Annotated in this window: 50 protein-coding genes, 2 tRNA genes, 2 pseudogenes and 1 riboswitch (1 of these 55 only partly in view); of the genes and pseudogenes, 25 read left to right on the plus strand and 29 right to left on the minus strand. The window is 72.0% G+C overall.

Translation table 11 applies throughout. From position 1 onward, the window contains the following. Nucleotides 1-30 precede the first annotated feature (30 nt). On the minus strand, nt 31-486 hold the full coding sequence (locus Csp2054_RS11605; protein WP_096899532.1) for an acyl-CoA thioesterase: 456 nt from the start codon (nt 484-486) through the stop codon (nt 31-33). Nucleotides 487-515: 29 nt separating this feature from the next. Further along, complete coding sequence (gene ettA, locus Csp2054_RS11610) at nt 516-2201, minus strand: energy-dependent translational throttle protein EttA (protein WP_096899472.1); 1686 nt, start codon at nt 2199-2201, stop codon at nt 516-518. 175 nt (nt 2202-2376) lie between these two features. Here ettA and Csp2054_RS11615 point away from each other — a divergent pair, with 175 nt between their 5' ends. After that, nucleotides 2377-3093, plus strand: coding sequence for a hypothetical protein (locus tag Csp2054_RS11615; protein ID WP_141399247.1), 717 nt, complete (start codon nt 2377-2379; stop codon nt 3091-3093). Nucleotides 3094-3108: 15 nt separating this feature from the next. Here Csp2054_RS11615 and Csp2054_RS11620 read toward each other — a convergent pair whose 3' ends face one another. The 3 genes from Csp2054_RS11620 to msrA form a co-directional block, all read right to left on the minus strand. Continuing rightward, nucleotides 3109-3750, minus strand: coding sequence for a single-stranded DNA-binding protein (locus tag Csp2054_RS11620; protein ID WP_096899474.1), 642 nt, complete (start codon nt 3748-3750; stop codon nt 3109-3111). Between the two features lie 172 nt (nt 3751-3922). After that, a complete protein-coding gene (locus tag Csp2054_RS11625) occupies nt 3923-4141 on the minus strand; it encodes a methyltransferase (RefSeq protein ID WP_096899475.1) in 219 nt (72 codons plus the stop codon). Nucleotides 4142-4178: 37 nt separating this feature from the next. Next, nucleotides 4179-4706 (minus strand): peptide-methionine (S)-S-oxide reductase MsrA, encoded by a 528-nt coding sequence (msrA, locus tag Csp2054_RS11630; protein WP_096899476.1) that lies wholly within the window; start codon nt 4704-4706, stop codon nt 4179-4181. A 197-nt stretch (nt 4707-4903) separates the two neighbouring features. Here msrA and Csp2054_RS11635 point away from each other — a divergent pair, with 197 nt between their 5' ends. Together Csp2054_RS11635 and Csp2054_RS18150 are read left to right on the plus strand one after the other, a co-directional pair. Then, on the plus strand, nt 4904-5170 hold the full coding sequence (locus tag Csp2054_RS11635; protein WP_096899477.1) for a hypothetical protein: 267 nt from the start codon (nt 4904-4906) through the stop codon (nt 5168-5170). Nucleotides 5171-5256: 86 nt separating this feature from the next. Beyond that, a complete protein-coding gene (locus Csp2054_RS18150; protein WP_096899478.1) occupies nt 5257-6402 on the plus strand; it encodes a hypothetical protein in 1146 nt (381 codons plus the stop codon). Nucleotides 6403-6461: 59 nt separating this feature from the next. Here Csp2054_RS18150 and Csp2054_RS11645 read toward each other — a convergent pair. Both Csp2054_RS11645 and Csp2054_RS18655 read right to left on the minus strand, forming a co-directional pair. Then, nucleotides 6462-6537: transfer RNA gene (locus Csp2054_RS11645), tRNA-Arg, on the minus strand. A gap of 113 nt (nt 6538-6650) precedes the next feature. Continuing rightward, nucleotides 6651-9011 carry an ArnT family glycosyltransferase gene (locus Csp2054_RS18655; protein WP_096899479.1) on the minus strand — a complete coding sequence of 787 codons (2361 nt, stop codon included), beginning with the start codon at nt 9009-9011 and terminating at the stop codon, nt 6651-6653. A gap of 211 nt (nt 9012-9222) precedes the next feature. Here Csp2054_RS18655 and Csp2054_RS11655 point away from each other — a divergent pair, with 211 nt between their 5' ends. The 3 genes from Csp2054_RS11655 to Csp2054_RS11665 are packed head-to-tail and all read left to right on the plus strand — an operon-like array spanning nt 9223 to nt 12922. Next, nucleotides 9223-10038: a cytidylyltransferase domain-containing protein gene (locus Csp2054_RS11655; protein WP_255252717.1), complete on the plus strand. Its 816-nt coding sequence runs from the start codon at nt 9223-9225 to the stop codon at nt 10036-10038. 10 nt (nt 10039-10048) lie between these two features. Next, nucleotides 10049-10921: an N-acetylneuraminate synthase family protein gene (locus Csp2054_RS11660; RefSeq protein WP_096899480.1), complete on the plus strand. Its 873-nt coding sequence runs from the start codon at nt 10049-10051 to the stop codon at nt 10919-10921. A gap of 30 nt (nt 10922-10951) precedes the next feature. Beyond that, nucleotides 10952-12922: a DUF6716 putative glycosyltransferase gene (locus Csp2054_RS11665; RefSeq protein WP_096899481.1), complete on the plus strand. Its 1971-nt coding sequence runs from the start codon at nt 10952-10954 to the stop codon at nt 12920-12922. Between the two features lie 35 nt (nt 12923-12957). On the opposite strand, the gene Csp2054_RS11670 is transcribed toward Csp2054_RS11665, so the two are convergent. After that, a complete protein-coding gene (locus Csp2054_RS11670) occupies nt 12958-13218 on the minus strand; it encodes a thioredoxin family protein (protein ID WP_096899534.1) in 261 nt (86 codons plus the stop codon). Between the two features lie 29 nt (nt 13219-13247). Beyond that, complete coding sequence (locus tag Csp2054_RS11675; RefSeq protein ID WP_096899482.1) at nt 13248-13538, minus strand: hypothetical protein; 291 nt, start codon at nt 13536-13538, stop codon at nt 13248-13250. A gap of 203 nt (nt 13539-13741) precedes the next feature. Between Csp2054_RS11675 and Csp2054_RS11680 the strand changes: the two genes are divergently transcribed. From Csp2054_RS11680 to Csp2054_RS11700, 5 genes are all read left to right on the plus strand, one after another. After that, on the plus strand, nt 13742-14188 hold the full coding sequence (locus tag Csp2054_RS11680; protein ID WP_096899483.1) for a MarR family winged helix-turn-helix transcriptional regulator: 447 nt from the start codon (nt 13742-13744) through the stop codon (nt 14186-14188). Next, entirely contained in the window at nt 14185-15423 is a 1239-nt protein-coding gene (locus Csp2054_RS11685; protein WP_096899484.1) for an MFS transporter, read from the plus strand. The genes Csp2054_RS11680 and Csp2054_RS11685 overlap by 4 nt, the downstream gene beginning before the upstream one ends. A 777-nt stretch (nt 15424-16200) precedes the next feature. Beyond that, nucleotides 16201-16848: an oligoribonuclease gene (gene orn, locus Csp2054_RS11690; RefSeq protein WP_096899485.1), complete on the plus strand. Its 648-nt coding sequence runs from the start codon at nt 16201-16203 to the stop codon at nt 16846-16848. A 204-nt stretch (nt 16849-17052) separates the two neighbouring features. Next, nucleotides 17053-17128: transfer RNA gene (locus Csp2054_RS11695), tRNA-His, on the plus strand. A gap of 127 nt (nt 17129-17255) precedes the next feature. Continuing rightward, complete coding sequence (locus Csp2054_RS11700; protein ID WP_096899486.1) at nt 17256-17600, plus strand: metallopeptidase family protein; 345 nt, start codon at nt 17256-17258, stop codon at nt 17598-17600. 124 nt (nt 17601-17724) lie between these two features. On the opposite strand, the gene Csp2054_RS11705 is transcribed toward Csp2054_RS11700, so the two are convergent. From Csp2054_RS11705 to Csp2054_RS11725, 5 genes are all read right to left on the minus strand, one after another. After that, nucleotides 17725-18333 carry an ATP-binding protein gene (locus tag Csp2054_RS11705; RefSeq protein ID WP_255252719.1) on the minus strand — a complete coding sequence of 203 codons (609 nt, stop codon included), beginning with the start codon at nt 18331-18333 and terminating at the stop codon, nt 17725-17727. Then, the gene (locus Csp2054_RS11710) at nt 18326-19105 is read right to left on the minus strand and encodes an energy-coupling factor transporter transmembrane component T family protein (RefSeq protein ID WP_096899487.1); all 780 of its coding nucleotides are present in this window, start codon (nt 19103-19105) and stop codon (nt 18326-18328) included. The genes Csp2054_RS11705 and Csp2054_RS11710 overlap by 8 nt, the downstream gene beginning before the upstream one ends. Nucleotides 19106-19143: 38 nt before the next feature. Continuing rightward, nucleotides 19144-20760, minus strand: a complete 1617-nt coding sequence (locus Csp2054_RS11715; RefSeq protein WP_096899488.1) for an ABC transporter ATP-binding protein — start codon at nt 20758-20760, stop codon at nt 19144-19146. Further along, nucleotides 20757-21407 (minus strand): ECF transporter S component, encoded by a 651-nt coding sequence (locus Csp2054_RS11720; protein WP_096899489.1) that lies wholly within the window; start codon nt 21405-21407, stop codon nt 20757-20759. The genes Csp2054_RS11715 and Csp2054_RS11720 overlap by 4 nt, the downstream gene beginning before the upstream one ends. Next, a riboswitch (TPP riboswitch) is annotated at nt 21402-21511 on the minus strand. Its footprint overlaps the gene before it by 6 nt. A 98-nt stretch (nt 21512-21609) precedes the next feature. Beyond that, nucleotides 21610-21933 (minus strand): hypothetical protein, encoded by a 324-nt coding sequence (locus tag Csp2054_RS11725; protein WP_096899490.1) that lies wholly within the window; start codon nt 21931-21933, stop codon nt 21610-21612. A 130-nt stretch (nt 21934-22063) separates the two neighbouring features. Here Csp2054_RS11725 and glgX point away from each other — a divergent pair, with 130 nt between their 5' ends. From glgX to treZ, 3 genes are read left to right on the plus strand one after another with little or no spacing between them, the layout of a single operon-like run. Next, the gene (gene glgX, locus Csp2054_RS11730; RefSeq protein ID WP_096899491.1) at nt 22064-24295 is read left to right on the plus strand and encodes a glycogen debranching protein GlgX; all 2232 of its coding nucleotides are present in this window, start codon (nt 22064-22066) and stop codon (nt 24293-24295) included. After that, the gene (gene treY / locus Csp2054_RS11735) at nt 24292-26748 is read left to right on the plus strand and encodes a malto-oligosyltrehalose synthase (protein ID WP_096899492.1); all 2457 of its coding nucleotides are present in this window, start codon (nt 24292-24294) and stop codon (nt 26746-26748) included. Before glgX ends, treY begins: the two co-directional genes overlap by 4 nt. Next, the gene (gene treZ / locus Csp2054_RS11740) at nt 26745-28499 is read left to right on the plus strand and encodes a malto-oligosyltrehalose trehalohydrolase (RefSeq protein WP_096899493.1); all 1755 of its coding nucleotides are present in this window, start codon (nt 26745-26747) and stop codon (nt 28497-28499) included. The genes treY and treZ overlap by 4 nt, the downstream gene beginning before the upstream one ends. 96 nt (nt 28500-28595) lie before the next feature. On the opposite strand, the pseudogene Csp2054_RS18560 reads toward treZ, so the two are convergent. The 3 genes and pseudogenes from Csp2054_RS18560 to Csp2054_RS11750 form a co-directional block, all read right to left on the minus strand. Further along, nucleotides 28596-28986 (minus strand): annotated as a pseudogene (locus Csp2054_RS18560) (dolichol-phosphate mannosyltransferase); the annotation flags it as partial. A gap of 1 nt (nt 28987) precedes the next feature. Next, nucleotides 28988-29399: pseudogene (locus tag Csp2054_RS18565) on the minus strand (glycosyltransferase); the annotation flags it as partial. 182 nt (nt 29400-29581) lie between these two features. Continuing rightward, the gene (locus Csp2054_RS11750; protein WP_096899495.1) at nt 29582-30586 is read right to left on the minus strand and encodes an aldo/keto reductase family protein; all 1005 of its coding nucleotides are present in this window, start codon (nt 30584-30586) and stop codon (nt 29582-29584) included. A 340-nt stretch (nt 30587-30926) separates the two neighbouring features. Here Csp2054_RS11750 and Csp2054_RS11755 point away from each other — a divergent pair, with 340 nt between their 5' ends. The 4 genes from Csp2054_RS11755 (at nt 30927) to Csp2054_RS11770 (ending at nt 34898) form a co-directional block, all read left to right on the plus strand. Next, the gene (locus Csp2054_RS11755) at nt 30927-31871 is read left to right on the plus strand and encodes a hypothetical protein (protein ID WP_141399248.1); all 945 of its coding nucleotides are present in this window, start codon (nt 30927-30929) and stop codon (nt 31869-31871) included. Nucleotides 31872-31985: 114 nt separating this feature from the next. After that, nucleotides 31986-32546 carry a YceI family protein gene (locus Csp2054_RS11760; protein WP_096899497.1) on the plus strand — a complete coding sequence of 187 codons (561 nt, stop codon included), beginning with the start codon at nt 31986-31988 and terminating at the stop codon, nt 32544-32546. Between the two features lie 799 nt (nt 32547-33345). After that, the gene (locus Csp2054_RS11765) at nt 33346-33912 is read left to right on the plus strand and encodes a TIGR03086 family metal-binding protein (RefSeq protein ID WP_096899498.1); all 567 of its coding nucleotides are present in this window, start codon (nt 33346-33348) and stop codon (nt 33910-33912) included. Next, nucleotides 33909-34898 (plus strand): aldo/keto reductase, encoded by a 990-nt coding sequence (locus Csp2054_RS11770; RefSeq protein ID WP_096899499.1) that lies wholly within the window; start codon nt 33909-33911, stop codon nt 34896-34898. The genes Csp2054_RS11765 and Csp2054_RS11770 overlap by 4 nt, the downstream gene beginning before the upstream one ends. A 168-nt stretch (nt 34899-35066) precedes the next feature. Here the strand turns inward: Csp2054_RS11770 and Csp2054_RS11775 are convergent, their stop codons facing one another. Then, nucleotides 35067-35990 (minus strand): oxygenase MpaB family protein, encoded by a 924-nt coding sequence (locus Csp2054_RS11775; RefSeq protein ID WP_096899500.1) that lies wholly within the window; start codon nt 35988-35990, stop codon nt 35067-35069. 100 nt (nt 35991-36090) lie between these two features. On the opposite strand from Csp2054_RS11775, the gene Csp2054_RS11780 reads away from it, so the two are divergent. Next, the gene (locus tag Csp2054_RS11780) at nt 36091-37773 is read left to right on the plus strand and encodes a long-chain-fatty-acid--CoA ligase (protein WP_096899501.1); all 1683 of its coding nucleotides are present in this window, start codon (nt 36091-36093) and stop codon (nt 37771-37773) included. 234 nt (nt 37774-38007) lie between these two features. Here Csp2054_RS11780 and Csp2054_RS11785 read toward each other — a convergent pair whose 3' ends face one another. From Csp2054_RS11785 to Csp2054_RS11825, 9 genes are all read right to left on the minus strand, one after another. Next, nucleotides 38008-39909 (minus strand): amino acid transporter, encoded by a 1902-nt coding sequence (locus tag Csp2054_RS11785; protein ID WP_255252720.1) that lies wholly within the window; start codon nt 39907-39909, stop codon nt 38008-38010. A gap of 88 nt (nt 39910-39997) precedes the next feature. Then, the gene (locus Csp2054_RS11790) at nt 39998-40846 is read right to left on the minus strand and encodes an ABC transporter permease (RefSeq protein WP_096899503.1); all 849 of its coding nucleotides are present in this window, start codon (nt 40844-40846) and stop codon (nt 39998-40000) included. Continuing rightward, the gene (locus tag Csp2054_RS11795) at nt 40843-41868 is read right to left on the minus strand and encodes an ATP-binding cassette domain-containing protein (RefSeq protein ID WP_096899504.1); all 1026 of its coding nucleotides are present in this window, start codon (nt 41866-41868) and stop codon (nt 40843-40845) included. The genes Csp2054_RS11790 and Csp2054_RS11795 overlap by 4 nt, the downstream gene beginning before the upstream one ends. A gap of 63 nt (nt 41869-41931) precedes the next feature. After that, complete coding sequence (locus Csp2054_RS11800; protein ID WP_096899505.1) at nt 41932-42657, minus strand: hypothetical protein; 726 nt, start codon at nt 42655-42657, stop codon at nt 41932-41934. A gap of 78 nt (nt 42658-42735) precedes the next feature. Further along, the gene (locus Csp2054_RS11805) at nt 42736-44316 is read right to left on the minus strand and encodes an inositol monophosphatase family protein (protein WP_096899506.1); all 1581 of its coding nucleotides are present in this window, start codon (nt 44314-44316) and stop codon (nt 42736-42738) included. Next, the gene (locus Csp2054_RS11810; protein ID WP_096899507.1) at nt 44313-45383 is read right to left on the minus strand and encodes an ABC transporter ATP-binding protein; all 1071 of its coding nucleotides are present in this window, start codon (nt 45381-45383) and stop codon (nt 44313-44315) included. The genes Csp2054_RS11805 and Csp2054_RS11810 overlap by 4 nt, the downstream gene beginning before the upstream one ends. An 87-nt stretch (nt 45384-45470) precedes the next feature. After that, nucleotides 45471-46283, minus strand: a complete 813-nt coding sequence (locus Csp2054_RS11815) for an ABC transporter permease (RefSeq protein WP_096899508.1) — start codon at nt 46281-46283, stop codon at nt 45471-45473. After that, on the minus strand, nt 46280-47326 hold the full coding sequence (locus Csp2054_RS11820) for an ABC transporter permease (RefSeq protein WP_096899509.1): 1047 nt from the start codon (nt 47324-47326) through the stop codon (nt 46280-46282). The genes Csp2054_RS11815 and Csp2054_RS11820 overlap by 4 nt, the downstream gene beginning before the upstream one ends. Beyond that, nucleotides 47323-48477, minus strand: a complete 1155-nt coding sequence (locus Csp2054_RS11825; RefSeq protein WP_096899510.1) for an extracellular solute-binding protein — start codon at nt 48475-48477, stop codon at nt 47323-47325. The genes Csp2054_RS11820 and Csp2054_RS11825 overlap by 4 nt, the downstream gene beginning before the upstream one ends. A 262-nt stretch (nt 48478-48739) precedes the next feature. Here Csp2054_RS11825 and Csp2054_RS11830 point away from each other — a divergent pair, with 262 nt between their 5' ends. After that, nucleotides 48740-49171, plus strand: a complete 432-nt coding sequence (locus tag Csp2054_RS11830) for a DUF3054 domain-containing protein (protein WP_176491674.1) — start codon at nt 48740-48742, stop codon at nt 49169-49171. After that, the gene (locus Csp2054_RS11835; RefSeq protein ID WP_096899512.1) at nt 49168-50181 is read left to right on the plus strand and encodes a LacI family DNA-binding transcriptional regulator; all 1014 of its coding nucleotides are present in this window, start codon (nt 49168-49170) and stop codon (nt 50179-50181) included. The genes Csp2054_RS11830 and Csp2054_RS11835 overlap by 4 nt, the downstream gene beginning before the upstream one ends. Before the next feature lie 141 nt (nt 50182-50322). Here the strand turns inward: Csp2054_RS11835 and Csp2054_RS11840 are convergent, their stop codons facing one another. Both Csp2054_RS11840 and Csp2054_RS11845 read right to left on the minus strand, forming a co-directional pair. Beyond that, nucleotides 50323-50976 carry a spermidine/putrescine ABC transporter substrate-binding protein gene (locus tag Csp2054_RS11840; RefSeq protein WP_096899513.1) on the minus strand — a complete coding sequence of 218 codons (654 nt, stop codon included), beginning with the start codon at nt 50974-50976 and terminating at the stop codon, nt 50323-50325. Nucleotides 50977-51667: 691 nt separating this feature from the next. Beyond that, entirely contained in the window at nt 51668-52636 is a 969-nt protein-coding gene (locus tag Csp2054_RS11845; protein ID WP_096899514.1) for a DUF3097 domain-containing protein, read from the minus strand. 78 nt (nt 52637-52714) lie between these two features. On the opposite strand from Csp2054_RS11845, the gene Csp2054_RS11850 reads away from it, so the two are divergent. The 4 genes from Csp2054_RS11850 to Csp2054_RS11865 all read left to right on the plus strand — a co-directional run. Further along, nucleotides 52715-53764: a zinc-binding dehydrogenase gene (locus tag Csp2054_RS11850; RefSeq protein WP_096899515.1), complete on the plus strand. Its 1050-nt coding sequence runs from the start codon at nt 52715-52717 to the stop codon at nt 53762-53764. Between the two features lie 288 nt (nt 53765-54052). Continuing rightward, nucleotides 54053-55306, plus strand: coding sequence for an ROK family transcriptional regulator (locus tag Csp2054_RS11855; RefSeq protein WP_096899516.1), 1254 nt, complete (start codon nt 54053-54055; stop codon nt 55304-55306). Between the two features lie 114 nt (nt 55307-55420). After that, nucleotides 55421-56761 (plus strand): extracellular solute-binding protein, encoded by a 1341-nt coding sequence (locus Csp2054_RS11860; protein WP_096899517.1) that lies wholly within the window; start codon nt 55421-55423, stop codon nt 56759-56761. Beyond that, on the plus strand, nt 56761-57671 hold the 5' portion of the coding sequence (locus tag Csp2054_RS11865; protein ID WP_217990915.1) for a carbohydrate ABC transporter permease. 160 nt of this gene lie beyond the right edge of the window; only the first 911 of its 1071 coding nucleotides appear in the window; the start codon lies at nt 56761-56763; its stop codon lies beyond the right edge, outside the window. Before Csp2054_RS11860 ends, Csp2054_RS11865 begins: the two co-directional genes overlap by 1 nt.

The raw sequence follows: 57671 nt of genomic DNA on the forward strand, positions 1-57671 counted from the left end.
GTCGGTCCCGAGGCGGCCTCGGGGCCGGTGTCAGGGACGGGAGAACTCGACCGCCGGCTCAACGTACGCCCCGCACGCCTCCCGCTCGGCCGCGGTCAGACGCCGGGGCCGGTTCGTCTCGGCGTCGACCATCACCAGGGCTGTCGTCGCGCGGGTGTAGAGCACCGCGGGGTCGTGCCCCACCGGTGACCAGACCTCGTACGAGACGTCGATGCTCGCGCCGCCGACGCGTCCGATCCACATCTGGATGTCGAGCGGTTGCCGGAAGTACGGGATGGACGCGAGGTACTCGAGGCGCTGCGCGGCGATCACCGTCATCGTCCCCGATCCCGGCCGACCGTCGATGATCGGGTCCGGGAGCGCCCCGTCCGGTACCTGCTCGTCCGGGTCGGCACCCCAGAACCCCACGATGCGCGCTTCCTCGAGGAGACGCAGCATCGCGGAGTTGTTGACGTGGCCGTACGCGTCGATGTCGCTCCACCGCATGCGGATCGGAGCGTGCAGTCGCGCCACGGTCAGTCGCGGGTGAGCTTGCGGTAGGTCGACCGACCCGGCTTGTTCGCGTCGGGCCCGAGACGGACGAGCTTGTTCTCCTCGTACGCCTCGAAGTTGCCCTCGAACCAGTACCAGTTCGGCGTACCGTCCTCGTTCAGCCCCTCCCACGCGAGGATGTGCGTCGCGATGCGGTCGAGGAACCACCGGTCGTGGGTGATCACGACGGCGCAGCCCGGGAACTCGAGGAGCGCGTTCTCGAGGCTGCCGAGGGTCTCGACGTCGAGGTCGTTCGTCGGCTCGTCGAGGAGGAGCAGGTTGCCGCCCTGCTTGAGGGTGAGCGCGAGGTTCAGGCGGTTGCGCTCACCACCTGACAGCACGCCGGCCTTCTTCTGCTGGTCCGGCCCCTTGAAGCCGAACTGCGACACGTAGGCGCGGGACGGGATCTCGGTCTTGCCGACCTGGATGTAGTCGAGCCCGTCGGACACGACCTCCCAGAGGTTCTTGTTCGGGTCGATCCCGCCGCGGGACTGGTCGACGTACGAGATGTCGACCGTGTCGCCGATCTTGAGCGTGCCGGCGTCGAGCGGCTCGAGCCCCACGATCGTCTTGAACAGCGTGGTCTTGCCGACGCCGTTCGGTCCGATGACGCCGACGATGCCGTTGCGGGGCAGGGTGAACGACAGGTCGTCGATGATGACCCGCTCGCCGAACTGCTTGTGCAGCTTCTCGGCGTCGATGACCTGCGACCCGAGGCGCGGCCCCACGGGGATCACGATCTCCTCGAAGTCGAGCTTGCGCGTGCGCTCGGCCTCGGCCGCCATCTCCTCGTACCGGGCGAGACGGGCCTTCGACTTGGCCTGCCGACCCTTCGAGTTGCTGCGCACCCACTCGAGCTCGCTCGACAGGCGCTTCGCCAGCTTGGCGTCCTTCTTGCCCTGGACCTCGAGCCGCTCGCGCTTCTTCTCGAGGTAGGTCGAGTAGTTGCCCTCGTACGGGTACAGGCGGCCGCGGTCGACCTCGGCGATCCACTCGGCGACGTGGTCGAGGAAGTACCGGTCGTGCGTCACCGCGAGCACGGCGCCGGGGTACTTCGACAGGTGCTGCTCGAGCCAGAGCACGGACTCGGCGTCGAGGTGGTTGGTGGGCTCGTCGAGCAGCAGGAGGTCCGGCTTCTCGAGGAGGAGCTTGCAGAGGGCGACACGACGCTTCTCACCGCCCGAGAGGTTGGTGATCTTCGCGTCGGCCGGCGGGCACTGCAGGGCGTCCATCGCCTGCTCGAGCTGGGAGTCGAGGTCCCACGCGTCGGCCGCGTCGATCTCCTCCTGCAGGGAGCCCATCTCGGCGAGGAGCGCGTCGAAGTCCGCGTCCGGCTCGGCCATGAGCGCCGAGATCTCGTTGAAGCGGTCGAGCTTGCCCTTGATCTCACCGACGCCCTGCTGGACGTTCTCGAGGACGGTCTTGTCCTCGTCGAGCTCCGGCTCCTGCATGAGGATGCCGACGGTGAAGCCCGGGGTGAGCTTCGCCTCGCCGTTCGACGGCTGGTCGAGACCCGCCATGATCTTCAGGATCGTCGACTTGCCCGCACCGTTCGGCCCGACGACGCCGATCTTCGCGCCGGGGAGGAACGACATCGTGACGTCGTCGAGGATCAGCTTGTCGCCGACCGACTTGCGGGCGCGGACCATCTGGTAGATGTACTCAGCCATATCGGCCCCAAGTGTAGTGAACCGAACGCGTCCCCGCTCCCGCACGCCGCGGTTCGCCGTCCTGCGAAGTCTGTACGGATTGCCAGTGGCCTTCTGCAACGTCCCGACGTACCGTTTCAGCACCCGCGGCCAGGGAAACCACCGGCAGGCCGCCGATCAGGACCAGGACCACCACATGTTCACGAAGCGACTGCTGCGATCCGTGCTGCCCCTCGTCGGCGCGACCGCACTCACCGTGGCGCTCGTCGCGCCCGCGGCACCGGCGTCGGCCGCGTCCCCCGTCCCGCACGGGCTGTACGCGCAGTACACCGCGCACCTCATCGAGAACGGCTCGGGGACGGGGTACTCGTCTTACATCAACGTCCACGACGCGCACAACAACGCGTTCGCGGTCGGCATCCAGTCGGACACGGGCTCCACGATCAGCCGCGGCCAGCCCCGGTTCATCTGGGAGCGCGTGCAGAACGGGAAGTTCACCTACGGCTACATGGGTGCGGCGTCCCATAACAAGACGTCCGTCGGCCTGCGCTGGTACAAGAACGACGTCGCCTCGATCATCCTGAACAACCGGACGGTCGGCACGATCGCGGTGAACCTCGACGGTCGCCTGTTCTTCAACGCCGAGGCGAACGGACGACTCAACGGCGACGTCGTGCACTCGCAGGTGAACGACATCTCGATCACCGTCGGCGACAAGGCCGGGCAGACCGGACTCCACGGCACGTGGGACACGAGCTTCAGCTTCCACGGGCTGCGGGCGAAGCAGACGAACCCGGGCAAGGTACAGGGGGCGAGCTTCTCGATCGACGGCCGCGTGTCGGGTCTGCCGCGCGGCGGGAACTGGGACACGACCGAGGTCGCGGGCATCGCGATGATCACCCAGAACTACTGACGCCACGGTCCGCCCTCACGCCGCTCGCGGTGTGAGGGCGGGCTCACTGCCGTCGTGGTCCGCGGTGCCACCAGGTGCGAGCGCGTCCGTCTCGTCGCCCGCGAGGGCAGCGGCATGGCGGTTCGCCTCCGCGGCGTCCGGCAACTCCTCGACGTCGTCGGCCTCCCCGAGGGCGTGCACACCGGCAGGGTCGACGTCGTCCCGGTCCCCCGGGTCGCGTGGCGTCGCGCCGTGCACCTCGCCGGTGCGCGGGTCGACGCGCGGCCCCTCACCCGGCGCCGCCGTCGCCTCGTTCGCGTGCCGCGGCACCCGGATCCAGTTGCTGATCCCCCACGCGAGGTCGTGCCCGATGCCCTCGGCGTCGACCTCCACCGACGTGCCGCCGCGGCCGTCCCGCTCCCAGGTCCGGATCCGCACACGCCCCGTGACGACGATGCGGTCGCCCTTCTTCAGGGACTTGTGGACGTTGGCGGCGAGGGAGCGGAAGGCCGTGACGGTGAACCAGTTCGTGGCGCCGTTCGTCCAGGTGCCGGTCCCGCGGTCCCACCGCCGCGACGGTGAGGCGAGACGCATGCTCGTGATCGCCACACCGGTGTCGGTGACGAGGTGACGGGGGTCGGTGGCGACGATGCCGCAGATCGTGATCGTGTCGTTCATGCTCCGATCGTCGCGAGCCCCGGGCCGCGTCAGCGGCCCGGGGCTCGATCTGTGGATCGTCACGTCGATCAGGTGACCTGTGGAGGAACGGTGCCCCGAGCCTCCAGTCCGCCGGATCGTCGCACGCTGACCGGCGCTCGCCGGTCGGTGTACGCGGGTCAGCGTGCGCGGTTCAGTGCGCGCGGAACTCCGGGCGGTCGGCGAGCGGTCCCATCGCGGCGTGCACGGCGCTCTTCGCGGAGCCGAGCGACGGGAACACCCCGCCGGTGCTCCGTCGACCGAAGAGTTCGACGTGGAACCCGTCCGGCTCGCGGTGGATGCTGCCGACCGCGCCCGCGGGTCCGACCGCCACCCAGGTCGTGGACCCTGTCGTCATCGTGTTGTTCGTCATCGATCGACCACCTCCTCGTGGCCCCGACGCCCGTCGTTCAGGACGCCAGGATGTACTGACTGTAGGCCCTGCGGACCTTGTTCACCTTCGGCAGCGCCACCGCGAGGCAGTAGCCCTGGCCAGGGTTCTTCGCGAAGAAGTCCTGGTGGTACTCCTCCGCTCGGTGGAACGTCGTGAGCGGCTCGATGGTCGTCACGACATCGCCGTCCCAGATGTCCGACGCGCGCTCGATCGCCCGTTCGAACAGCGCACGCTGCGCGTCGTCCGCGGGGAACATCGCGGACCGGTACTGCGTGCCGACGTCGGCGCCCTGCCGGTTGAGCTGGCGCGGGTCGTGCAGCGTGAAGAAGACGTCGAGGACCACGTCGGCCGGCAGCACGGACTCGTCGAACGTCACCGCGACCGCCTCGGCGTGCCCGGTGGTCCCCGTGCAGACCGCCTCGTAGGTCGGGTCGTCGGTCACACCGCCGACGTAGCCGGACACGACGTCCTGCACGCCCTGGAGGGTGCGGTAGACGGCATCGAGGCACCAGAAGCAACCTCCGGCGAGGACGAACGTGGTCATGCGGACAACCTACCCCGCGTGACCGGGGACGCCCGGGGAAGGGGGACGATCCCTGCACTCGTCGCGGTCGTGCCGCTCCCGTCCACAGGATCGCGGCACCCGCCCGGTATGTCGGTGGTCGAACGTACCTTCGACCACAGCACCAGACAGCGACCCGACCGGACGACCGGGCGGCCCCGACCAGCAGGAGGCACACGATGCAGACACAGCACGAACCGTCGTTCCGGATCCGGACCGCTTCGGTCGCCCGCAGTCGCGGCGACCTCCGCATCCTCGACGTCCGCGACGACCTGAGCCGGGTCACGCGTGCCAACGGCGAGGTCGTCGGCTACGTCGACCGGGTGGACGTGGCCGGCGGGACCGCGTACCGCGCCCGACGCTACGTGCCGACGGAGCGTCGGTTCGTCGAGTTCCCGAACGTCTGGTCGGCGGACGACGCCGTGGACTGCCTCCGATGGGGCTGACCCAGCGCGCCCGGGCGACCAGACGATCGGGCGGATCACCGACCGGGGTCCCCGGACCGTCGGCGATCCGTGGGTAGGGTGCGCGCATGGACTGGTGGAACGAGCTGACCGACTGGACCGCCTCGGACGACGGCTGGCGCGTGCTCTCCGGCGCGATCATCCCCTTCGTGGCCATCGTGGTGGCGGGTGTCGTCGCCGCGCTCATCGGCCGGGGTGCGACGAAGCGCGTCGTCGCCCTGCAGGAGCGCGAGGCGAAGAACGCCGCCGTCGCCGCGATCATCTCCGCGGCGCGCAAGGCCGCGACCTGGGGGTCGCTCGGTCACGAGGAGCGCGCATACGCCGATCACCTCGCCGAGGATGCCGACGTCCGACTCCGACTCCTCCCCGTGTCCGGGTCGCCGCTCGCCGCCAACTGGGCGCAGCACGAGATCGCCGACATCAAGAAGAACTCCTCGACGTTCAGCTTCCAGGCCGAGCAGTCCCTGGCCGAGTTCCGCGATCGGCTGCTCGAGTGGCAGGCCCGTCCCGGTCGCGCCCGCAAGCTCTTCAAGTACGACCTCGAGCGGTGGAAGTTCGAGACGCCGGACCCTGACGCCGACCTCGTGCGCCGGCAGCAGGACTGGAACGCCGACCAGGCCGCGGGTCGCGCGGCTGCGCCGTCGACACCGACCACCACGGCGCTGCGCCAGCCGGGAGGCGCGCCCTCCTCCGCCCCGTCCGCTGCGGGTGGCACCGCGGCTGCGGCCGGCACCGCGGCTGCGGCCGGGTCGTCGGCGACGGGTGCCGACACGTCGGCGACCACGCCGCTCTCCGACGGCGGTCGGCCGCTGTCCGACGGACTCACCCGGCCCTACGGCGGAGACGTCTCCGCCCCCGCCTCGGGCTCCGCGCCGATGCGGCCGACGCTGGGCACGCCCGGCCGACCGACAGCGGAGGACGCCGGAGACGACGACGCGGTCGACGACCGGTCGAGTGCCGGCGCGCTCGGCGACGGGTCGAACCCCGGCTCCGCCGACCGCCCGGTCCCGCCGCCCGTCGCCCGTCCGACCGCTGCCGACGCACACGTCAACCGTCCGGCATCGACCGTGGCGACGCCCGCCACGAAGTCCGTCCCCACGCGCGTGCAGGGCGGTCCGGCCGAACCCGCCGACGCGAGCGAGACCGACGAGGCGCCGTACACGCAGCCGATCAGTGCGAGTGAGCTCCGCCGCCGGTCGTCCGACGACGACTGATCGCCGAGCGACGCTCGGACGACGAAGGCCGCCTCCCGATCGGGTGGCGGCCTTCGTCATGGTGCCCCCGGCAGGAATCGAACCCGCGACACGGAGGGTAGAAACCACCTGCTCTATCCACTGAGCTACGGAGGCGGACGGCGACGATTCTAGTCCGCAGGTCCCCGCGACGAGGACGCGCCTCGGTGCGGGATCGAGACGGTCCTCCGGGCGCAGCACCCGTCGATGCTAGCGACCCGCGTCGGCGTTCACGAGGCCTCGGTGAGGTCGTACACCGTGACACCGCCGATCGAGGTCGCAGTGAAGTGCTCCTCGACCCAGTTCGTGATGGCGGACGCGCTGTCGTCGGAGTCCTGCGACGACCCGGTTCCGCTGGCGATGAAGTAGTGCACCGCACCGTCGGCCACGTCCTGCTCGAACTCGGCGAGCGTCGGTGACGGATCCGTCCCGTTGAACCCACCGATGGGCATCACGGCGTGGCCGGTGGCGAGCTGGTACGAGGCGGCACTGTTCGACCCGACGGTCGCGGCGACCCAGGTGTAGTCGTCGGCGTCGGCAAGCAGGGCGGACCGGAGTGCGCTGGCGACCTCGGTCGAACCGCCGAGCAGGTTCGCTGCGCCGCCGTTCCCCGAGGGGCCGCCGCCCGCACTGCCGTCCGAAGCGCTGCCCGGGGTGGAGGGAATGCCCGCTCCCTGACCACCCTGACCGCCCTGACCCGACTGGCCCGTGCTGCTCCCGCCCGCCGGGCCACCACCAGGCATGCCACCCTGCGCCCCGCCGCCCGTGCCTCCGCCCGCGCCGGCGCCCGCTCCGCCTCCGGTCGGAGCACCCGCGCGTCCACCTCCGAACCCGGTCGTCGTCACCGACGGTCCGGCCGACGGGAGCGCCCCCGTGTGCGCCGTCGTGACCGTCTCGATCGAGGACGCCGTCGGACCGAGGAGGCCGGTGACCGCAGCGCCGACCACGACGACGACCGCGAGCGGGCGGTTCCAGCGCGCGGGGATGACTTCCCGACGCCCACCGGACGCGGGGTGCGTGGCGGGGGTGGGCACTGCCTCCCATCCGAGCGGGCGGAAACCGCCACCCTCGGCCGCTCCCGACCGACCGAGATCGCCCACTCGCGCACCCACGCCCGCGCCCGCCCCCGATCGACCGAGATCGCCCGCTCGCGCATCCGCGCCCGCTCCGGTACGCGCACCCGCGCTCGCCGCGGTCGCGCCCGCCGCAACCGCTCGTCCCCACGGCACCAGCACGCCAACCGCGGTCACGGCCCCGGCCACGAGCACCACCCACCGGATCCACGGCTGCCACGAACCGGTCTCCGACAGCAGGTGCCACTGCCACACCACCGTCACCACGACCGCCGCTGCCGCCGCACCGCGTGCCCACCAGGACCTCCGGCGCTCCCACAGCACCCCGGCGCCGATCCCGACGAGTCCCGCGATGAAGGGGGCGAGCGCGATCGTGTAGTACGGGTGGAAGATCCCGCCCATCAGGCTGAACACGACGCCCGTGACGAGCAGGGAGCCGCCGAGCAGCAGGACCGTGGCGAGCCGCACCGAGGTCCGCCGTCGGAAGCCGATCGCCACGAGCGACGCGACGAGCAGCAGCAGCGCGGTGGGCAGCAGCCAGGTGATCTGCCCGGCGAACTCGGGGCCGAACAGGCGCAGCAGTCCGGTGGACCCCCACGACCCCGCTCCCCCGGTGCCGCCGGGGACGACGCTGCCGGCCTCGTCGCCGGTGACCCGACCGAGTCCGTTGTAGCCGAACGTCAGCTCGAGGAACGAGTTCGTCTGCGAACCGCCGATGTAGGGGCGCGCAGAGGCCGGGACGAGTTCGACGATCGCGACCCACCACCCGGCCGACAGCACGACGGCGAGCGCCGCCCACAGCAGGTGCACGATCCTCCGGCGGAGCGGCAGCGCCGAGCAGTACAGGTACACCCCGACGAGCACCGGCAGCACGAGGAAGCCCTGCAGTTGCTTGGTGAGGAAGGCGAACCCGACCGCGATCCCGGCCCAGACGACGTACCGGAGCCGCCCGGTCTCGACACAGCGCAGGACGAGCCAGATCGACAGCACCGTGAGGAGGGTGAGGAGGGCGTCGGGGTTGTCGTACCGGAACATCAGCGCGGCAACGGGTGTGGTCGCGAGCGCAGCACCGGCTCCGAGGGCCGCTGCGGCGGAGAAGCGCCGACGGACGATCGCGTACAGCAGGGCCACCGACGCGACGCCCATCAGGGCCTCGGGGACGAGCAACGACCAGGAGTTGAGACCGAACAGCCGGACCGAGATGCCCATCACCCAGAGGAACGCCGGCGGCTTGTCGACCGTGATCGAGTTGCCCGCGTCGGAGGAGCCGTAGAAGAACGCCTCCCAGCTCTGGCTGCCGGCCTGCACGGCGGCCGCGTAGAAGGCGTTCGCGTACCCGTTGACGCCGAGGTCCACGAGGTACAGCACTCCCGTGGCGAGCAGGAGGCCGAGCAGGGCGGGGCGTTCCCACCGTGCCGCGTCCGCCCGTCCCCGGACGAGTCGTCGTGCCCACCGCCCGACGGGCACTGTGCGGCGGGTGGAGCGCGGGAGCGGGCGGTCGACACCGGAAGCGGTCATGCGTCCACCCTCGGCAGGGGTCCTTGCGGGTTCCGGTGCCGCTGCCGGACGGCGGCCGGACGATGCCCATGAGCGCGGTAAGTCCTCCGGGAAGCTGAGGCCGGGCCCGGAGCCCATCGCGTGCAGCGCAGCCGCTCCGTTCCTGAGCATGTTCACCGCTGGCCGACTGCCGTTCGACTGGCCGACACCGAGCCTCCCTAGCGTGCGGACCGTGACGAGCCTCGGACGTGTCCTCGCGGTGGTGCCCGCCCGCGCCGGGTCGAAGGGCGTGCCCGGGAAGAACCTGCGGACGGTCGACGGCCGGTCGCTCGTCGCCCGGGCCGTGGACGCGGCGCTGGCGACGCCGGCCGTCGACACCGTCGTGGTCACCACGGACGGCGCGGCGATCGCGGCGGAGGCCCGGGCCGCCGGCGCCCTCGTCGTCGAGCGACCCGAGGCCCTCGCGGTCGACACCGCGTCGAGCGAGTCGGCCCTGCTGCACGTCCTCGACGAGCTGGAGCGCGAGCACGGCAGCGTCCCCGAGGTGCTCGTGTTCCTGCAGGCCACCTCGCCGTTCCAGGAACCCGCCGCGATCCAGGAAGCCGTCGAGCGCGTCCGGACCGGTGCTGCCGACTCGGTGTTCGCCGCAGCGCCCTCGCACGCGTTCCTCTGGCGGGTCGACGCCGAGGGGCGTGCGGTCGCCGTGAACCACGACGCCGCCGTCCGTCCCCGTCGCCAGGACCGCGCGCCGGAGTTCCGCGAGACGGGCGCCTTCACCGTCATGCGGACCGCCGGGTTCCGGACGCACCGGCACCGGTTCTTCGGTCGGACCGAACTCGTCGTCGTCGAAGCGACCACCGCGATCGACATCGACGACGAGAGCGACCTGTCGCTCGCCGACGCGCTCGCGCGGACCCGGCTCGCGGCGCGAGACGCCCTCGCGCGGACCCGGTCCGCAACGCGAGACGCCGAGCCGACCGACGCGCCGATCGCCGCGCGGCCCACGACCCCGTCCGGCACACACCAGACCCTGCAGCACCAGCCCTGATCGGAGCACCATGACCGTCACCATCGGCTCGTCGACCATCGGCGCCGGCCACCCCGCCTACCTCATCGGCGAGATCGGCCTCAACCACAACGGCGACGTCGAGATCGCCAAGCGACTCATCGACGTCGCCGCGGACGCTGGACTGCAGGCGGTGAAGTTCCAGAAGCGCACCCCGGCGATCTCCACGCCCGAGCACATGAAGGACACGCCGCGGAGCACCCCCTGGGGCGAGATGACCTACCTCGAGTACCGGTACCGCGTCGAGTTCGACCGCGACCAGTACATCGAGATCGGCGACCACGCGACGCTCCGCGGGCTGGACTGGTTCGCCTCGCCGTGGGACGTGCCGTCCGTGGCCTTCCTCGAGGACCTCGGCGTCGTCGCGCACAAGATCGCGTCCGCGTCGGTGACGGACACCGAGCTCCTCTCGGCCGTCGCCGCCACCGGCAAGCCCGTCATCCTCTCCACCGGCATGTCGACGCTCGAGCAGATCGACCGCGCGGTCGAGGTCCTCGGCACCGACCGGCTCGTCCTCATGCACGCCACCTCGACGTACCCCCTGCCCCCGGAGGAGGCCAACCTCCGCATGATCGACACCCTGGCCCTCCGGTACGCGGGGGTCCCCGTGGGCTACTCAGGGCACGAGCCCGGCCTGCAGATCTCCGTCGCCGCCGTGGCACTCGGCGCGACCGCTGTCGAGCGGCACATCACGCTCGACCGCACCATGTGGGGCTCGGACCACGCCGCCTCGCTCGAGCCGCACGGCCTCCGGACGCTGGTGCGTGACGTCCGCATCGTCGAGACCGCGCTCGGCGACGGCGTGAAGCGCATCTTCCCCGGCGAGGAGGCGCCCCTCGCCAAGCTCCGCCGTGTGGTCGCGTGACGAGTGGGGTCGCGTGACGGTCGGGGCCGCGTGACGGGCGCGGTCGGCGTGACGGGCGGGACGGGCGCCGTCGGTGCCACCTCCGGACGGGAGGCACGGATCACCGATCCGACGCCGCCGCGCCCCCGCCGCGTGGTCGGCCTGGTCGACACGGACTCGTTCGCGAAGTGGGGCGCGCATCTGCTCGACCGCGCCCCCGCACACTGGCAACTCGAACTGCTCACCCTCGCCACGCCGAGGTCGGCGAGCCCCGGCCAGCTCCGCGCTGCGTTCCGAGGCCTCGGACCCCGGCTGGCAACGCTCTCCGAGGCTCCCCCGCGGCCGCTGCACGTCGACGTGGTCGTGCAGCGTCTCGCCGAGGACCCGCCCGACGTCGTCCTCGTCTCGTGCATCGGGCCGGTCGCCGAACTCGTGATCGAGGAGGTCGTCCGTCGCATCCCGCGCCGCCCGGTGCTGCTGACCGGACTGCCCGGCATCTCGTACCCCGCGAAGTGGAAGGGCGTGTTCCTCCGGGCCCGGGCGGACCTGTTCGTCCTGCACAGCCACCGCGAGGTGCGGGCGTACGAGGAACTCGCTCGCGAGGGCGGCCTCGAACCGGCCTTCGCCCTGGCGACCCTCCCGTTCATTGCCGGCCCCCGTCGTCCCCTCGCAGCCCGCCTCGATGTTCCTGCGCTCCGCCCGGACCCCGACGTTCCTGCGCTCCACCCGGACCCCGAGCGGGCGAAACCCGTGCCCGATCGCGTTCCGACCCCGCACAATTCGCCCGCGCACGAGCACGCACCCCACCCCAACCCCGAGCGGGCAGAATCCGCACGCGATCGCCTTCCGACCCCGCACAATTCGCCCGCCCACGAGCACGCGTCCCACCCCAACCCCGAGCGGGCAGAATCCGCACGCGATCGCCTTCCGACCCCGCACAATTCGCCCGCCCACGAGCACGCGTCCCACCCCAACCCCGAGCGGGCAGATTCTGCCTCCAATCGCGCTCCGACCCCGCACCTTTCGCCCGCTCGCGAGGATGTGGTCGTCCAGAACTCCCTCACGCGGCACGGCGGAGCGGACGTCCACTGCCGCGAGCGGGCGGAATCCGCTCAGTACGGCGAGCCGCAGCCGCACGATTCGCCCGCTCGCGCATCAGGCGGTGACGACACGGGCGCGAGCACGGACGGGAACGGGCACGACACCGGGAACGGGAACAAGAACGGGAACGGGAACGACACCCGCACCGACACCGGGAACGGCCCCGGGGACGCCCTCGGCCCGGGGCGCCGGGACTCGGTCGTGTTCGCGGCACAACCGAGCGTCCCGGCAACGCGGGAGGAGCGGGCGTTCCTCATCCGCAGGCTCGCCGAGACCGCCCGTGCACACCCCGAGTGGCGCGTGGTGATCAAGGTCCGCGCGACCTCCGGCGAGCACCAGACCCACCACGAGGAGCACCCCTACGCGGAACTCCTCCCCGTCGACGCCCCGCCGAACCTCGTGGTCGAGTCGGGTCCGATGGCCGAACACCTCGCCCGGGCCGTCGCCCTCGTCACGGTGAGCTCGACCGCGGTGCTCGAGGCCGTCGCCGCGGGCGTGCCGGCCCTCACCCTCACGGACTTCGGGGTCTCCCGGCAGCTCATCAACGAGGTCTTCGTCGGCAGCGGCCTCCCTGGCGACACGGACGACCTCGTCGCCGGGCGGTTCCGGACGGTGGAGTCCGCCTGGCTCCGCGACAACGGCTTCCACCCGCCGTCCGACGACGACTGGGCGCGCCGGGCCGAGGGGCTCATGCTGCTGCGGGATGCGGGAGCGCTCGAGGACCGGCCGGCGGCCCGGCGCAGCCGGGGCGGGGCGCTCCGCCGGGCCTGGGAGCGGAAGAACGCGCTCGGGCGTGATGACCGCTCGGCGATGGGCAGCGTGGCGCTGATGGTCGGGACGCCCGTCCGCTGGACGAAACGGGTCGTCAGGAAGGTGATCCGTGCCTCCAGGCCGGAACCCGAGCCCGTCGGGTCAAGGTGATCCGTGCCTCCAGGCCGGAACCCGACCCCGTCGGGTCAGAGCGCCTTCGCGACCGCGACCAGCAGTTGGTCGCGCGTCGGCACGCCGGGTGAACGGAACGCCTCGGATCCGTCGTCGCGCCGCACGATGATCGTCGGCGTCGAGCGGATGCCGAGGCTTTCCACCTCGTCCGGATGTGCAGCGACGTCCCGCTCGACGACGGTCAGGTCGGGCACAAGTGCCGCGGCTTCGGCGGACACCCGCCGAGCCGCCGCGCACGGCGCACAGAACGCCGAGGTCCAGAGGTCGAGTCGCACGTCGGACGACAACGCGCTCCGGGTGCGGTCTACTCCCGGTCGAACTCGCCGGATCGGTCGCCGCGCTCCTGCAGGTCGTCGACGGGGTCGGAGTCGGAGGGGTCGTAGGTGTACTCGGCGGAGGTCTGGTCGAGGACCTGGCGCGCCTTGGTGAGGCGGTAGGCGAAGGCGGTCTGGAGCCCTTCGACGTCGGCGTACACGGTGATCTCGTCGTCCAGCGCGTCGCTCGTCGCGGTGCGGGTGTCGGTCGTGCCGTCGAAGGGGCCGCCGTGGAAGATCGCGGTGTACTCGGCGCCCTCGGAGATCGTGATGTCACTCATGCATCCCTTGTACCAGGGCGCACCTGGTGGACGGGGCACCGGCACCCGGTGGCACCGGCGCCCGGTGGGCGAGGGTCACCGGCATCCGGTGGCCGCGCGGCGGCAACACCCGCCCCGGGTGCCGCGCGGCGGCGACACCCACACCAGGTGCCCCGGCGGCGACTCCGCTTGACCGATGCATAGCCCTGCTATATAGTTCATGCATGGAAACATCGCGGGAGCAGACGATCGAGACGCTGCTCGTGTCCGTGAACCGCCTCATCCGCACCGCGGTCCGGGCCACGGGGAACACGACCTCGCCGGCCGTCTGGCGGACGCTCGGCATCCTCGAGACGGAGGAACCCCTGCGACTCGGCGAGCTCGCGGCCGCCTCACGCGTGGCCCAGCCCACGATGACCCGCCTCGTCTCGAGCATGCTCGACGACGGCCTGGTCGTGCGCGAGGTCGACCCCGACGACTCGCGCGGACAGCTCATCTCGCTGACCGACGCCGGCCGCGACCGCCTGGTCGCCTGGCGCGCCACGCTCACCCGCACCGTCGGCCCGATGTTCGCCGACCTCAGCGACGACGAGTGGGACGCCCTCCACGAGGCAGCCGCCGTCATCACCTCCCGCAGCTCGACCACCACACGAACGGAGATCACCGCGTGAACGCCCACGCCCCCGCTGCCTCGGGCAGCATCCTGAAGCAGTCCTCCGCGGTCTGGGCCATCGCCTTCGCCTGCGTCGTCGCCTTCATGGGCATCGGCCTGGTGGACCCGATCCTGCCCGCGATCGCCTCGTCGCTGCACGCCACCGCCGCGCAGACGGAGCTGCTCTTCACGAGCTACCTGGCGGTCACGGGCGTCGCGATGTTCTTCACGAGCTGGGTGTCCAGCCGCATCGGCCCGAAGAACACGCTGCTCATCGGACTCGCGCTCATCGTGGTCTTCTCGGTCCTCGCCGCGACCTCGAACAGCGTGTGGAGCATCATCGACTTCCGCGCCGGGTGGGGCCTCGGCAACGCGCTCTTCATCTCCACCGCGCTCGCGACGATCGTCGGTGCGGCCTCCGGCGGGACGGCCTCCGCGATCATCCTGTACGAGGCGGCGCTCGGCCTCGGCATCGCCGTCGGACCGCTGGTCGGCGGCCTGCTCGGCTCGGTGAGCTGGCGCGGCCCGTTCTTCGGCGTGACGACCCTGATGGCGATCGCGTTCATCGCCATCGTCACCCTGCTGAAGTCGTCCGGTCTCGAGAAGCCGACCCCGACGAAGCTGTCCGCCCCGTTCCGTGCACTCGGACGCCCGGCACTCGCCGCGCTCGCCGTCACCGCGCTCTTCTACAACATCGGCTTCTTCGTGCTGCTGGCCTACACCCCGTTCCCCCTCGGGTTCGGTGCGCTCGGCATCGGGTTCACGTTCTTCGGTTGGGGCGTGGGACTCGCGATCACCTCGGTCTGGGTCGCCCCGATGCTCACCGCTCGGCTCCGGCGCACGACCGTGCTGAAGATCGCGCTGCCGCTGTTGGCGCTCGACCTCTTCGCCGCGGCCGTGGTCGTGACGTCGCAGGTGGGCCTGATCATCTGCGTCATCGTCGGCGGGCTCGTGCTCGGTGTCCTGAACACCGTCCTCACCGAGTGCGTCATGGAGGCCACGGACCTGCCGCGTTCGGTCGCGTCGAGCGCCTACTCCGCCGTGCGGTTCATCGGTGGTGCGATCGCCCCGCCGGTCGCGACGCTGCTGGCCGACGCCATCGCCCCGTCGGCCGCGTACGTCTTCGCCGGGCTGTCGGTCGCGATCGCCTTCGTGGTCGTGGTCGCGACGACCAAGGTGCTGCGCCGGGTCGACGACGGTGCGGAGCCGGCCGCGGTCGAGGCCGAGGCGGTCACCGCGGGCGAGATGGTCTGAGGCCAGCGGTCGGTCCGGAGCGGGTCGCGCCCGGACCGGGCTCGGGCTGGGCCCGACTCGGGCTGTTCCGTGAGGGCGGGGTGCACGCGCACCCCGCCCTCACCCTGTGTCCGGGCTCGGATGTCGCGAGGTGGGGCGCCGCCGGTTCCGGGTACGCCCTGCGATCCCGCCCGGTCGCGAGCGGGCGGAATCGCCGCGTTCCACGGGCGCGGACCGTCAGGAAACGCCCGCTCGCGGGACAGACAGGAGGCGTGCCCACCTCCGCCACCCCGGTCCCGCCCGCCAACACACGAGCGGGCGAAAACGCCACGCCCTACTCCCCGCACCGTCAGGAAACGCCCGCTCGCGGGACAGACAGGAGGCATACCCCACCCCCGCCACCCCGGTCCCGCCCGCCAACACGCGAGCGGGCGGAAACGGTACACCCCTCCCGCGCGCACCGTCAGGAAACGCCCGCTCGCGGCACAGACGGGAGGCACACCCACCCCGCCACCCCAGTTCCGCCCGCAAACACGCGAGCGGGCGAAAACGCCACATCCCTCCCGCGCGCACCGTCAGGAAACGCCCGCTCGCGGCACAGACGGGAGGCACACCCACCCCCGCCACCCCAGTTCCGTCCGCAAACGCGCGAGCGGGCGAAAACGCCACACCCCTCCAGCGCGCACCGTCAGGAAACGCCCGCTCGCGCACGGCTGGCACGACGGGCATGACGGACGTGGGGCACCGCGGCACCCACCGGACCCGGGCGGCGCTCGACACGGGAATAGGATCGAGCACATGGCAACAGCGAACGACCGCCTCGTCTGGATCGACTGCGAGATGACGGGCCTCGACCTCGAGGTCGACGAGCTCGTCGAGGTGGCCGTCGTCATCACCGACTTCGACCTCGTTCCGGTCCACCCCGGCTTCGACATCGTCATCAAGCCCGACCAGTCCGCGCTCGACAACATGAACGAGTTCGTGACGAACATGCACACGACCTCGGGGCTCATCGACGAGATCCCGAACGGCGTGTCCCTCGCGGACGCCGAGTACCAGGTGCTCGAGTACATCCTCGCCCACGTGCCGGGAGAGGGCACCGCTCCCCTCGCGGGCAACACGATCGGAACCGACCGCTCCTTCCTCGCGAAGTACATGCCGCGGGTCGACAACCACCTGCACTACCGGAGCGTGGATGTGTCGAGCATCAAGGAGCTGTGCCGGCGCTGGTTCCCGCGCGTGTACTTCAACGCCCCCGAGAAGCACGGTGGACACCGCGCCCTGGCGGACATCCTCGAGTCGATCCGTGAGCTCGAGTACTACCGCCGCGCCGGCTTCGTCGCCGAGCCCGGGCCCTCCACGGAGGACGTCCGCGCCGTCCAGGCCGAAGTGGTGGCGAAGTGGCAGCCACGCCTCGAGCCGCAGGCCGCGGCACCCGCCGAGTGACGCAAGCCGCGGTACCCGCCGAAACACCGGCCGGGACTCCCTCCGGATGACGCCGGCCGCGTGATCACAGCTGCGTGACACCGGCCGAACGACGTCAGACGCGCGACACCGGCCGCGCGACACCGGCGACCACCGACGTGGTCCGGACGGGTCCGCGCATGTACTACTATTGAACGGTCGCTCCGGTCAGCCGGTGCGGACGTGGTGGGTATAGCTCAGTTGGTAGAGCGCCTGGTTGTGGTCTAGGAGGTCGCGGGTTCGAGACCCGTTACTCACCCCATGTCGAAGGGCCCCGTCTCCGGACGGGGCCCTTCGTCGTCCCGACGGGCGACGGGCGCCAGCACCCGGACCAAGACCAGCACCCGGACCAGGAGCACCACCAGGACGCGTGGGATGATCCCTCCGTGATGGAGATGTCCCCCGAAGACTTCGAGGACCTCGTGTCGGACGAGCTCGACCGACTGCCCGAGGACATGCTCGCCGGACTCGACAACGTCGTGTTCGTGGTCGAGGACGAGCCCGAGGACGGCTCCGACCTGTTCGGTGTCTACGACGGCATCGCCGCGACCGAGCGTGGTCAGTACGGGTTCGGCGAGCTCCCGGACCGCATCGTCGTGTTCCGGAACGCGCACCTGGCCGAGTGCGGCACCGAGGACGAACTCCGGGACGAGGTCCACACGACCCTCGTGCACGAGATCGGGCACTTCTACGGCATCGACGACGACCGGTTGCACGAGCTCGGATGGGCCTGACCGCACGCGACGCCCGACCGCACCCGACGCCTGACCGCTCTGGACGCCTGCCCGCACCCGACGCCTCACGCCACCCGACGCCTTCCCCCACCCGACGCCTGACCCCGCCCCGAAAGCTCCCGCCTCAGGTCCGCAGCACCACGTCCGCCAGCGAGCGCGGGTCCTCGAGCGCGATGAACGCCCGCTCCTGCGCCGCCCACCGCTCCCACTCGCGCGCGAACACCTCGCCGTCCCGTTCGATCGCGCGCCGCCGCCGGACGGCGTCGTCGGCCTCGAGCCAGATCCGCAGGCTGGCCAGCGGCGCGGACCGGCGGGACAGGGCACCGCACCCCTCGACGACGACCGGGAGGCGCGGGTCGACCGCCGTCCACCCCGCGGGTTCCGAGGTGGTCCAGTCCCAGCGCCGGTAGCCGGAGCGCGGCCCGAGCAGGTCGGTGACGACCGCCTCGGCGGCGGCCCGGAGTCCGTCCCACCCCGGGTACACGTCGTCGAGGTGCACGACCTGCGCGTCCAGCTCGGCGGCGAGGGCGTCGCCGAGCGTGGTCTTGCCCGTCCCGGAGCGCCCGTCGAGCAGGACCACGACACGCTGCCCGGGCGGCGCGGCGGCCGTCGCGCGCGCCGCGAGGGCGCGTGCGTCCGCCGCGGGCCCGGTCACACCACCCGCCGGACCACCCACCGACGCGAGCGGATCGTGGGGGGCGATCCGCGCCTCCCGGCCGTCGGGGTCAGGCACGCCAGGTCCCCGCTGCCACGGCGACCGTGATCGCGACCGCCCCGATGCCCACCAGCACCGCGACCATCGCCCATTCCGGCCCCGCGAACCGGGCCGGCCGGGCCCACGTCCGCCTCCCGGGCGCACCGAAGCCACGGGACTCCATTGCGACGGCGAGGGTGGTCGCCCGGCGCAACGCGAGCACGAGCAACGCGAACGCCATCGACGCACCGCGTCGGATGCGTCCGGTGTCGGCGAGGCCCCGCGCACGACGGGCCATGGCGAGCTGCCGCCAGTCGTCGCCGAGCAGGGTGATCATCCGCACGGCGGCGAGGGCACCGAGCACGAACCGGGCCGGCAGCCGCAGCACCTGCGCGAGCCCGTCCGCGAGGTCCGTCGGGTCGGCGCGGACGAACAGCACGATCGCGGGGAGCCCGACGGCGAGGACCCGGAGCGCGGTCGCGAGGGCGAGGGTGAGCGATCCGTCGCTGACCTCCGCGAAACCGAGGGAGAACCAGGTCCGGCCGGACGGGCGTCCGTACAGGGCGATCCCGACGGCCGTGAGCGGGACGGCGACGAGCACCGGCGCGGTCCGGACCAGGAGCGTCCGGACCGGGATGCGCAGCAGCGGGAGCAGCGCGACCTCGAGGGCGAGCGCGACGGCGGCGGAGACGACGTCGAGGCTCAGCACGAGGCACACCCCGAGCGCCAGGACACCGACGAGCGACGCCACGGGCTGCACCCCGCGGATGCCCTGCGGAGTGGGTGGCGGCCCCTCCTGGCCGGGAGGCACGGGCCGGCTCCCACGCGCCCGCGCGCGGACCGGGGCGGTCACGACCGCACCCCTGGGGTCACGCCCGCCGCGGGGGCACCGGACGGGCGGGCGCCCGACGCGGGCGCATCGGACGGGCGGGGTGCTGGAGGGCGAGGTGCTGGAGGGCGGTCGTCCGACGCCGTCGGCGCCGGCGCCGCCAGGCCGTCGCTCCCGAGCACCAGCTCCTCGGCGTCGAGCGCGCGCACGAGGTCCCGGTCGTGCGTGACCGCGACGACGGCCGTCCCGGCGTCCGCGAGGGCACCGAGTGCATCGACGACCGCGGCCCACGTGGCGCGGTCCTGCCCGGAGGTCGGTTCGTCGAGCACGACGACGGGCGGTCGGCTCGCGACGACGGCGGCGATGGCGAGTCGGCGTTGCTCCCCGCCGGACAGCGTGAACGGGTTCTGCCCGGCGAGGTCGGCGAGGCCGAACGTGTCGAGCAGCTCGTCGACGCGGTCCTCCAGGTCGGGGCGGGCGAGCGCGCGGGGGCCAGCGGCGACCTCGTCGCGGACGGTGCCGGCGACGAACTGGTGCTCCGGGTCCTGGAACACGGTGCCGGTGCGGGCGGCGAGCTGGCGGCTGGACCAGGCGGACGGTGTCGGCCCGGCCTCCCCGGCGAGCGCCGGCTCGGCGTGCAGGCTCCCTGCCGCGGGCCGGAGCAGGCCGGCGAGCGTGAGGCCGAGCGTGGACTTCCCGACGCCGTTCGGGCCGGTGACCGCCACGACCCGCCCGGCGTCGACGTCGAGGTCGATGCTGCTGCCGACCCGGTCGCTGCGCCGACGACCCCGCGCGGTGCCGAGGTCCCGCGCGCGCAGGAGTCGTCCGCCGGGGTCCGGTGCCGGGTTCTGGCGGGCGCTCCCCCGTCCGGGGTGCTCGCCCGGCACCCACACCCCGGCCGCGGTGAGGGCGGCGGCGTGCTCGGCGAGGACGACGGCGGGGGTTCCGTCGGCGACGACCCCGCCGCCGGGTTCGAGCAGCACGAGCCGGTCGACGAGGTCGAGCCAGGTGCCGATGCGGTGCTCCACCACGAGGAGCGTGGCGCCGGTGGTGTCGAGGAGGGCTCGGACCGCCTCGTGCACCTGGGCGACGCCGTCGGGGTCGAGGTTCGCGCACGGCTCGTCGAGCACCAGGGCGCCGGGCTGCATCGCGAGGACCCCGGCGAGCGCGAGCCGCTGCCGTTGGCCACCGGAGAGCCGCGCGGTGGAGCGGTCGAGCGGCAGGTCGAGGCCGACGACCCCGAGCGCGTGCCGCACCCGCCGCCAGGTCTCGTCGCGGGGGACGCTCGTGTTCTCGCAGCCGAACGCCACGTCGTCGCCGATGCGGGACATGACGGTGTGCGCCTCGGGGTCCTGCATCACCAGGCCGACCCGGCCGCGGGCGTCCTGGGGGTCCGCGCCGTCGACGAGCACGCGGCCCTCGACCTCGGCGGCGGTGTCGTCGTCGGTGTCGGGTTCGTCCGGCAGCACCGCGGCGACGGCCCGGAGCAGGGTGGACTTGCCGGCACCGGACGGTCCGACGATCGCGACCCGCTCCCCGGGTTCGACGACGAGGTCGACACCGCGGACGGCCCAGGCGGTGCGTTCCGGGTACCGCCAGCCCCAGCCGTCGAAGACGAGGCGTGCGGCGCCGGTCACGGGGTCGGGCGACGCCGCGCGTGCTCACGTCCCGCGGCGAACTGCGACAGGACCCCGGTGCGCGCGAGCGCCCGGACGAGGAACCACGAGCCGATGCCGGCGATCACGGCGCCGGACACGACGGCGCAGACGATGTAGACGGCCTTGAAGGCGACGTCGTACGCGGGGTACCAGATGACGGAGTCGTTGATGCCGAGCGCGAGCCCTGCGGCGGCTCCGGCGAGCGCGACGACGGGCAGCCGGTACGACCGGTAGAGGAAGAGTGCGAGGACGACCTCGGCGCCGAGGCCCTGCACGAGACCGGCCTCGAGCGTGCCCCAGCCCCACTGGGTGCCGAGGAGTGCCTCGACCGAGGCGGCGACCATCTCGCCGTAGAGCGCCGCGCCGGGCTTCCGGACGACGATCGCGACGACGGGGCCGGCGAGCAGCCACACGCCGCCGAACAGCGACTGCGTGCCGGGGAGCAGCAGCTGCATCCCGGCGCCGATCGGCTCGTAGCCGAAGTCCCAGAGCTTGAAGACGACGCCGAGTGCGACGGCGAGGACGCTGGCGACGACGATGTCGACGACCCGCCAGCGGAGTGAGCGCTTCGGGGCCGGGACCGCCCGGTCGGTGGGCGTGACGGTGGACTGGGTGCGCGAAGGCATGGTGGGTACTCCTCCCTGCGCCGGCATGATCCGGATCAGGTTCGACGGTCGGAGCGCCGTTCGCTCCCTCTCAGCCCGGTGACCGGACTCCCGTGTGTGTCCCAGCAGTGTACTGCGGTCCACGCGGGGTGCGCGCGGTCCGCGCAGGACGGCTTGGAGGCGCAGGGCGCCGGTCCCCACGCGCCTCCAGGCCGTCAGGCGGTCACTTCTTGAGGACGCGCACCAGCTTGCGCAGGACGGTCCCGGTGACCCAGATCACCGGGATGCTCACCGCGAGGAGGGAGATGAGGTTCGGCTCGAACTCGAGGTCCTTGCCGGGGCGTCGGACGTAGGCGCCGAGCGGCACGGAGGCGCCGCCGCCACCGCCGCCGCCGTTCTCGTCGCCGTCCCCGCCGCCGCCGAAGCCGAACCAGGCGATGGAGACGGGGATGAGTGTCTGGTCGCCGACCTCGACGGGCTCCCCGTAGTTCGTGCTGACCCCGACCGGGCGCACCTTCTCTGCGATCTGACTCACGATGTTGGCCATGGGCGCGAGGGTACTCGGCGGTCCCTCCACAGCGCGGCGCTCCCGAGAGTTCATCCACCGGTGCGGGCTTGTCTGCGGACGCACACGGCCCGCGCCGATATGTTGGCGCAACCCACACCTGGAGGACCGTTTGCACACCTGGCCCGGAAACCCGTACCCGCTCGGCGCGACCTACGACGGCAGCGGCACGAACTTCGCGCTGTTCAGCGAGACCGCTGAGCGCGTCGAGCTCTGCCTGTTCGACGACGACGGCAACGAGGAGTGCGTCGACCTCGTCGAGGTCGATGCGTACGTGTGGCACGCGTACCTGCCGAACGTCGGACCGGGGAAGGAGTACGGCTTCCGCGTCCACGGCCCGTACGACCCCGCGAACGGCCTGCGCTCGAACCCGAAGAAGCTCCTGCTCGACCCGTACGCGAAGGCGACCAGCGGCGACATCGACTGGGACCAGTCGCTGTTCTCGTACACGTTCGGCGACCCGGACTCGACGAACGACGAGGACTCGGCACCGCACATGATCAAGGGCGTGGTCATCAACCCGTTCTTCGACTGGCAGGGCGACCGGGCGCCGCGCACCCCGTACGGCGAGACCGTCATCTACGAGGCGCACGTCAAGGGGCTCACCGAGACCCACCCGGACGTGCCGGAGGAGCAGCGCGGCACGTACGCCGGCGTCGCCCACCCCGCCGTCATCGAGCACCTGCAGCGCCTCGGCGTGACCACGCTCGAGCTCATGCCCGTGCACCAGTTCGTGAACGACTCGACCCTGCAGGACAAGGGGCTGTCGAACTACTGGGGCTACAACACCATCGGCTTCTTCGCGCCGCACTCGCACTACTCGTCGTCGGGCGACCGCGGGCAGCAGGTGCAGGAGTTCAAGACGATGGTGCGCGAGCTGCACCGTGCCGGCATCGAGGTCGTCCTCGACGTCGTCTACAACCACACCGCCGAGGGGAACCACCTCGGCCCGACGATCTCGTTCCGCGGCATCGACAACCCGGCGTACTACCGCCTGGTCGATGACGACAAGCGGTACTACATGGACTACACGGGCACCGGCAACTCGCTCAACGTCGGGCACCCGCACTCGCTGCAGCTCATCATGGACTCGCTGCGCTACTGGGTGACCGAGATGCACGTCGACGGTTTCCGCTTCGACCTGGCGTCGGCGCTCGCCCGTGAGTTCTACGAGGTGGACCGGCTGTCGGCCTTCTTCGAACTGGTCCAGCAGGACCCGATCGTCTCGCAGGTCAAGCTCATCGCCGAGCCGTGGGACGTCGGCCCCGGCGGGTACCAGGTCGGCAACTTCCCGCCGCAGTGGTCGGAGTGGAACGGCAAGTACCGCGACACGGTCCGTGACTTCTGGCGCGGCGAGCCCTCGACGCTCGGCGAGTTCGCGTCGCGGATCTCCGGTTCGGCCGACCTGTACGAGCACGACGGTCGCACGCCCAAGGCGAGCATCAACTTCATCACCGCGCACGACGGCTTCACGCTGTACGACCTCGTGGCCTACAACGAGAAGCACAACGAGGCGAACGGCGAGGACAACAACGACGGCGAGAGCCACAACCGGTCCTGGAACTCGGGTGCCGAGGGGCCGACCGACGACGAAGCCGTGAACGATCTGCGCCTGCAGCGTCGGCGGAACTTCCTCGCCACCCTGCTGCTCAGCCAGGGCGTGCCGATGATCGCGCACGGCGACGAGCTCGGCCGGTCGCAGTCGGGCAACAACAACGTGTACGCGCAGGACTCCGAGCTGAGCTGGATCGACTGGGAGACCGCGGACGAGGACCTCATCCAGTTCACGGCCGAGGTCGTCAAGCTGCGCCACGACCACCCGACGTTCCGGCGCACCCGCTACTTCAACGGCCGGCCCGTCCGCCGTGGCGAGGGAGAACCGCTCCCCGACGTGGTCTGGCTCACCCCGGCCGGCGAGGCGATGGACCCCGAGGACTGGGACTCCGGATTCGGCAAGAGCGTCGGCATGTACCTGAACGGGGACGGCATCCGCGGGCGCGACGCCCGTGGCGAGCGTGTCACCGACGTCGGGTTCATCACGTACTTCAACGCCCACGACGACGTCGTGACCTTCACGCTGCCGCCGGAGGAGTACGCGCCCGGCTGGACCGTCCGGATCGACACCGCGCACCCGGGTGCGCGTGACGAGGTGCACGAGGCCGGGTCGGCGCTCGACGTCCCGGCACGGTCGATGATCGTGCTGCGCGCCGAACCGGACCACGAGGTCCGGGTGACGCCGGTCGACGTGTCCGCCGAGGTGCCCGCCACCCCGGCCCCGCAGGACGCCGTGACCCCCGCGAACCCGGCCGGTGCGCCCGCTCCGAGCGCCGGCGGCTCGCGATGAGCGGCGGCCGTCCGCGGCACGCGACCTCGACAGCGCGACGCGTCCCGGTCTCGACGTACCGCCTGCAGGTCACGGCGGACTTCGACCTGACCGCGGCCCGGGACCTCGTCGACTACGTCCACGACCTCGGTGCCGACTGGCTGTACCTGTCGCCTGTGCTGCAGGCCGAGCCCGGTTCGCAGCACGGGTACGACGTGGTCGACCACACGCACGTCGACGACGAGCGCGGGGGCGACGCCGCGCTCCGCGCCCTGGCCGAGGCCGCGCACGCGGTCGGGCTCGGGGTGCTGGTCGACATCGTGCCGAACCACGTCGGTGTCGCCACCCCGTCGGTCAACCCCTGGTGGTGGTCGCTGCTCGAGCAGGGGCAGGGCTCCCCCGTCGCGTGGGCGTTCGACGTCGACTGGGAGGCCGGCGACGGACGCATCCGGATCCCGGTGCTCGACGACCGGCTGCTCGACGGCGTGACGCTGCGCGACGGACGTCTGTACCTGGGCGACACCGCCTACCCGACCGCGCCGGGCACGGTGCACGAGGGCGACTCGGTGGCCGACGTGCACGACCGCCAGCACTACGAGTTCGTGCACTGGAAGCGCGCGGACCACGAGCTGAACTACCGACGGTTCTTCGCCGTGAACACGCTCGCCGCGATCCGGGTCGAGGAACCCGAGGTGTTCGCCGCCTCGCACACCACCATCGGTGCGTGGTTCCGCGACGGGCTGGTGGACGGACTCCGTGTCGACCACCCGGACGGCCTGTACGACCCCGCCGGCTACCTGCAGGACCTCGCCGACCTGACCGGCGGCGCGTACGTCCTCGTCGAGAAGATCCTCGAGCCCGGCGAACAGCTCCCGGCGTCGTGGCCGGTCGACGGCACGACCGGGTACGACGCCCTCGGCGTGCTCGACCGCGTCTTCGTCGACACGGCAGGCGCGGAGGCCCTCACCGCCGCGTCCGGCGCCGAGCCGACGGACTGGCAGCAGCTGACGCACGACACCCGCCGCGGGATCGCCGACGGCATCCTCGGCAGCGAGGTCCGGCGGCTCGCCCGGCTCCTCGCGCCGGTGGCCGGCGACCTCCCCGAGGAGCGGGTCGTGGACGCGGTGGCCGAGATCGTCGCCTCCTTCGACGTGTACCGCACCTACCTGCCCGAGGGCTCCCACCACCTCATCGCCGCGCTGGAACGCGCCGCCGAGGCCCGGCCGGAGCTCGACGACGTGATCGACCGCATCGCGCCGGCCCTCGTCGACCCGTCGTCGGCCGCGGCGCTCCGGCTGCAGCAGACGTCGGGGATGGTGATGGCGAAGGGCGTCGAGGACACCGCGTTCTACCGGACGTCGCGCCTCACGAGCCTGAGCGAGGTCGGCGGCGACCCGAGCGTGTTCGCGGTCTCCGTGGACGACTTCCACCAGGCGCAGCGCGACCGGCAGGGCAGCTGGCCGCACACCATGACCACGCTCACCACGCACGACACCAAGCGCAGCGAGGACACCCGCGCCCGGATCGCCGTGCTCGCCGAGCTCGGCGACGAGTGGGCGTCCACGCTCGAGCGGCTGCAGTCGCTCGCGCCGCTCGAGGATGCGGTGCTCGCCGACCTCCTCTGGCAGGCGATCGTCGGCGCACGACCCGCCAGCCGGGAGCGTCTGCACGCCTACGCGGAGAAGGCTTCGCGCGAGGCCGGGGACAGCACCACGTGGACCGACCCCGACGAGGACTTCGAACGCCGCATGCACGCGCTCGTGGACGCATCGTTCGACGACCCCGCGGTCGTCGCGGTGCTCGACGCCCTCGACGAGCGGATCGACGCCGCCGGGTGGTCGAACGGCCTCGGGACCAAGCTCGTGCAGCTGACCGCGCCCGGCGTGCCCGACGTCTACCAGGGCACGGAGTCCTGGGACCGCTCGCTCGTCGACCCCGACAACCGGCGCCCGGTGGACTACGCCGAACGCCGGCACGTGCTCGCCACGCTCGACGGTCCGGAGGAGTCCGGCCCCGAGCGGCTGCCCGCGATCGGCCCGGACGGCGCCGCGAAGGTGCTCGTGACCAGCCGTGCGCTCCGCCTGCGCCGCGACCACCCGGAGCTGTTCACCCGGTACCTGGCGTTGGAGGCCAGCGGTGTCGCCGCCGACCACGTGGTCGCGTTCGACCGCGGCGGCGCCGTCACCGTCGCGACCCGGCTGCCGATCGGGCTCGAGCGCGTCGGCGGGTGGGGCGACACCCTGGTCCACGCGGCACCCGTCGACCGCGTGGACCTGCTGACCGGGAGGCGCGTCCCGGCGTCCAGGGGCATCCCCCTCGCCGAGGTGCTCGCCGACTACCCCGTCGCACTGCTCGTGCCCGCCGACGTCGTCGACGAGGCCGACCACCCGACGGAGCGCGGCGTCGCCGACGGCTCCGCCACCACCGTGACCGACGCGCAGGCCGAGGTCGAGATCCTGGAGGGCCACGCATGACCGTCCCCGCCCGTTACGCCGTCTGGGCTCCCCTCCCGGATCGGGTCCGGCTCGTCGTCGACGACGTCGAGTACCCGTTGACACGCGGCGACGACGACTGGTGGTCCACCGACGAGGTCCTGCCGGTCGTCGGAGCCCGCTACGGCTTCCGCATCGACGACGACGACGCGGTCCGCCCCGACCCGCGCAGCCGGTTCCAGCCGGAGGGCGTGCACGGGCCGTCCGAGGTCGTGGACCCGGAGCGGTTCTCGTGGACCGACGACGAGTGGACCGGCCGGCCCGCCCGCGGCGGGGTCGTCTACGAGATGCACGTCGGGACCTTCACGCCCGAGGGCACGCTCGACGCGGCGGCCGCCAAGCTCGAGCACCTCGTCGAGCTCGGCGTCTCGTTCGTCGAGGTGCTCCCGGTCAACGGGTTCAACGGCGAGTGGAACTGGGGGTACGACGGGGTCGCCTGGTACGCCGTGCAGCACACGTACGGCGGTCCGGACGCCTACGACCGGTTCGTCGACCGGGCGCACGCGCTCGGCCTCGGCGTCATCCAGGACGTCGTCTACAACCACCTCGGCCCGAGCGGCAACTACCTGCCGCTGTACGGCCCGTACCTGCTGCAGGGACTCGGCAACACGTGGGGCGACTCGGTCAACGTCGAGCACCCGGAGGTCCGCCGGTACGTGCTCGACAACGTCCGGATGTGGTTCCGGGACCACCACGTCGACGGGCTCCGGCTCGACGCCGTGCACGCGATCCGGGACACCACGCGGCCGCACGTCCTCGCCGACATGGCGTCCGAGACCGATGCGTACTCGTCGTTCGTCGGGCGTCCGCTGTCGCTGATCGCGGAGTCGGACCTCAACGACCCGATCATGTTCCGCCCGCGGGAGGCCGCCGGCTACGGGCTCGCCGGGCAGTGGTCCGACGACTTCCACCACGCGGTGCACGTCGCGCTGACGCGGGAGACGACCGGCTACTACGCCGACTTCGAGCCGCTGTCGGCGCTCGCGAAGGTACTCGAGGACGGGTTCTTCCACGACGGCACCTGGTCGTCGTTCCGGCGCAAGCGGCACGGACGACCGATCGACCGGGGGACCTCCCCCACGACGGCGCTCGTCGTCGCGAACCAGAACCACGACCAGATCGGCAACCGTGCTGCGGGTGACCGGCTCGCGGCGACCCTCGACGACGAGTCGCTGGTGATCGCGGCGGCGCTCACGCTCCTCGGCCCGTTCACGCCGATGCTGTTCATGGGCGAGGAGTTCGCCGCGTCGACACCGTGGCAGTTCTTCACGTCGCACCCCGAACCGGAGCTCGGCAAGGTCACCGCCGAGGGGCGCATCAAGGAGTTCGCCGAGCACGGGTGGGACGAGTCGGTCGTGCCGGACCCGCAGGACCCGGAGACGTTCCAGCGGTCGAAGCTCGACTGGTCGTCGCTGTCCGGCGACCGGGAGTCACGGATCCTCACCGCCTACCGGGTGCTCATCGCCCTGCGGCGGACCGAGCAGGCGTTCGTCGACCACCGGTACGAGGCGAACGCCGTGCGGTTCGACGAGGATCGGCGGTGGCTCGTGCTGACGCGCGGCGTCCTCGGGCCGGACACGGCACCGGTGCACGTCGTGGTGAACCTGCTGGACGAGGCTGCTCAGGTCCCCGTGCCGGGTTCGTCCGGCGAGGAGCTCTACCGGTTCGGCGAGGCCACCGTGGACGCCGGCGGCGTGCGGTTCGGCGGCCGCGGCGTGGTCGTCGTCCGCTGACCGGAGCGGCACCCCGCACGACGGACGACACCCCGCACCGGATCAACGGTGCGGGGTGTCGTGCTTCGCGCAGGCGCGACTCCCGGGGCAGAGCGCTCAGGCGATGTGTGCGTTGGTGCGGACGGAGGGCAGGCGTCGGTGGTCGCGCACGAGGGAGCGTGCTTCGCGCAGACGTCGGTCGATGCCCCACTTGGTGACCAGGGTCAGTGATTCGCGGACGATGTTGCCGCTCATCTTCGAGACCCCGTGCTCGCGTTCGGTGAACGTGATCGGCGTCTCCACGACCCGCAGTCCCGCCTCGAGGGCCCGCCAGCACAGGTCGACCTGGAAGCAGTACCCCTTCGACGCCACCCCGGACAGGTCGATCCGTTCGAACGCGTCCGCGGTGAACACCCGGAACCCGCCGGTGGCGTCTCGGACCGCGATGCCCAGCGCGAGGCGGGTGTAGAGGTTGCCGCCGCGGGAGAGCGCCTCCCGGTACCAGGGCNAGAGCGCCTCCCGGTACCAGGGCCAGTTCTCCACCCGGCCGCCGCGGATCCAGCGGGAGCCGAGCACGAGGTCGTTGGTGTCGGCGAGTTCGAGCATGCGGGGCAGGTACTCGGGGTGGTGGGAGCCGTCGGCGTCCATCTCGACGAGCTTGGTGTAGCCGTGCTCCAGGCCCCACGCGAACCCGGTCAGGTACGCCCCGCCGAGTCCGTCCTTGACGGTGCGGTGCAGCACGTGCACCCGGTCGGTCTCGGTCGCGAGGTCGTCGGCGATCCGACCGGTGCCGTCGGGGGAGTTGTCGTCCACGACCAGCACGTGCACGGAGTCGTCCGTGGCCGCGAGGGTGCGCGACACGATCGGACGGAGGTTCTCCGCCTCGTCGTACGTCGGGATGATGACCAGGGACTGCGTCATGGTGCTCCTTGCTCGGACACCGAACCTACCGGCCACCGGGTGCGAGGGGACCGCGACCCCGCTTCGAACGTGGACAGGATGCTGCAGGCCTGCCCGGACGCGGGCCGTGAACGCGCCGAACGGACGACGGGAGGCACGGTGCGGACCCGCACCGTGCCTCCCGTCCGGTCGTGCGCCGGGCGTCAGGCGGGACGCGAGGCGGGCGAGACCGTCTTCGCGACGTCGCGCTCGGGGATGTCGCCGAGGGCCGCGTCGATCGCGGCCAGCGCGTCCGCGTCGAGCTTCACGCCGGACGCCTTCACGTTGTCGGTGACCTGCTCCGGGCGCGAGGCACCGACGATCGCGCTCGCGACGTTCTCGTTCTGGAGCGTCCACGCGATCGCGAGCTGCGCGAGCGTGAGGCCGGCCTCGTCCGCGACGGGCTGCAGGCGCTGCACGGCCTCGAGGACCTCGTCGCGCATGAACCGCTTGATCATGTCGGCGCCGCCCTTCTCGTCGGTGGCGCGCGAGCCCTCGGGCAGCGGCTGGCCGGGCTTGTACTTGCCGGTCAGCACGCCCTGCGCGATGGGCGACCAGACGATCTGCGACAGCCCGAGCTGCTTCGAGGCCGGCACGACCTCGCCCTCGATGACCCGCCACAGCATCGAGTACTGCGGCTGGTTCGAGATGAGCTGGAAGCCGAGCTCCTTCGCGAGGGCGGCGCCGGCGCGGATCTGCTCGGCGTTCCACTCGCTGACGCCGATGTAGAGCGCCTTGCCCTGCCGGACGACGTCGGCGAAGGCCTGCATCGTCTCCTCGAGGGGCGTCTCGTGGTCGTAGCGGTGCGCCTGGTAGAGGTCGACGTAGTCGGTCTGGAGGCGCTCGAGCGACCCGTCGATCGACTCCATGATGTGCTTGCGGCTGAGGCCGACGTCGTTGTGCCCCTTCGGCCCGGCCGGCCAGTAGACCTTCGTGAAGATCTCCAGCGACTGGCGGCGCTCACCCTTGAGGGCCTCGCCGAGGACGGTCTCGGCGGCGGTGTTGGCGTACGTGTCGGCGGTGTCGAACGTGGTGATGCCGGCGTCGAGCGCTGCCCGCACGCACTGGGTGGCGACGTCGTTCTCGACCTGCGAGCCGTGCGTCAGCCAGTTGCCGTAGGTGATCTCGGAGATCTTGAGTCCGGAGTTGCCCAGGTACCTGAATTCCATGGTGCCGACGGTAGCGGAGCGGCGGCGCGCGTGAGGGGTCGTGGTGGTACCCGTCGGTGGGTCGACGGGTCGGTGGGTCGGTGGGTCGGCTGGTCGGCTGGTCGGTCGCCCGCTTGTTTGCTCCCCTCAGGCCCCGTCCCTGTCCGCGAGCGGGCGTTCCCGGCCGGTGCTCGTCCACCGTGCCCGCACCTTTCCCCCGCTCGCGACGCGGAGCCGCCGCTCACGGCGCCACCCGAGCGCCCGCCCGCGCCGTTCCTCCACAACGCGCCCGCAGAGGCGTTCCTCCCCAGAACCGCGCCGCGACCGCCCACGGGACGATCCGGCCCGCAACACTCGCTCCATGACCGCCCGACGCCCGCTCCCACCAGCCCTCCGCGGCGGCCCGTTCCGGGTCCGCGACGCGCTGCGACGAGGCGTCTCACCCGGCCGGCTCCGCGCCCGCGACCTCGCTCGCCCCTTCCACGGAATCCGCGCTCCGGGCGTGCCGTCCTCAGCGGAGGGCCGCGCACGAGCCCTCGCCCCGCGCCTTCGGAAGGACCAGGTCTTCAGCCACCGGACGGCCGCCGGGATCCTCGGCATCCCGCTCCCCCACGGGCTCGAGCGCGATCCCCGCGTGCACGTCACGACGATCGGCACCGACCAAGCCCTGCGCGTCCGCGGAGCGATCGGCCACCGGACCCGAGCCGGACGCGTCCGGACCGTGTTCTCCGGTACGGCGCAGCTCACCCACCCGGCCGACACGTTCGTGATGCTCGGCCCGCTCCTCAGCCTGGACGAGCTCATCGTCGCCGGGGACGCGCTCGTCGGGTGGCTCGGCTGGTGCACGATCGAGGAGCTCGTCTCCGCAGTCCGACGACATCGAGGGTCCCGCGGCCTGCGGACCGTGCGCGCCGCGCTCCGGGAGATCCGCCCCGGCTCCCGTTCCCCCGGCGAAACCCGACTCCGGCTCGTCCTGACCCGTGGTGGCCTCCCCGAACCCGCACTCAACCACGACGTGGTCGAGGACGGCCGCTGGGTCGCCTGCGTCGACCTCGCCTTCCCCGAGGCGCGGATCGCGATCGAGTACGAGAGCGACCTCCACCGCACCGACGCACGGACGTTCCGGAAGGACCTCACGCGAGGAGAACTCCTGAAGGACGTCGGATGGTGGCTCGTCCGCGCCACCGCGGACGACGTCGACGTCCTCGCCGAAGCCTTCGTCCGTCGCGTCCGCCGGCTGGTCGCCACCGGGGCGGACGGGAGGCACGACATCCGTCCTCAGGGCGGCCCGCGGACATTCGCGTGAACATTTGGTTGACGCTTCAACCAATCCAGTGCAGAATGGCGTACGCTCAAGTCGATGCAGGCGCATGAACCATGTGACTGCTCGGGACCGCAGACATCGTTCGGAGGGAACACCATGACGCTCACCGCCACCGCCATCCCCGGCTACCAGACCGGCACCTGGAAGATCGACCCCACCCACTCGGAGGTCACGTTCTCCGTTCGCCACCTGGCGATCAGCAAGGTGAAGGGTTCGTTCGAGCGCTTCGACGCGACCCTCGTCACCGCCGACAACCCCCTCGACTCGACCCTCGAGGCGTCGATCGACGTCGCGAGCGTCAACACGAACCAGCAGCAGCGTGACCAGCACCTCGCGACCGGTGACTTCTTCCTCGCCGAGGAGCACCCGCAGATGACCTTCACGTCGACCGGCATCCGCGAGGACGGCGACGACCTGCTCATCGACGGCAAGCTCTCGCTCCGCGGGGTCACCAAGGACGTCACGCTGAAGACCGAATTCGGCGGCGTGACCACCGACGGCTACGGCCAGGTCAAGCTCGGCGCCGAGGCGACGACGAAGATCGACCGCACCGAGTTCGGTGTGAACTGGAACGCCGCGCTCGAGGCCGGTGGCTTCACGCTCGGCAACGACGTCACCATCAACCTCGACGTGCAGTTCGTCCTCCAGGGCGCCTGATCCCCCACCTCGCAACCCGCTCGTCCAGAGCGAACTGAGGACACCGAACACCACTGCACCGCAGTACCCGCGGCGACGCCCCGACTCCCTCGACGGAGCCGGGGCGTCGCCGTTCGTGCTCGCCCTCACCGCCGCCCGCTCACCGCCCCCTCAGCGCCGAGCGGGCAGAACCGTCCGGAGAGGCCACACCGCCACGCGCCGATCCCGCCCGCCCGCTCGCCGACCGCCGGCGAACGGGCGGAATCGACGGAACGCCGCCGCTCCTCCCCTCACATTCCGCCCGTTCGCGCCCCGCACGATCGCACGGCACCCCGGCTGCCGAACGGGCGGAAACGACTGGTCGTCCCGGCAGCACCCCGCCCATTCCGCCCGCTCGCGTTAGCCGATCGCCCGCCGCGTTTCGCACCCAGAGCTTCCAAAGCACCCGAAGCACGCCGAATACCCCCCACCCCCGCGACCGAACGGGCAAAACCGATCGGATGGATCCCGCCGTCGCGCACCAGAACAGCCCGCTCGCGCGCGCAGCCGCCGTCAGCACCGCACCCGTCCGGGCAGCACGTTCCTCGGGGTCTCGGCAGTAGCGTGAGACCGGCGGGAATCGCCCGCTCGCGGGTCAGGTTGTCGGAGACGAACGCGCGTCAACGACCTCCAGCCCATGAGTCCCGACTCGGCGGCCGTCGAGCGGGCGAGATCGGACACTCCAGCGGCTGGTGACCAGCAGGAAACGCCCGCTGACGGCGACGACACGGGCCCGAGCCACCCGCACCAGCACCACCCGAACGACCGACAGGAGCACCACATGGCCACCGACTGGATCGCCCTCCAGGCCCTCGCCGCCGCCGAGTTCGGCCGCCGCGTCGCCGCCGTCACCGACTGGGACGCCGCCACCCCGGACTCCGAGTGGACGACCCGCGACCTCGTGACGCACGTGGTCGACGAGCAGCGCTGGATCCCGCTCCTCCTGACCGGCTGCGACCACGCCCAGGCCGAGGCCGACCTCGAGGCGATCGGCGACGACCTCACCGTCGAGTGGGCGAAGTTCGCGGCCCGGGCGACCGAGGCCTGGCGGAATGCGCCCGCTGACGTGCCGGTGCACCTCAGCACCGACGTGGTCCCCGCGCACGAGTACCTGGCCGAGCAGACGAGCGACCTGACGATCCACACGTGGGACCTCGCCCGCGCGACCGGGTCGGACGAGACGCTCCCGACGCAGCTGGTCGAGGCCGTCTGGCACCAGTTCGAGCCGAAGATCGAGGACCTGGCGGCGACCGGCCTCTACGCGCCCCCGGTCGACGTGCCCGACGACGCCCCGCTCCAGGTCCGGCTCCTCGCGGTCACAGGCCGTGATGCCAGGGTGGACGCATGACCACCGCCACCACACGACTCGGTTCCACCGGCCTCGAGATCAGCAGCGTCATCCTCGGGATGATGTCCTACGGCGACCCCGACAAGGGCTCCCACGAGTGGAGCGTCGGCATCGACGAGGCCCGCCCCTTCGTCCGACGCGCGTTCGAGGCCGGCATCACGACCTTCGACACCGCCAACGTGTACTCCGCCGGCAGCAGCGAGGAGATCACCGGGCAGCTGCTCAAGGAGATCGCCCCGCGCGAGGACGTCCAGGTCTTCACGAAGGTCTTCAACCGGATGCGTCCCGGTCGGAACGGCGCGGGACTGTCGCGCGCCGCGATCATGCACGAGATCGACGCCTCGCTGACCCGCCTCGGCACCGACTACGTCGACCTCTACCAGATCCACCGCTTCGACCCGCACACCCCGGTCGAGGAGACGATGGAGGCCCTGCACGACGTCGTCAAGTCCGGCAAGGCGCGCTACATCGGCGCGAGCTCGATGTGGGCGTGGCAGTTCGCCGAGATGCAGCACGTCGCCGAGCTGCACGGCTGGACGCCCTTCGTGAGCATGCAGGACCAGTACAACCTCCTCGAACGCGAGGAGGAGCGCGAGATGCACCCCTTCTGCGAGCACACCGGCGTCGGGGTCATCCCGTGGAGCCCGCTCGCACGCGGCCGCCTCACCCGGCCGTGGGAGGCGCAGGGCTCCGGCACCCGCGCCGACACGGACGAGTTCGGCAAGACGCTCTACCGCCAGGACGAGGACGCGAACCGCGCGATCGTCGACGCCGTCGCCGAGGTCGCCGAGCAGCGCGGCGTCCCGATGGCGCAGGTCGCCCTCGCCTGGGTCGCGAGCAAGCCCGTCGTGAGCGCCCCGATCGTCGGCGCGACGAAGGAGCACCACATCGACGACGCGGTCGCCGCGGTGGCGCTCGAGCTCACCGACGACGAGATCGCCCGCCTGGAGCAGGCCTACACCCCGCGGGTGCCCTCCGGGTTCTGACCGGACATGGTGCCGGACGGGAGGCGCGGTGCCAGCTGGCACCCCGGCTCACGCCGCCGGTACCGGCCCGACCCGCCGGCGGCTGGCCGGCTCCGGCCCGACGCGCCGGCGGCGGGCTGGCCAGGCGGGCGGGCGGGCGGGGAGCCTCCTGTCCGTCACCGGTGCCGTTCAGGGCGTCGGCGCGGCCTCCGCCGCGAGTCGCGCGATCCGCCGTCGCGCCGCGGTCTCCGTGTCGGGACGGCCGCCGAGCACCCCCGTCACCCCGTCGATGACGAGCCCGGCGGTGCGCCGGGTCGGGAGCTCGACCGGGCCGAGCGACGGCAGCTTGAGGCCGAGCATCTCGCGGTGCCGCGGGTCGAGCGACGACACGGCACCGGCGAACAGCGCGCGGTACCCGGGCCGCAGCATCCTGGCGAGTGGCGGGTCCTTGATGAAGCGGACGACCTCGTGCGTGTCCGCGCGGGCGACGAGTTCGCCGCGCTGCAGGTAGCCGTCCATCTGCTCGCGGAGCTCCGCCTCGGACTCGGGGGCGTCCGCCACGCCCATCAGGTGCCCGGCCACCGACCACTCCCGGACGTACGCGTCGGGCCCGCCGGGGATCGGCTCGCCCCAGATCTGCGCACTGCGGAGGAAGGCGTCGGTGAAGGCGAGGTGCACCCACCGCGCCAGGTCGGGGTCGTTCGCCGAGTACGGCCGGGTCTCGCCGTGCCCGTCGACGTACTCGCCCCGGACCTTCTCGTGCAGGCGGACCACCCACGCGCTCGCGTGCTCGGCCGCGGCTCGGTCGCCGTGCGACACGGTGTAGATCCAGCGGATCGTGCCCGCCAGGCGTCCGAACGGGTCCTCGCGGTAGCGGGAGTGGTCGTGCACGCCCGCGAGGGCGCCCGGGTGGAGCGCCTGGACGAGCAGTGCCCGGACACCCGCCAGGATCGTCTGCCGGCCGCCGTGCACGCTCCAGGTGGCGGAGCCGGGGCCGAAGTAGCCGGCATCCGAGCCGTCCTCGAGCGCGTCGATCCACTCCGGACGGCCACGGGCCCCACCGTTGAAGGTGTCGTCGAGTCGGGTGCGGAAGGCGTTCGAGAGCGCGGCCATACGGGCATGTTCCGACAACCCCCTGACATCCTGCCGAACGTCGTCCACAGGGCTCAGGACTTCCCAGACGACCGAGGGCCCGGCCGCTAGGTTGGGAGTCGTGAGCATCGACACGCCTCGTCCCTGGCTTGCCTCGTACGCCCCGGGGGTCCCGCACGACATCGAGGAGCCCACGGGTTCCCTCGCCGACATCGTGGAGGAGTCCGCGCGCCGCTTCCCGAAGCAGGTCGCGCTCGAGTTCTTCGGCCGGACGACGACGTACGCCGACCTCCAGGAGCAGATCGTCCGCGCCGCGAACGGCCTCCGCAAGCTCGGGGTCACCGCCGGGGACCGCGTCGCCCTCGTCCTGCCGAACTGCCCGCAGCACGTGGTGGCGTTCTACGCGGCACTGCGGCTCGGAGCCGTCGTGGTCGAGCACAACCCGCTCTACACGCCCCGCGAGCTCCGCCACCAGTTCGAGGACCACGGCGCGAAGGTCGCGGTGGTCTGGGACAAGTCGGTGTCGACGCTGCAGGACTTCCCGGCGGATGTCGCCCTCGACGCGATCGTCTCCGTCGACCTGACCCGGGCGATGCCCCGCGCCACCCGGCTCGCGCTCGCCCTGCCGGTCGCCAAGGCCCGCGAGTCCCGCGCGAAGCTCACGACGAAGGTGCGCGGTACCGTGACGTGGGACGACGTCGTCTCCGCCCGACGACTGTCGAAGCGGCACCCGCGTCCGGTCACCGACGACATCGCGCTCATCCAGTACACCTCCGGCACCACCGGTGTGCCGAAGGGCGCGGTCCTCAGCCACCGCAACCTGCTCGCCAACGCCGCGCAGGCCCGCGCCTGGGTTCCGACGATCCGCCGGGGCGACAACGTCGTGTACGCGGTCCTGCCGATGTTCCACGCGTACGGGCTGACGCTCTGCCTGACCTTCGCGATGAGCATGGCGTCACGCCTGGTGCTGTTCCCCGCGTTCGACCCGGCGCTCGTGCTCAAGGCGATGAAGAAGCACCCGCCGACGTTCCTCCCCGCCGTGCCGCCGATCTACATGCGCCTGCAGCACGCGGCCGACTCCGCGAAGGTGTCACTCGAGGGCATCGAGATCGGGATCTCCGGGGCGATGCCGCTGTCGCAGGACGTCGTCGAACCGTGGGAGGCCCGGACCGGCGGCTACCTGGTCGAGGGCTACGGCCTGTCCGAGTGTTCCCCCGTGCTGATGGCGAACCCGGTCTCCCCCGAGCGACGCCTCGGTTCGATCGGTCTGCCACTGTCCTCGACCGAGGCCCGGGTCGCCGACCCGGACGACCCCGTCAAGGTCCTCGGCACCGACGAGGCCGGCGAGCTCCAGGTCCGCGGACCGCAGGTCTTCCGAGGCTACTGGGGCAAGGCCGAGGCCACCGACGAGGTCTTCACCCCGGACGGCTGGTTCCGCACGGGCGACATCGTGTCGATCGACGCCGACGGCTACGTGCACATCGTCGACCGGCTCAAGGAACTCATCATCACGGGCGGCTTCAACGTCTCCCCGTCCGAGGTCGAGGACGCCCTCCTCAAGCACCCGAGCGTGCGCGAGGTCGCGGTCGTGGGCATCACGCAGAACGGCAACGAGCAGGTCGTGGCCGCCGTCGTGCCGAAGGACCGTTCGTCGTTCGACGGGGACGCGCTGCGGACCTGGTCCCGCGAGCACCTCGCGGCGTACAAGGTGCCGCGTCGCGTCGTCGTGGTCGACGACCTCCCCCGATCGATGATCGGCAAGGTGCTGCGGCGGAAGGTCCGCGACCAGATCCTCGGCGACTGACCGACGAACCCAGCGGCGACGACGGGCCCGGCCACCGCGCGACCGTCGGACGGGAGGCCCGTGGCGGCCCCGCCACGGGCCTCCCGTCCGACGGTGGGCGCGCGCCCCACGGCGCAGCGTCGTCGGAGCGCACGCCTCACGCCGCGAGGGCGGGCACCCTCGGAACCGGCGTCGTCAGGGCCCGGCGCCGTCGGAGCGCGCGCCGTCAGGCCCCCGCGCCGTCAGAGCGCGCTGTCAGGACACGTGCACGGTCGGCCGGCGGTTGACGTCCGGCTCCGCTTCGCGGAGCACCTCGCGCGTGACCGGGGCGACGTCGCCGACGCCCGTGAAGACGAACCGGATCGCGTTCTGGATCGGGCTGCCCTCGTTCCACTCGAAGTAGATGCTCGGCACGACCCCGGCGATGTCGCGGATCGCCAGGAGTGTCGCAGCGATCGTGTTCGGCACGTTGCCGGAACGCACCCGGAGCACCCGGTGCCCGTGCACGATGTGCCCCTCGACGACCAGGTCCTCCTCGAAGTCCGACGAGTCGGCGGGCAGCACCTCGAGGAACATCGTCGGGACGCGGGCCGGGATGCCGGAGTCCCGTCGCTCCTCGCGGCCCTTCGCGCGGTACGCCTCGGCGGTGCCGGCCCCGGGCTCGTTCGCGATGATGCACACCGCGCTGAACTGGTCGGCGTCAGCCTCGATGAACTGGCGGGCGACCGGGTCGAGCTCGATCGACGAGGCACGGAGCTCGAAGGACCGCCTCACGCGCGAGATGAGGGACACCACCACGATCGCGATGATGAACACGGTCGCGATCCGGACGCCGTCCGGCCGCTCGATGACGTTCGCGATGGTGGTGTAGACGAACACGAGCGTGATGGCCCCGAAGCCGATCGTCCGCTTCTTCTGCTGCTTGCGGCGCGCCGACAGCGTCACGGCGAACGCTGCGCTCGTGATGAGGACGAGCACGCCGGTGGCGTAGGCACCGCCCTGCGCGTCGACGTTCGCCTTGAACAGGATCGTGATCGCGAAGGCGATGAGCGTGAAGATCACGACGAGCGGCCGGGTGGCCCGGGCCCACTGCGGCGCCATCCCGTAGCGGGGCAGGAAGCGGGGCACGAGGTTGAGCAGTCCGGCCATCGCGCTCGCGCCGGCGAACCACAGGATGGCCACGGTGGAGAAGTCGTAGACCGTGCCGAACACGTTGCCGAGGTACTCGTGGGCGAGGTAGGCCAGGGCCCGGCCGTTCGCCTGGCCGCCGGGCTGGAACTCCTGCTGCGGGATGAGGAACGTCGTGACGATGGACGAGGTGATGAGGAAGCTGCTCATGATGAGCGCCGCCACCGTGAGCAGCCGCTTCGTCCCGCGGATGCGCCCCTCGGGCCGGGCGCTCGACTCGTCGGCAGCGTCGCCGCGCACCTGCGGCATCACGGCGACGCCGGTCTCGAACCCGGACAGGCCGAGCGCGAGCTTCGGGAACACGACGAGCGCGATGCCGATCATGACGAGCGGGTTGCTGTGCTGCGTCGTCAGGCCGGTCCACCAGTCCGTCGCGACCCGGGGTTCGGTGACGACGTGCTCGATCGCGACGACCACGACGACGGCGTTCAGCACGAGGTAGACGGCGACGAGACCGACCGCGATGCCGATCGCCTCGCGGAAGCCGCGGAGGAACACCACGCCGAGCAGGAGCAGGAGGCCGAGGGTCAGCGGGATCGGGATGTCACTGAACCAGTGCGGCGTGAACGGGTTCTCGGCGATGTGCGCGGTCGCGTCGGCGGCCGAGAGCGTCATGGTGATCATGAAGTCGGTCACGGCGAAGCCGAGCAGCACGAGCACGAAGAGCTTCCCGGCCCACCACGGGAGCAGCTTCTCGAGCATCATGATCGAGCCGGCGCCCCGGAAGCTGTCCTGCGCGACGCGGCGGTACACCGGCAGCGCGCCGAAGAGCGTCACCAGCACGAGGACGATCGTGGCGATGGGCGACAGCAGGCCGGCGGCGAGCGCGGCGATGGCGGGCTGGTACCCCAGCGTCGAGAAGTAGTCGACGCCCGTCAGGCACATCACCCGCCACCACGAGTGCGTCTTCTCGACCTCGACCTGGTGCGGGCCCTGGTGGGACGCACCACGCTCGGTCCCCTCGAGCATCCAGCGCTTGAGTCGGCCGCCGCGGTCGGGGAGGCGTCGGGGTTCGGTCGCGGTCACGAGGGAAATCGTAAGCGGTCCGGGGCGTCGATCACTTCGCGCTGATCCGGGTGTACTTGTTCACCGCCCACGGGACGAAGACCACGAGCATCACGGCGATGCCGACGAGGACCGTCACGACCGGGTGCTGCATGGTCCAGATGTCGGGCACGGGCGCGGACCCGACGTTGCCGAACAGCTCGCGTGCGGCTTGGACGAGCGAGGACACCGGATTCCACTCCGCGAAGACCCGGAGCACGAGCGGCAGGGTGTCGCTCGGCACGAACGCGTTCGAGATGAAGGTCAGCGGGAACAGGATCATGAAGGACGCGTTGTTGATGACCTCCGGCGTCTTGACGCTCATGCCGAGCAGCGCCATCACCCAGCTGAACGCGTAGCTGAAGAGGAGCAGCAGCGCGACCCCGGCGATGAACTCGCCCGGTGAGGAGTTCACCCGCCAACCGACGGCGAGGCCGGTCCCCATCATGATCACCATCGAGATGCCGTTGAGGACGAGGTCCGAGTTGGTCCGGCCGATGAGCACCGCGGAGGCCGACATCGGCAGGGTGCGGAAGCGGTCGATCAGACCCTCCTTGAGGTCCTGCGCCATCGCTGACCCGGAGAACGTCGCGCCGAACACGACCGTCTGCGCGAAGATGCCCGCCATCAGGAACTGCGTGTAGTCGGTGCCGCGCACGTCGATCGCCCCGCCGTAGACCTGGCTGAACAGCAGGACGAACATGATCGGCTGCAGGACCGCGAAGACGAGCATGTCCGGAGACCGCTTGATCTTCGTGAGGTTCCGCTTGGTGACGGTCCAGCCGTCCTCGAACCACACCGCGAGCGGCGAGGTCACGACGACCGGGAGCGCCCGGTTCGGGGCGGTGGTGGTGGCGGTCACCGCGCTGCCTCCTTCTGCTTCGTGCGACCACGCCCGGCGCGCGCACCGGACTGCTCGTCGTCGGACTCGTCCTCGGTCGCGGCGTGGCCGGTGAGCCGGAGGAACACGTCGTCGAGGGTGGGGCGACGCATGCCCGCGTCGTGCAGGTCGATCCCGGCCTCGCCGAGGTCGGCCAGGACCCGCTGGAGGGCGGACGGACCGGCGTCGACGGCGATCGCGAGCGTGCGGCCGTCGCCGGAGGTCTCGACCTCGCCGACGCCGTACCGTCGGAGCGCTGTCGTGGCGGCTGCTGCGTCGGCCGCGTCGACCAGCGTCACGACGACGCGGTGTCCGCCGACCTGGGCCTTGAGCTGGTCGGCCGTGCCCTCGGCGATGACGGTGCCGCCGTCGATCACCGCGATGTCGTCGGCGAGGCGGTCCGCTTCCTCCAGGTACTGCGTGGTGAGGAGCACGGTCGCGCCGTCGGCGACGAGCCCCTCGATGATGTCCCAGAGCGCCAGACGGCTGCGGGGGTCGAGCCCCGTGGTGGGTTCGTCGAGGAAGAGCACGCGCGGGTTCATCACGAGGGCGCCGGCGAGGTCGATCCGGCGCCGCATGCCCCCCGAGAAGCCCTTGACCGGCCGGTCCCCCGCCTCGGACAGGTCGAACACGTCGATGAGCTCGCGAGCGCGCTCACGGGCCGTGCGTCGCCCGAGGTGGTACAGCCGACCGATCATCTCGAGGTTCTCGAACCCGGTCAGGTTCTCGTCGACGGCGGCGTACTGCCCCGACACCCCGATGGAACGCCGGGTCGCCTGCGGGTCGCGCACGACGTCGATCCCGTCGATGGTGGCGCTGCCGCTGTCCGGGGTGATGAGCGTGGTGAGGACCTTGACGGTCGTGGTCTTGCCGGCGCCGTTCGGCCCGAGGAGCGCCTGCACGGTCCCTTCGGGCACGGTGAGGTCGAGACCCGCCAACGCGTGGACGGGCCCGGACTTCGACTGGTACGTCTTGGTGAGGCCGGTCGCCTCGATGATGGCCATGTCGCTCCTTCTCCGGTGGAGGAGAATACCAGTATTCCAGTGTGCGGCGACCGGTCGGTGGGTTCAGATGTCGAAGCCGCCGCCGAGGTCGCCGCCGAAGTCGTCGCCGAACCCGCCGCCCCAGTCGGAGCCGCCGTCCGCCGATGCCTCGTCGTAGCCACCCCCAGTGTCGCCCGCACCACCGTCATCCGCAGCGTCGGTACCGCCGTCGAACGATCCCGGGTCCGGCAGGAAGGCGCTCATGATCGCGGAGCCGATGACGTAGCCGGCAACCGTGCCGAGGATCGACGCCCCGACCATCCGACCGAACGAGGGCCCCTGCCGCTGACCGAAGCCGCCGCCGCCCATGTTCCCGAGCGACCGCTCCACGTACCCGGGCTGCCGGATCTCCGAGCGGGTGGCCGCCTGGGCCAGGGACCGCGGGTCGTCGCCGCGCGGGGCCTCGCCTGTCGGAGCGCTCCGGGTGAACTCGTCGTAGACCATCCGACGCTGCTCGGGCGTGAGGGTCGCGAAGGCCTCGGCGTGGACCTCCTCGATGCGCTCGGGCGGCGCGGTGCGCAGCAGGTAGCGGTAGCGCTCGACGGCCCGCTCGTCGTCGGCCGACCCGGACGCGGGAGCGGTCCCCGGCGCACCGGCCGGCGTCCCAGCGCCCCACTGCGGCGCTCCGGCGGGCACCTGGTACGACTGCTGGCCGTACTGGTAGCCCTGCGGCTGCTGCGGCGCACCCCACGCGCTGCGGTCCTGCTGCGGGCGCTCGGGACGACCGAGCAGACGATCGAGGAATCCCATGGTCCGTGCTCCTTCACGTGGCGGTGGTGCTGGATGCCGAGCCTACGAGGACACGGGCGCCGGACCCTGTACGCCGACTCAGAGAACGCCGAGCGCCGCCACCCAGACCGCGTGCAGCTCGTCCGCCGCACCGGGGTGCGCCGCGAGGAACGGCTCGCCGACCGGCGGGAACCCGTCGACCGGGCCCTCGCGGGTGAGCACGACCCCGCCGGCCTCGTGCACGAGGAGCACGGCGGCACCGTGGTCGACGGGGTTGAACGCCGACACGCAGCCGCCGATCCCCCGCCCGGCCGCGACCTGCGCGATGGTCATCGTGCCGGAGCCCTGCACCCGCAGCGTGCAGGACCGCGCCGCGAGGGCGTCGAGGAACGCGCCGAAGCCCGGCCAGGGCCGGTGTCCGTCGAGCTCGGTCCCGACGACCGCGCCGGCGAGGGGCCGCGGGACGTCGTCGAGCCGGAGCGGTCGGTCGCGGAGCACGGCCCCCCGGCCCCGCCGGGCCTCGAGCACCTCGCCACGCCACGGGTCGGCGACGACCCCGACGACGGGGTGCCCGCCGCGGGTCAGGCAGAGCGACGTCGAGGTCCAGGGGACGCCGTTCGCCAGGTTCGTCGTGCCGTCGACGGGGTCGAGGTACCAGCGGTGCCGGTCACCAGGGGCGTCGCCGTACTCCTCTCCCGTGAAGCCGTGCGTGGGGAACACGGCTCGCACCCGACCGCGGACGTGCTGCTCCACCATCCGGTCCACGTCGGTGACCAGGTCGGCCGGGTGCGCCTTCGAGCTGACCTCGCCGACCGGGTGCTCCCGGGTGAACGCGATGACCTCGTGCGCGATCCGGTGCGCGAGCGCCTGCGCCCGCGAGGCCACCTCGGCCTCGGTCGGCTCGCGTTCCGGCACCGCCCAGCCGTCCCGGGCGGCGGCGTCCAGCGCGATCCGGAGGCCCGCGAGGTCGTTCGTCGTGACCGAGTCCGCGCCGAGGCGGGCGGCCCAGACGGCGGGCTCCGGGTCGTCGACGGTCCACACCGACACCTGCAGTCCGAGCCGGTGCGCGGCCGCGACCGTCGCGGGGGTGAGGAACGCGACGTCGAGGTTCAGCGTGGACGGCGTCAGCGCCGCAAGGTCCTCCGGAGTCGGCGGGAGGAGCGACGTCCACGCGAGCCACACGTCGGCGTCGGGCAGCACGGAGCGGACCGCGACCATGGCGTCCGGCGCGCCGCACCACGCCACGACGGTCTCCGCCGTCGAGCCGGCCACGGTCTGCGCCGCGACCACGGCGTCGACCGGGTCCGTGAGGTCGATCAGGAGCGTCGACCCGCAGCCGTCCAGGCGTTCGAGGACCGCGTCGAGCCGCGGGATCCGGTCGAGTCCGTTGCCGAGCCGGGCGACCTCGCACCACGGCACCTCCGCGACGGGCCGGGCATCACCCCACATCCGCCCGAGGGTCTCGTCGTGCAGCAGGACGGCCACGCCGTCGGCGGTGCGACGGACGTCGACCTCGATCGTGTCCGCGCCGAGCGCCTGGGCGACGGCGACCGCGGGCATCGTGTTCTCGCGTCGGACCCGCGGCGCACCGCGGTGCGCGACGAGGCGTGGCGGGGCCGCGCCGTGCCTCCCGGCCGGGTCGGACCGGACCGCCTGCGGGACCGCGACCTCCGCGCTCACCGGGTGCTCCCGACCAGGACGCCGTCGCGGTGGACGAGGACGTCGCCGAGGCGGACACCCACCTCGGAACCGACCGCGGGCGGCGGCCCGCCGACGTACGCGCGGAGCTCGTCGTCGTCGGCGCGCAGCACGACCTCCGCGAAGTGCCCGCGCACGAGCACACGGGCGACGGTGGCGCGCAGCGGCGAGTCGTCGCAGAGGACGACCTGCTCCGGTCGCACGAGCACGGAGTCGCCGGGGCGCGCGTCGACGCCGACGGCGAAACGGCCATGCACACGGCTCGTGGACCCGATGAACGACGCGACGAACTCGGTCGCGGGTCGGGCGTAGAGCTCGGCGGGCTCGGCGATCTGCTCGATCCGGCCGTCGTGCATGACGGCGATCCGGTCGGAGATGCTCAAGGCCTCGTCCTGGTCGTGCGTGACGATGACGGTCGTGATGCCGAGGCGCTGCTGGATGCGGCGGATCTCGTCACGGACGCTGACCCGGAGCTTGGCGTCGAGGTTCGACAGCGGCTCGTCGAGGAGCAGCACGTCGGGTTCCTGCACGATCGCGCGGGCGAGGGCGACGCGCTGCTGCTCGCCACCGGAGATGGCGGTCGGCTTCGAGGCCGCGTGGTGCGTCAGACCGACGAGCTCGAGGGCCGCTGCGACCCGCTCGGCGGTCTGCTGCTTCGGCACGCGGCGGGTGCGGAGGGGGAAGGCGACGTTCTGCGTCACCGTCATGTGCGGCCAGAGGGCGTAGTTCTGGAACACCATGGCGCTCGGCCGTCGCTCGGGTCCGAGGTCGGTCACGTCCCGACCGCCCATCGTCACGACGCCGGCGTCGGCGTCGAGGAACCCGGCGACCATCCGCAGGGTCGTCGTCTTGCCGCACCCGGACGGGCCGAGCAGCGACACGAGCTCGCCGCGGGCCACCTCGAGGTCGATGCCGGCGACGACGTCGCGACCGCCGAGGGTCTTGCGGAGACCGCGGACGGTCAACCCGTCGGCGCGGGTCGGTCCGGTGCCGCGGGCGTCGGCCTGGAGGCGCGGTGCGCGTTCCGCGAGGAGCGTTGCGTCCGTCATCGGGTCGCCTTTCGAGCTGGGGTCGGGTCGGTCTGGTCGTCGTGTCGGCCTGGTCATCGTGTCGGCCTGGTCATCGGGGCGGCCTGGTCATCGGATCTGGAAGCCGTCCGCGAGGCGGCCACCCATGATGTGCTTCCGGGCGAGGGTCATGAGCACGATCGACGGGATGCTCAGGGCGATGGCGAACACCGCCGAGACCTGCCGCGGGGAGTTCAGGACGAGCGAGTACATCGCGGTCGGCATCGTCATGTAGGTCGGGGCACCGACGAGGTACGTGCCCTGGGCCTCGTCGAACGACGCGAGGAAGCTCATCACGACGGCGACCAGGATCCCGGGCCAGGCGATCGGGAACGTGACGGTCCAGAACGTGCGCCACCTTCCGGCACCGGCGTCGCGTGCGGCCTCCTCGAGCGAGCGTGGCACGGCGGAGAACGCGGCGGCGGGGAGCCACGTCATGAACACCACGCAGCCGAGCACGTGGACGATCAGGATGCCGGTGACGGTGTTCATCAGGCCGAGCGCCGTGAACATCGCGGACATGGTGACGAAGAGGCCCATCTTCGGGAAGGCGTTCGTCGCGAACAGCCCGACGAGGACGATCCGCCGCCCGGGGAACTCGATCCGGCTGATCGCCCACGCCGCCGGCAGGCACACCACGGCGGCGACGAGGACGGTCAGCGGTGCGAGGACGAGCGAGTTCTGGACGGCGACGCCGAGCGACGGGTCCTCGAACACGGTCGACCACCAGCGCAGGGTCCAGCCGTCCGGCAGCAGGTTCGGGTAGGTCCAGCTCGTGGCGAACGCCCGGGCCGCGAGCCAGACGAGCGGGCCGGCGATGAAGACCGCGAGGACGACCGCGGTGGCCCAGACCAGCGCGGTGCCCGTGAGGCGCCGGATCACGAGCGCGCCTCCTTCGTCGTGAGCTCGCGTTCGTTGGTCCGGACCGTCGAGCGGAGGTAGGAGACGCTCGCCGCCGCGGCGAAGGCGAACACGATGAAGGCCATCGCGGTCGACTGCTGCGGGCGGTTGTAGGCCTGGAAGTACTTCGAGATGTCGACGCCGAGCATCGTCGGCGCGTTCGGACCGGTGAAGTACGGCACCGTGAACGATCCGAGCACACCGATCACCGTGAACGTCGTCGCGATCACGAGCGGCGTCCGCGCCATCGGCAGGAGCACCTGCCAGACGACGCGCCAGGTGCTCGCGCCGGCGTCCCTCGCCGCCTCGACCAGGGCGTCCGGCGTGCCCTGCAGTGCACCGGCGACCATGAGCACCGCGAACGGCAGGCTCGTCCAGACGCTGCCGAACACGACGGCCACGAGGGTGTAGCCCCACACCGGCACGTCGAGGCCGAACTGGGCGCCGAGGCTGCGGAGGAAGCCCTGCGCGTCGGTGAACGTCAGGACCGACCAGCTCGCGATCACCACGGGCACGAAGATCGGCACCACGGCGAGCACGCTGAGCGTCTTGCCGACGACCCCGCCGCGCAGTCGGAGGACCACGGCGACGACGACCGCGAGCGCGATCGTCAGGCCGGTCGACGCCGCGGTGACGCCGAGGGTGGCGACGAGGTCGCGGAGGAACACCGGGTTCGACAGCAGTGCGCCGTACACGGCGAGCGAGAGGCCGTGCACGACGTCCTGGCCGATCGCGGACAGCGCCGCGTTCAGGCCCCCGGTGAGGCCGAGGGAGAACAGCGCGGCGTTCACCACCGGGACGCCGACGAACAGCACGACGACGAGGACCGGGGCCGCCACGAGCGCGAGGCCGGTGGTGCGGCTGCGCCGCGCCTGCCGGGCGCGGGCGGACGCACGTGCGGCGGCGCCGTGCGCCGGGGCGTCCGCGCGAGCCGTACCGTGCGCGGGGTCCTGGTCGTGGGCGGGGACGGGCGGGAGGCCCGTGGCGGACTGACCACGGGCCTCCCGGTCGGTGACCTGGGTCACTGGGGCACCTTCGCGTCCCACGCCGCGTTCATGTCGGCGGCGAACTCGCTCTGGAAGCCGAGGCGGAGCTGCGACGGGTTCGCGTCGGCGAACTGCTCGGCGACCGACTTCGGCAGGGTGTCGAGCGGGACCACCGGGTAGCCGGACACGGCGCTCGCGACGAGCTGCTGCCCCTTCGAGCTGAGCACGAAGTCGGCGAGTTCCTCGGCGGCCGCCTTCTTGGCCGCCGGCTCCGTCTTCGGGATGCCGAGGAAGCTCGCGCTGCCCGTGAACGACGGGTCCGAGATCTGGACCGCCTTGATCGACTTCGGGATGATGCCGGTCTTCTGCGAGGTGATGAACTGGTCGCTCCAGACCGGCGCCATCGCGATCTGACCGGAGCCGAGGAGCTGCACGACCTGGTCGTTCCCGTTCGGGTAGACACCCTTCTGGTACATCGACGGGCCGAGGTCCTTCAGCTCCTGGAACCCCTCGTCCCACTTCGACTCGAGCGACTTGTCGTAGCTCGTCTGCATGGTCTCCTGCTCGGATGCGGTCAGGTACTTCGCCAGGACCGTCGCGACGAAGGAGCCGCCCGAGCCGCCGGAGGACGGCGAGTTGTACGCGAACTGCCCGGGGTGCTCCTTGATCCACACGAGGACGTCGCCGAGGGTCTTCGGCGGGTCGGTGACCTTCTCCGGGTCGTAGGCGAGGAGCACGCTCGACGCGCGGTACGGGATCGCGTGGTCGCCGCCCTGCTGCCGGGTGGCCTCGGGGACGTCCTTCAGCGCGGGGACGCCCTGCTCGTCGACCTTCGCGAGCAGCCCGGCCTTGCCGACGGTGGTGACCCAGCCGGCGTCGACGAGGTCGTACGCCACGCTCTTGCCGGCCTTGACCGCAGTGGCGAGGTTCGCCTGGGTCTGGGCGTCGTGCTCGCCGTGCAGGTCGATGCTCGTGTGGACGCTGATCTTCGGGTGCTGCTCCTCGAACGCCGGGATGAGGGACTTCTCCCAGAGGTCCTGGACGTTCGTGTCGCCGCTGATGAACACGGTGAGGCTGGTGGTGCCGTCGCCGTCGGTGGTGTTCGAGGCGTTGGCGCTCTGGACGCAGCCGGACAGTGCGACGGTCGCGGCGGCGGCGATCGCGAGGCCGGCGAGGACTCGGGTCTTCACGGCGGTGGTCTCCCTGGTTCGGTGGGGTGGGGGGCTTCGTGTGGATGTCGTGCGGGCCTTCGCGGGGGCTTCGTGGGGGCCTTCGCGGGGGCTTTGCGCGGGCCCGTGGATCTTCGTGCGAGTCGGTGCGGGAACGTTCCCGCGCCGGGGTCGAGTGTGACGGGGCCGGGTGAACGCCGGGTGCCGTCGACCTCGCCGGACGGTGAACGGTGTGCTCGGTCCGGGTGCCGCGACCGTCGGGGGCTGCTGCGACAATGGGGCCGTGTCCACACGTACCTGGGGCTGGCTCGCAGCCGTCGTCGACGTCGTCCTGATCGTCCTGTTCGCCGTGATCGGCCGGTCCTCCCACGGCGAGGCCGCGTCCGTCCTCGGGCTCTGGACGACGGCGTACCCGTTCCTCGCCGGGTGGGCGATCGGCTACGTCTCGAGCGGCGCATGGGCCAGGCCGCTGCGGTACTGGCCGACCGCGGTCGTGCTCTGGGTCCTCACCGTGTTCATCGGCCTCGCCATCCGGGTCGCCACCGGGCAGGGCGACGTCGACGGCAACCCGCTGCCGATCTCGTTCGTGATCGTCACGACCGTCGTGCTCGGCGCGTTCCTGTTCGGCTGGCGTGCCCTCGCCCGTCTCGTCGACCGCGCGCTGGCCAGGCGCGGTGCGGGATCGGACCGTCGCGAGCCCCGAGCCACCGCGTGACCGGTCCGCGCGGGTCCCAGCCGACGATCCTCGACGTCGCTGCCCGCGCCGGGGTGTCCAAGTCGGCCGTGAGCCGTGTGCTGTCCGGCACCGGTCGGTTCTCGGACGAGACCCGTGAGCGTGTCGAACGGGCCGCGAGCGAGCTCGGCTACGTGGCGAACGCGATGGCGCGCGGACTCGTCAGCGGCCGGACGCACACCATCGGCATGCTCGTCCGCGACGCCTCGTCGATGGTCTACACCGCACTCCACGCGGTGATGGAGCGCCGGGCCTCCGAGCTCGGCTACCGCGTCGTCACGACGACCGGGGTCGGCCGGGTCGAGGACGAGAAGTCCGCCCTCGCGGCCCTCGTGTCGATGCGGGTGGACGGGCTCGTGGTGTGCTCGGGCCTGCTCCCCGCCGCCGAGATCGCCGAGTTCGCGCCGCGCATCGCCACGGTCGTCGCCGGGCGGCCCGAGCTGCACCCGGCCCTGTCGAGCGTGTACTGCGACGAAGCCGACGGGGGCGCTCGGATCGCGGACGCCGTCGCCGACGCCGGTCACACCACGGTCGCGGTGCTCACCGTGCCGCAGGACAACGCGCTGACGCAGTACGCCCGGTCGCAGGCGATGGTCGAGCGGCTCCGGAGCCGGGGCGTCCGCGTCGTCGACCTCGACGCGAGCTTCGTCCGTCCCCCGGCCGACATCGCGGCGGACGTCGCCGAGACGATCGCGCGGGACGGGGTCACGGCCGTGATGTGTCCGACCGACCGGCTCATGCTCGACCTGTGCGACACGCTCCGCCGCTTCGACGTCGAGGTCCCCGGGGACGTCTCCGTGACCGGGTTCGACGGCGTCTCCCCGCTCGCCAACGACTGGATCGGGTTCACGACGCTCGAGCAGCCGATCGAGCGCATCGGACGGGAGGCGATCGACCTCGTCGTCGGCCGCATCGAGGACCCGTCCAGCCCGGTCGAGCACCGTTCTCTGCGCGGGCGGGTCATCCCCGGGCGCACGCTCCTGCCGCGCTGAGGGTCTGGCCGGGCGTCGTCCTGCCGCACTGACGGTCCCGCCGGACGTCGTCGTGCCCGGCTGACGCCAGCGCCGGGCGTCGTCGTGCCCGGTCGTCACGCCTGGACCCGTGAGCGAGCGCGCACCCCGACGCTCCGGCGCTCAGAACAGGCCCTCGCGCGGCTCCTCGCCGAGGCCGTCGAACCCCCGGAACATGTCGGACACGAGCGCCTCGATCTGCGGTTCGACGAGCCGTTCGACCGCCTCGGCGATGCGCGGCCGGTGCTCGATGAGCGCGAGGCACACCGCGGTCCCGGTCGACCGAGCGCACTCGTCGGACAGCTCGATCTCGTGCCGGAGTGCGGCCTTCGCCTCGTCGGACAGCGGCTCGCGCGGGGTCTGCTCCCCCGCGCCGGTCCCCGTCATCTCCCCGAGGGTGAACAGGAACGGCTCCCCGGGCGAGGGTTCCGGATCCACGTCGAGGCCCTGGAACTCGGGTGACAACCCCTCGGTCGGCTGGTAGCCCGCGTGCCGCTTCCGCGCAGCCGCCCGTTCCAGCTCACGCTGCAGCAGCGGGAGGTTCTTGGCGGTGTACTCGTCGACCGCGTCCTCGATGATCGTCGAGATCCGCCCGATGAGCGCGTGCTGGACCGCGTGCGGCACGTCCGGCCCGAAGCCCGCGGCGCTCGCGATGGGCGACCCGGTGCACTTCCGGCAGATGCGGGTCCGAGGTCGTGCGGTCCCGATCTGCCATCGTGGGAGCCAGCGGAGCCAGACGTCGACGGCGCTGCGCACTCGCCCGTCGATGCCGTCCATCCCTCAACGATACGGAAGCGGAGGCTCCGCCGACCCCCGCCATCCCGCGCGAGCGGGCGTTTCCGTGCGGTGGTCCGCCGCCGCACCAGCGAGATCTGCCCGTTCGCCCGCGAGCGTCCGCCCCGGGAACCCGCGGACGGCCCGCCCGTCCTCCCGTTCCGCGAGCGGGCAGAAACGGCACCACGAGCGCACTCCTGGCCGCGGATTCCGCCCGCTCGCACGCAGCCGGGCTCGCGGTACCTCCACTCAGCAGGTCCCCGCGCGGCTCGCCCGTTCCGCGAGCGGGCAGAAACGGCGCCACGACCGCACAGCTGGCCGCAGATTCCGCCCGCTCGCGCACAGCCGGTCCCGAGGATCCGCGAGCGGGCGTTTCCGGACGACGTTCGGCCGATGGACCCGCACGATCCGCCCGCTCGCGCGGACGGGACGGGCCCGGGGCGGCGCACTCCTCCGCGAGCGGGCGGAAACGACACGACGGACGGGTCCAGCGCCGCAAGATTCGCCCGCTCGCCAGCGCACGCGCACGCGCACGCACGAGAACGAGCACGCGCACGCGCACGAGCACGAGCCCACGGAGACGCACGGGCAAGCAGGAGCACGAGCACGCGCGCGCCCACGCCGAACGGCCGGACGGACGGGAGGCGCGGGTCGCCACCCACAGGCCGGCTCACGCCGACGGCGCGGCCGGCCCTCAGCCCCGCGGCTCGGTCACGAAGTCGATGAGCTCCTCGACGCGGCCGAGCAACTGCGGTTCGAGGTCCGCGAACGTCCGCACCTGCCCGAGGATCCGCTGCCACGCCCGCGCGATGTCCGCCTGCTCGTCGTGCGGCCAACCGAGGTGCTGGCAGATCCCCTTCTTCCACTCGATCGAGCGCGGGATCGTGGGCCACGCCTCGAGGCCGAGCCGCGCCGGCTTGACCGACTGCCACACGTCGACGAACGGGTGGCCGACGACGAGCACGTGCGCACCCCACTTCCCCTGCATCACTGCGGACGCGAACCGGGACTCCTTCGAGCCCGGCACGAGGTGGTCGACGAGGACACCGACCCGACGGTCTCGGGTCGGCCGGAACTCCTCCAGGACGTCGGCGAGGTTGTCGACCCCGGAGAGTTCCTCGACGACGACCCCCTCGACGCGGAGGTCCGCTCCCCACACCTTCTCGACGAGCTCGGCGTCGTGCTTGCCCTCGACCATGATCCGCGACGGCAGCGCCACACGCGCGCGCTGCTGCTCGACCGCGAACGAACCGGACGCGGTGCGGAGGCGACCACCGTCGGACGCGTGCCGCACGGCGGGAGCCACCCCGGGCCTCCCGACCGGAGGCGCGGCCGCGGCAGGCCGCCCGGACGCAGCGGGGCCCGATCGCCCGGCCGACGCCGTCCCTCCGGGCCCGCGCCCGACGGGCGCCTGCGGCCGACCCAGCGTGACGAGCTCGCCCTCGAGCAGGAACTGCCCGCTGAAGGGGAACGAGCGCGTCCGGCCCTTCCAGTCCTCCAGCTCGACGTTGCCGGCCTCGAGCCGGACCACGGCACCGGCCCAGCCGGTCACGGGGTCCTCGAGCACCATGCCGCGCTCGAGCGGCACCTGGCGCACCTTCTGCACGCCTCGCGAGCGCCAGTCGCCCGAGAGGACGTCACTGCCGTACCGGTCGTCGTCCACCCGCAGGAGCGTAGTGTCGATCCGGCCCCGGACGACGTCGACCGGCCGAACACCCCACCATCCGCAGGAAGGCACCCCGTGCGCGCAGCCATCATCCACGCCCCCAACGACATCCGCGTCGAGGACCGCGACCAGCCGACGATCATCACCCCGAAGGACGTCGTCGTCCGGGTCGTCGCAGCGTGCGTGTGCGGGTCCGACCTGTGGCCGTACCGCGGCGTCACCGCGACCAAGGAGCCGCACGGGATCGGCCACGAGCTCGTCGGCACCGTCGTGGCGGTCGGTGACGACGTGACCGACCTGCACGAGGGCGACTTCGTCATCTCCCCGTTCACGATGAACGACGGCACCTGCCAGGCATGCCGGCACGGCATGACCACCGGGTGCGAGCACCTCTCCGGCTTCGGCGGCACCGACGCGTACGGCGACCCCGTCGGCGGTGCGCAGGCCGAGTACGTGCGGATCCCGGACGCCGCCGCGACGCTCGTACGGGTGCCGGGCCCGGTCGACGAGACCCTCGTCCCCTCGCTCCTGACGCTCGCCGACGTGTTCTCGACGGGGCACCACGCCGCCGTGTCGGCACACGTCGGGCCGGGCAAGACCGTCGTGGTGGTCGGCGACGGAGCGGTCGGCCTGTCCGCGGTGCTCGCGGCGAAGCGCCTCGGCGCGGACCGCATCATCGCGATGAGCCGGCACGCGGACCGCCAGGCGCTCGCGCGGGAGTTCGGCGCGACCGACATCGTGGCCGAGCGCGGCGAGGAGGGCGTGGCGGCGATCCGTGCGCTCCTCGACGGCGACCTGGCGGACTGCGCGGTCGAGGCCGTCGGCACCGAGGAGAGCATGGACCAGGCGCTGCACTCGGTGCGGCCCGGCGGTGCGCTCGGATTCGTGGGCGTCCCGCACGGGGTGCCGACCATCGGCACCCGGTACCTCTTCGACACGAACATCTCCGTCGCGGGCGGCATGGCCCCGGCGCGGAAGTACATCCCCGAGCTGCTGCCGGACGTGCTCTCGGGTGCGATCGAGCCCGGCCGCGTGTTCGACCTGGAGCTGCCGCTCGACGAGGCCGCCGAGGCGTACCGCGCCATGGACGAGCGGCGCGCCATCAAGGTGCTGCTGCGCCCGTAGGGTGACGCGCGGCCGTTGGGCTGGCGGGGCGCGGAGTGCGTTCTGTCGCTTTCGCGAGAGCGACAGAACGCCTCGCACCGGACGCGCGCCACTGTCGCTTCCGCGGGCCAGACGGCCCGAGGAACCGGCACCGTGTCGCTTCCGCGACCGCGGTGCGGACGGGAGGCGCGGGCCGGGCCCGTCCCGTGTGCCCGTCAGCGAGCGGTCCCGGTTCTGCACAGCGGATCGGGTGTTACGGATCTGTGAACAAACCTTTCAGAAAACAAGGTTGTCCATTACAGTCCTCGCATGACCCCTCGCGGACGCACCCCCGGCCAACCCGGCCTCCTGCGCGTGCTCAACGACAGAGCGGCGCTCGAGCTGCTCCTCGACGAGGGGCCCCTGACCCGCAACGAGATCGCCGGTCGCACCGGCCTCAGCAAGCCCACCGCGGCCGAGATCATCCGGCGTCTCGAGTCGGCGTCGCTGATCCGGGCGGCCGGCACCGAGGCACAAGCCGGTCGTCGCGGGCCGAGCGCACTGGTGTACGAGGCCATCACGGAGCGCGACCTCGCGGTGGCGGTCGACGTGCAGTTGGTCGACGTCCGCTCCACCGTGGTCGACGCCGCCGGTCGGCGGTTCCCCGTCGCGACGCACACCATGTCCGAGGACGAGGTCGCGAGCGACGGCGCGGACATCGTCGCCGCAGCGGTGGCCCGAGCTGCCGCCGCGGCCGACGTGGACCCCGACCTCGTCACCGCGGTCGCCGTGGGGGTGCAGGCCTCGGTCGACCACACCACGGACACCCTCATCTTCACCGACGGGCTGCCGGGCTGGCCCCGTGACCGGGTCGCCGCGACGCTCTCCGCCGAACTCGGCGTGCAGGTCGTCGTCGAGAACGACGCGAACCTCGCCGCCATCGCCGAGCGGAGCATGGGCGCCGGACGGAGCACCGGTTCCTTCGCCCTGCTGTGGATGGCGGAGGGCCTCGGGATGGCGCTCGACCTCGACGGCCGCCTCCACACGGGCGCATCGGGCGCCGCGGGCGAGATCGGGTACCTCGGTGTCCCCGCCGACGCGCACGCCATCGACCCGACGGCCACGATCATCGCCGACCTCATCTCCGAGTCGGCGATCACCGCCCTGGCCGCCGCCCACGGGATCACCGCGCCGGACGGCACCGCCGCCACCTGGCGCCAGGTGCTTCCCCAGCTCGCCGACCTTCCGGCGCAGCACCCCTTCACGACCGCCCTCGGCGAGCGCATCGGGCACAACGTGCTCCCGGCGCTCGCCGTCGCCGATCCCGAGACGGTCGTCCTGCACGGCCCGACCGGGATCGCGGGCGGTCCCGCCCTGGCCGCCTCCGTCACCGCCTGGCTGCGGACCCGCACGCGCTGGTCCACCGCCGTGGTGGCGCCCGGCGTCCCCGACACCCCCGTCCTCCACGGCGCCCGCCACGTCCTCATCGACGTGGTGCGTGCCGCGCTCGCTGCTCGGGTCGAGGGCATCACCGCCGATGCCCCCGACACGGCGAGCGCGCCGACACCGCGCATGCGGACCTGACCAGCACCACTCCCACCCGCACCACTCGAGGAACCACCACCAGCCCTGACACAGGGCTCTTCGTCGCGCCCGGAAACCGGTGGCGACGGAGCGAGAGCAGAGAGCGAGTCCCACATGTCCCTCCCCAATCCGAAGATCCGGCGGATCGTCGCCGCCACGGCCGTCGCGGCCGCCGGCGCGCTCGTCATCGCCGGCTGCAGCTCGGGATCGAGCGCCCAGAGCATCGACAAGTCCGCCCCGAAGGAGCTCAAGGGCACCGTGTCCCTCTGGCACTTCTTCACGGGCCGCGAAGCCGGAGTGGTCAAGTCGGCCGTCGCGGGCTTCGAGAAGGCCAACCCCGGCGTCACGGTGAACATCCACGCGGGCCAGGACGACGAGAAGCTCCAGAAGGCGATCTCGTCGGGGCAGAACATCGACGTGGGGCTGTCGTACTCGACCGCGATCGTCGGCAGCTTCTGCTCGTCCGGGGCGTTCCGGGACCTGACCCCGTACATCGAGCGGGACGGGGTCGACCTGTCCGACATCCCCAAGGCCGTGCGGTCGTACACCGAGTACAAGGGCAAGCGCTGCACGCTCCCGGCCCTGGCCGACGTCAGTGCGCTCATGTACAACAAGGCGGCGTTCGCCAAGGCGGGCATCACGACGCCGCCGAAGACCCTCGACGAGCTGAAGACCGACGCGCTGAAGCTCACCACGTACAACGCCGACGGGTCGATCAAGCAGCTCGGCTTCAACCCGCTCATCGACTTCTACGAGAACTCGCCCGAGCACTGGGCGCCGATGATCGACGGCCGTTGGCTCGACAGCAAGGGGAACAGCGTCATCGGGACCTCGGCCGCCTGGAAGAAGCTCATCACCTGGCAGAAGGCCTTCGTCGACGAGATCGGGTACGACAAGCTCAAGGCGTTCACGTCCGGGCTCGGCCAGGAGTTCGCCGCCGACAACGCGTTCCAGACCGGTCAGGTCGTGATGCAGATCGACGGCGAGTACCGCACGGCGTTCATCGCGGACCAGAAACCGGACCTCGACTACGGCACCGCTCCCACCCCGGTGATGTCGGGACTCGGGAACTACGGCTCGACGTACATCGCGGGCAACGTCGCGGGCATCGCCAAGGGGTCGAAGCACCCGGAGCTCGCCTGGGCGCTGCTGAAGTACCTGTCGACGAACACCGACGCGCAGGTCACGATGGCGAACGGGCTGAAGAACATCCCGACGATCACCTCGGCGCTCGAGTCGCCGAAGCTCGAGGTCGACGAGAACTACAAGACCTTCGTCGACGTCGCGGGGAACAAGGACACGATGACCTCGCCCGGCACCGCAGACGGCGCGGCCTACATCGGCACGTTCACGAAGTTCTGGCAGGCGTACCAGGAGAACGGCGGGAACCTCGACCAGAAGCTCAAGCAGCTCGACACCGACATCGACAACGCGAACCAGCTGGCGGGTCCGTGATGACGGACGTCACCAGCCCCGGAACCGACAGCCTGGAGGCGCGGCGCACCCGCGCCTCCCGGCCCGCCTCACCGAAGGGGTCGGCTCCCGACCCCGCTGGCGGTTCCGCGCACTCGTCCCGTCGGAACACGTCCGGTCGGCGCCGCAGCGCCGAGTCGCGGCGCAGGCTCGTCGCCCTGACGATGCTCGCCCCGGCGCTGCTCGGACTCGTGGTCTTCTTCGCGTACCCGCTCGTCGCGTCGATCGTCTACTCGTTCACGCGGTACAACCAGCTCCAGGAGCCGCAGTTCGTCGGGCTCCTCAACTACCGGTTCCTGTTCACGCAGGACCCCCAGATCGGTGCCGCGGTGGTGAACACGATCTGGTTCGTGGTGATCCTGGTGCCGGTGCGGATCGTGTGCGCGCTCCTCGTCGCCGGGCTGCTCAGCCGGGCGAAAGCGGCGACCGGGTTCTGGCGGACGCTGTTCTACCTGCCGGCCCTCGTGCCGCCCGTGGCGAGCGTCGTCGCGTTCGTCTTCCTGTTCAACCCCGGCACCGGGCCGGTGAACCAGATCCTGCGGTTCTTCGGCATCGACGGCCCGCTGTGGTTCAACGACCCGGCGTGGTCGAAGCCGTCGCTCGTGATCATGGGCGTCTGGGTCATGGGCGACATCATGATCATCTTCCTCGCGGCCCTGCTCGACGTCCCGAGAGACCTGTACGAGGCCGCGTCGCTCGACGGGGCGAACGGACCGCAGCAGGTGCGGCACATCACCCTGCCGACGATCGCACCCGTCATCGGGTTCGCCGTCGTCACGGGGGTGATCGCTGCCCTGCAGTACTTCACCGAGGCGGCCGTCGCCTCCGGGGTCGCGTCCGGCAAGGCCACGATCGGCGGTGGGACGGCGGCGCAGCTCGGGTACCCGGGCAC

It is taken from the genome of Curtobacterium sp. 'Ferrero' (assembly GCF_002412165.1).
GTDB lineage: Bacteria > Actinomycetota > Actinomycetes > Actinomycetales > Microbacteriaceae > Curtobacterium.

Coding starts and splice junctions, on each gene's coding strand:
- Csp2054_RS11775 (WP_096899500.1), bottom strand. CDS start 35,990: ATGGCCGCGCTCTCGAACGCCTTCCGCACCCGACTCGACGACACCTTC.
- Csp2054_RS11840 (WP_096899513.1), bottom strand. CDS start 50,976: ATGGACGGCATCGACGGGCGAGTGCGCAGCGCCGTCGACGTCTGGCTC.
- Csp2054_RS11760 (WP_096899497.1), top strand. CDS start 31,986: ATGACGCTCACCGCCACCGCCATCCCCGGCTACCAGACCGGCACCTGG.
- Csp2054_RS11800 (WP_096899505.1), bottom strand. CDS start 42,657: ATGGGATTCCTCGATCGTCTGCTCGGTCGTCCCGAGCGCCCGCAGCAG.
- Csp2054_RS11620 (WP_096899474.1), bottom strand. CDS start 3,750: ATGAACGACACGATCACGATCTGCGGCATCGTCGCCACCGACCCCCGT.
- Csp2054_RS11855 (WP_096899516.1), top strand. CDS start 54,053: ATGACCCCTCGCGGACGCACCCCCGGCCAACCCGGCCTCCTGCGCGTG.
- Csp2054_RS11635 (WP_096899477.1), top strand. CDS start 4,904: ATGCAGACACAGCACGAACCGTCGTTCCGGATCCGGACCGCTTCGGTC.
- Csp2054_RS11810 (WP_096899507.1), bottom strand. CDS start 45,383: ATGACGGACGCAACGCTCCTCGCGGAACGCGCACCGCGCCTCCAGGCC.
- Csp2054_RS11770 (WP_096899499.1), top strand. CDS start 33,909: ATGACCACCGCCACCACACGACTCGGTTCCACCGGCCTCGAGATCAGC.
- Csp2054_RS11625 (WP_096899475.1), bottom strand. CDS start 4,141: ATGACGAACAACACGATGACGACAGGGTCCACGACCTGGGTGGCGGTC.
- Csp2054_RS11795 (WP_096899504.1), bottom strand. CDS start 41,868: ATGGCCATCATCGAGGCGACCGGCCTCACCAAGACGTACCAGTCGAAG.
- Csp2054_RS11750 (WP_096899495.1), bottom strand. CDS start 30,586: ATGGAATTCAGGTACCTGGGCAACTCCGGACTCAAGATCTCCGAGATC.
- orn (WP_096899485.1), top strand. CDS start 16,201: ATGGCAACAGCGAACGACCGCCTCGTCTGGATCGACTGCGAGATGACG.
- Csp2054_RS11755 (WP_141399248.1), top strand. CDS start 30,927: ATGACCGCCCGACGCCCGCTCCCACCAGCCCTCCGCGGCGGCCCGTTC.
- Csp2054_RS11720 (WP_096899489.1), bottom strand. CDS start 21,407: ATGCCTTCGCGCACCCAGTCCACCGTCACGCCCACCGACCGGGCGGTC.
- Csp2054_RS11860 (WP_096899517.1), top strand. CDS start 55,421: ATGTCCCTCCCCAATCCGAAGATCCGGCGGATCGTCGCCGCCACGGCC.
- Csp2054_RS11675 (WP_096899482.1), bottom strand. CDS start 13,538: ATGAGTGACATCACGATCTCCGAGGGCGCCGAGTACACCGCGATCTTC.
- Csp2054_RS11615 (WP_141399247.1), top strand. CDS start 2,377: ATGTTCACGAAGCGACTGCTGCGATCCGTGCTGCCCCTCGTCGGCGCG.
- Csp2054_RS18655 (WP_096899479.1), bottom strand. CDS start 9,011: ATGACCGCTTCCGGTGTCGACCGCCCGCTCCCGCGCTCCACCCGCCGC.
- treZ (WP_096899493.1), top strand. CDS start 26,745: ATGACCGTCCCCGCCCGTTACGCCGTCTGGGCTCCCCTCCCGGATCGG.
- Csp2054_RS11725 (WP_096899490.1), bottom strand. CDS start 21,933: ATGGCCAACATCGTGAGTCAGATCGCAGAGAAGGTGCGCCCGGTCGGG.
- msrA (WP_096899476.1), bottom strand. CDS start 4,706: ATGACCACGTTCGTCCTCGCCGGAGGTTGCTTCTGGTGCCTCGATGCC.
- Csp2054_RS11765 (WP_096899498.1), top strand. CDS start 33,346: ATGGCCACCGACTGGATCGCCCTCCAGGCCCTCGCCGCCGCCGAGTTC.
- Csp2054_RS18150 (WP_096899478.1), top strand. CDS start 5,257: ATGGACTGGTGGAACGAGCTGACCGACTGGACCGCCTCGGACGACGGC.
- ettA (WP_096899472.1), bottom strand. CDS start 2,201: ATGGCTGAGTACATCTACCAGATGGTCCGCGCCCGCAAGTCGGTCGGC.
- Csp2054_RS11680 (WP_096899483.1), top strand. CDS start 13,742: ATGGAAACATCGCGGGAGCAGACGATCGAGACGCTGCTCGTGTCCGTG.
- Csp2054_RS11700 (WP_096899486.1), top strand. CDS start 17,256: ATGGAGATGTCCCCCGAAGACTTCGAGGACCTCGTGTCGGACGAGCTC.
- treY (WP_096899492.1), top strand. CDS start 24,292: ATGAGCGGCGGCCGTCCGCGGCACGCGACCTCGACAGCGCGACGCGTC.
- Csp2054_RS11785 (WP_255252720.1), bottom strand. CDS start 39,909: ATGCTCGAGGGGACCGAGCGTGGTGCGTCCCACCAGGGCCCGCACCAG.
- Csp2054_RS11660 (WP_096899480.1), top strand. CDS start 10,049: ATGACCGTCACCATCGGCTCGTCGACCATCGGCGCCGGCCACCCCGCC.
- Csp2054_RS11605 (WP_096899532.1), bottom strand. CDS start 486: ATGCGGTGGAGCGACATCGACGCGTACGGCCACGTCAACAACTCCGCG.